This is a genomic window from Chitinophaga sp. LS1, assembly GCF_034274695.1.
Lineage (GTDB): Bacteria > Bacteroidota > Bacteroidia > Chitinophagales > Chitinophagaceae > Chitinophaga.
In genome coordinates, this window is sequence record NZ_CP128362.1 from 4,349,272 (window position 1) to 4,406,942 (window position 57,671).

At 44.3% G+C, this 57,671-nt stretch carries 52 protein-coding genes, 1 tRNA gene and 1 pseudogene (2 of these 54 only partly in view); 16 read left to right on the top strand and 38 right to left on the bottom strand.

Annotated features, from left to right (window positions below; all coding sequences use genetic code 11):
- Positions 1-264 carry the 3' portion of a rhodanese-like domain-containing protein gene (locus QQL36_RS18100; RefSeq protein WP_083722532.1) on the top strand. Its footprint begins 45 nt before the window's first position, so the window shows 264 of its 309 coding nt (coding positions 46-309); the start codon falls outside the window, past its left edge; the stop codon is at positions 262-264.
- 42 nt (positions 265-306) lie between these two features.
- Here QQL36_RS18100 and QQL36_RS18105 read toward each other — a convergent pair whose 3' ends face one another.
- The 6 genes from QQL36_RS18105 to QQL36_RS18130 form a co-directional block, all read right to left on the bottom strand.
- On the bottom strand, positions 307-1,488 hold the full coding sequence (locus QQL36_RS18105) for a hypothetical protein (protein ID WP_083722531.1): 1,182 nt from the start codon (positions 1,486-1,488) through the stop codon (positions 307-309).
- Positions 1,485-2,258 carry a glutamine amidotransferase-related protein gene (locus QQL36_RS18110; protein ID WP_321566287.1) on the bottom strand — a complete coding sequence of 258 codons (774 nt, stop codon included), beginning with the start codon at positions 2,256-2,258 and terminating at the stop codon, positions 1,485-1,487. The genes QQL36_RS18105 and QQL36_RS18110 overlap by 4 nt, the downstream gene beginning before the upstream one ends.
- A 3-nt stretch (positions 2,259-2,261) precedes the next feature.
- Positions 2,262-3,362: a carboxylate-amine ligase gene (locus QQL36_RS18115; RefSeq protein WP_083722529.1), complete on the bottom strand. Its 1,101-nt coding sequence runs from the start codon at positions 3,360-3,362 to the stop codon at positions 2,262-2,264.
- A 214-nt stretch (positions 3,363-3,576) separates the two neighbouring features.
- Positions 3,577-4,746, bottom strand: coding sequence for a hypothetical protein (locus QQL36_RS18120; RefSeq protein WP_321566288.1), 1,170 nt, complete (start codon positions 4,744-4,746; stop codon positions 3,577-3,579).
- Between the two features lie 44 nt (positions 4,747-4,790).
- Positions 4,791-5,498, bottom strand: coding sequence for an alpha/beta hydrolase-fold protein (locus QQL36_RS18125; protein WP_083722528.1), 708 nt, complete (start codon positions 5,496-5,498; stop codon positions 4,791-4,793).
- A gap of 71 nt (positions 5,499-5,569) precedes the next feature.
- Complete coding sequence (locus tag QQL36_RS18130; protein ID WP_321566289.1) at positions 5,570-8,749, bottom strand: carboxypeptidase regulatory-like domain-containing protein; 3,180 nt, start codon at positions 8,747-8,749, stop codon at positions 5,570-5,572.
- 472 nt (positions 8,750-9,221) lie between these two features.
- Here QQL36_RS18130 and QQL36_RS18135 point away from each other — a divergent pair, with 472 nt between their 5' ends.
- On the top strand, positions 9,222-10,424 hold the full coding sequence (locus QQL36_RS18135) for a bifunctional 3,4-dihydroxy-2-butanone-4-phosphate synthase/GTP cyclohydrolase II (protein WP_321566290.1): 1,203 nt from the start codon (positions 9,222-9,224) through the stop codon (positions 10,422-10,424).
- A 95-nt stretch (positions 10,425-10,519) separates the two neighbouring features.
- On the opposite strand, the gene QQL36_RS18140 is transcribed toward QQL36_RS18135, so the two are convergent.
- Positions 10,520-15,271 carry a translocation/assembly module TamB domain-containing protein gene (locus QQL36_RS18140; protein WP_321566291.1) on the bottom strand — a complete coding sequence of 1,584 codons (4,752 nt, stop codon included), beginning with the start codon at positions 15,269-15,271 and terminating at the stop codon, positions 10,520-10,522.
- A gap of 224 nt (positions 15,272-15,495) precedes the next feature.
- Here QQL36_RS18140 and QQL36_RS18145 point away from each other — a divergent pair, with 224 nt between their 5' ends.
- The 4 genes from QQL36_RS18145 (at position 15,496) to pstB (ending at position 19,090) form a co-directional block, all read left to right on the top strand.
- Entirely contained in the window at positions 15,496-16,323 is an 828-nt protein-coding gene (locus tag QQL36_RS18145) for a substrate-binding domain-containing protein (RefSeq protein WP_083722523.1), read from the top strand.
- Between the two features lie 291 nt (positions 16,324-16,614).
- The gene (gene pstC / locus QQL36_RS18150; protein WP_321566292.1) at positions 16,615-17,502 is read left to right on the top strand and encodes a phosphate ABC transporter permease subunit PstC; all 888 of its coding nucleotides are present in this window, start codon (positions 16,615-16,617) and stop codon (positions 17,500-17,502) included.
- Complete coding sequence (gene pstA / locus QQL36_RS18155; RefSeq protein ID WP_083722521.1) at positions 17,499-18,332, top strand: phosphate ABC transporter permease PstA; 834 nt, start codon at positions 17,499-17,501, stop codon at positions 18,330-18,332. The genes pstC and pstA overlap by 4 nt, the downstream gene beginning before the upstream one ends.
- Before the next feature lie 2 nt (positions 18,333-18,334).
- Complete coding sequence (gene pstB, locus QQL36_RS18160; protein WP_083722520.1) at positions 18,335-19,090, top strand: phosphate ABC transporter ATP-binding protein PstB; 756 nt, start codon at positions 18,335-18,337, stop codon at positions 19,088-19,090.
- A 3-nt stretch (positions 19,091-19,093) separates the two neighbouring features.
- Here the strand turns inward: pstB and QQL36_RS18165 are convergent, their stop codons facing one another.
- The 5 genes from QQL36_RS18165 to ggt all read right to left on the bottom strand — a co-directional run bounded on the left by QQL36_RS18165 (position 19,094) and on the right by ggt (position 23,690).
- Complete coding sequence (locus QQL36_RS18165; RefSeq protein WP_321566293.1) at positions 19,094-19,945, bottom strand: TraB/GumN family protein; 852 nt, start codon at positions 19,943-19,945, stop codon at positions 19,094-19,096.
- Positions 19,946-19,947: 2 nt separating this feature from the next.
- Entirely contained in the window at positions 19,948-20,997 is a 1,050-nt protein-coding gene (locus QQL36_RS18170) for a hypothetical protein (protein ID WP_321566294.1), read from the bottom strand.
- Positions 20,998-21,402: a hypothetical protein gene (locus QQL36_RS18175; RefSeq protein ID WP_321566295.1), complete on the bottom strand. Its 405-nt coding sequence runs from the start codon at positions 21,400-21,402 to the stop codon at positions 20,998-21,000.
- A gap of 69 nt (positions 21,403-21,471) precedes the next feature.
- The gene (locus QQL36_RS18180; protein ID WP_321566296.1) at positions 21,472-21,993 is read right to left on the bottom strand and encodes a DUF1572 family protein; all 522 of its coding nucleotides are present in this window, start codon (positions 21,991-21,993) and stop codon (positions 21,472-21,474) included.
- Between the two features lie 11 nt (positions 21,994-22,004).
- The gene (ggt, locus tag QQL36_RS18185) at positions 22,005-23,690 is read right to left on the bottom strand and encodes a gamma-glutamyltransferase (RefSeq protein WP_321566297.1); all 1,686 of its coding nucleotides are present in this window, start codon (positions 23,688-23,690) and stop codon (positions 22,005-22,007) included.
- A gap of 121 nt (positions 23,691-23,811) precedes the next feature.
- Between ggt and QQL36_RS18190 the strand changes: the two genes are divergently transcribed.
- The 3 genes from QQL36_RS18190 (at position 23,812) to QQL36_RS18200 (ending at position 29,618) form a co-directional block, all read left to right on the top strand.
- The gene (locus tag QQL36_RS18190) at positions 23,812-26,583 is read left to right on the top strand and encodes a TonB-dependent receptor (RefSeq protein ID WP_321566298.1); all 2,772 of its coding nucleotides are present in this window, start codon (positions 23,812-23,814) and stop codon (positions 26,581-26,583) included.
- Between the two features lie 127 nt (positions 26,584-26,710).
- Complete coding sequence (locus QQL36_RS18195) at positions 26,711-27,055, top strand: hypothetical protein (protein WP_321566299.1); 345 nt, start codon at positions 26,711-26,713, stop codon at positions 27,053-27,055.
- A 40-nt stretch (positions 27,056-27,095) separates the two neighbouring features.
- The gene (locus tag QQL36_RS18200; protein WP_321566300.1) at positions 27,096-29,618 is read left to right on the top strand and encodes a M14 metallopeptidase family protein; all 2,523 of its coding nucleotides are present in this window, start codon (positions 27,096-27,098) and stop codon (positions 29,616-29,618) included.
- 231 nt (positions 29,619-29,849) lie between these two features.
- Here the strand turns inward: QQL36_RS18200 and QQL36_RS18205 are convergent, their stop codons facing one another.
- The 10 genes from QQL36_RS18205 to QQL36_RS18250 all read right to left on the bottom strand — a co-directional run bounded on the left by QQL36_RS18205 (position 29,850) and on the right by QQL36_RS18250 (position 38,927).
- The gene (locus tag QQL36_RS18205) at positions 29,850-30,431 is read right to left on the bottom strand and encodes a redoxin domain-containing protein (protein ID WP_235643595.1); all 582 of its coding nucleotides are present in this window, start codon (positions 30,429-30,431) and stop codon (positions 29,850-29,852) included.
- 53 nt (positions 30,432-30,484) lie between these two features.
- Positions 30,485-31,429, bottom strand: a complete 945-nt coding sequence (locus QQL36_RS18210) for a YihY/virulence factor BrkB family protein (RefSeq protein WP_321566301.1) — start codon at positions 31,427-31,429, stop codon at positions 30,485-30,487.
- 18 nt (positions 31,430-31,447) lie between these two features.
- Positions 31,448-32,512, bottom strand: coding sequence for an endolytic transglycosylase MltG (gene mltG, locus QQL36_RS18215; RefSeq protein ID WP_083722509.1), 1,065 nt, complete (start codon positions 32,510-32,512; stop codon positions 31,448-31,450).
- 67 nt (positions 32,513-32,579) lie between these two features.
- Positions 32,580-32,921, bottom strand: a complete 342-nt coding sequence (secG, locus tag QQL36_RS18220) for a preprotein translocase subunit SecG (protein WP_321566302.1) — start codon at positions 32,919-32,921, stop codon at positions 32,580-32,582.
- A 12-nt stretch (positions 32,922-32,933) separates the two neighbouring features.
- On the bottom strand, positions 32,934-34,118 hold the full coding sequence (locus QQL36_RS18225) for a hypothetical protein (protein WP_321566303.1): 1,185 nt from the start codon (positions 34,116-34,118) through the stop codon (positions 32,934-32,936).
- A 45-nt stretch (positions 34,119-34,163) separates the two neighbouring features.
- Entirely contained in the window at positions 34,164-34,679 is a 516-nt protein-coding gene (gene lptE / locus QQL36_RS18230) for an LPS assembly lipoprotein LptE (RefSeq protein WP_083722506.1), read from the bottom strand.
- Between the two features lie 9 nt (positions 34,680-34,688).
- Positions 34,689-35,945 carry a sigma-54 interaction domain-containing protein gene (locus tag QQL36_RS18235; protein WP_083722505.1) on the bottom strand — a complete coding sequence of 419 codons (1,257 nt, stop codon included), beginning with the start codon at positions 35,943-35,945 and terminating at the stop codon, positions 34,689-34,691.
- 59 nt (positions 35,946-36,004) lie between these two features.
- Complete coding sequence (miaB, locus tag QQL36_RS18240; protein ID WP_083722504.1) at positions 36,005-37,426, bottom strand: tRNA (N6-isopentenyl adenosine(37)-C2)-methylthiotransferase MiaB; 1,422 nt, start codon at positions 37,424-37,426, stop codon at positions 36,005-36,007.
- A 15-nt stretch (positions 37,427-37,441) separates the two neighbouring features.
- A complete protein-coding gene (locus QQL36_RS18245) occupies positions 37,442-38,110 on the bottom strand; it encodes a response regulator transcription factor (RefSeq protein WP_321566304.1) in 669 nt (222 codons plus the stop codon).
- The gene (locus tag QQL36_RS18250) at positions 38,100-38,927 is read right to left on the bottom strand and encodes a sensor histidine kinase (RefSeq protein WP_321566305.1); all 828 of its coding nucleotides are present in this window, start codon (positions 38,925-38,927) and stop codon (positions 38,100-38,102) included. The genes QQL36_RS18245 and QQL36_RS18250 overlap by 11 nt, the downstream gene beginning before the upstream one ends.
- Positions 38,928-39,303: 376 nt before the next feature.
- On the opposite strand from QQL36_RS18250, the gene QQL36_RS18255 reads away from it, so the two are divergent.
- Positions 39,304-39,783, top strand: coding sequence for a GNAT family N-acetyltransferase (locus tag QQL36_RS18255; RefSeq protein ID WP_321566306.1), 480 nt, complete (start codon positions 39,304-39,306; stop codon positions 39,781-39,783).
- 182 nt (positions 39,784-39,965) lie between these two features.
- Here the strand turns inward: QQL36_RS18255 and QQL36_RS18260 are convergent, their stop codons facing one another.
- The gene (locus tag QQL36_RS18260) at positions 39,966-40,241 is read right to left on the bottom strand and encodes a hypothetical protein (RefSeq protein WP_321566307.1); all 276 of its coding nucleotides are present in this window, start codon (positions 40,239-40,241) and stop codon (positions 39,966-39,968) included.
- 129 nt (positions 40,242-40,370) lie between these two features.
- Between QQL36_RS18260 and QQL36_RS18265 the strand changes: the two genes are divergently transcribed.
- Complete coding sequence (locus QQL36_RS18265; protein WP_083722500.1) at positions 40,371-40,865, top strand: lysozyme; 495 nt, start codon at positions 40,371-40,373, stop codon at positions 40,863-40,865.
- A gap of 111 nt (positions 40,866-40,976) precedes the next feature.
- Here QQL36_RS18265 and QQL36_RS18270 read toward each other — a convergent pair whose 3' ends face one another.
- Together QQL36_RS18270 and QQL36_RS18275 are read right to left on the bottom strand one after the other, a co-directional pair.
- Positions 40,977-41,843 carry a Calx-beta domain-containing protein gene (locus QQL36_RS18270; RefSeq protein WP_321566308.1) on the bottom strand — a complete coding sequence of 289 codons (867 nt, stop codon included), beginning with the start codon at positions 41,841-41,843 and terminating at the stop codon, positions 40,977-40,979.
- A 114-nt stretch (positions 41,844-41,957) separates the two neighbouring features.
- Entirely contained in the window at positions 41,958-42,503 is a 546-nt protein-coding gene (locus tag QQL36_RS18275; protein ID WP_321566309.1) for a hypothetical protein, read from the bottom strand.
- 154 nt (positions 42,504-42,657) lie between these two features.
- On the opposite strand from QQL36_RS18275, the gene QQL36_RS18280 reads away from it, so the two are divergent.
- The 3 genes from QQL36_RS18280 (at position 42,658) to QQL36_RS18290 (ending at position 46,018) form a co-directional block, all read left to right on the top strand.
- Positions 42,658-43,611 carry a hypothetical protein gene (locus tag QQL36_RS18280; protein WP_321566310.1) on the top strand — a complete coding sequence of 318 codons (954 nt, stop codon included), beginning with the start codon at positions 42,658-42,660 and terminating at the stop codon, positions 43,609-43,611.
- Positions 43,612-43,803: 192 nt separating this feature from the next.
- Positions 43,804-44,733, top strand: a complete 930-nt coding sequence (locus QQL36_RS18285; RefSeq protein ID WP_321566311.1) for an AraC family transcriptional regulator — start codon at positions 43,804-43,806, stop codon at positions 44,731-44,733.
- Between the two features lie 76 nt (positions 44,734-44,809).
- On the top strand, positions 44,810-46,018 hold the full coding sequence (locus QQL36_RS18290; RefSeq protein ID WP_321566312.1) for an MFS transporter: 1,209 nt from the start codon (positions 44,810-44,812) through the stop codon (positions 46,016-46,018).
- A 153-nt stretch (positions 46,019-46,171) separates the two neighbouring features.
- Here QQL36_RS18290 and QQL36_RS18295 read toward each other — a convergent pair whose 3' ends face one another.
- The 12 genes and pseudogenes from QQL36_RS18295 to QQL36_RS18340 form a co-directional block, all read right to left on the bottom strand.
- Complete coding sequence (locus tag QQL36_RS18295) at positions 46,172-46,675, bottom strand: hypothetical protein (RefSeq protein WP_321566313.1); 504 nt, start codon at positions 46,673-46,675, stop codon at positions 46,172-46,174.
- A complete protein-coding gene (locus tag QQL36_RS18300) occupies positions 46,675-47,985 on the bottom strand; it encodes an AAA family ATPase (protein WP_321566314.1) in 1,311 nt (436 codons plus the stop codon). Before QQL36_RS18300 ends, QQL36_RS18295 begins: the two co-directional genes overlap by 1 nt.
- A 399-nt stretch (positions 47,986-48,384) precedes the next feature.
- Complete coding sequence (locus tag QQL36_RS18305; RefSeq protein ID WP_321566315.1) at positions 48,385-48,867, bottom strand: hypothetical protein; 483 nt, start codon at positions 48,865-48,867, stop codon at positions 48,385-48,387.
- 95 nt (positions 48,868-48,962) lie between these two features.
- A complete protein-coding gene (locus QQL36_RS18310; RefSeq protein ID WP_321566316.1) occupies positions 48,963-50,045 on the bottom strand; it encodes an ATP-binding protein in 1,083 nt (360 codons plus the stop codon).
- Positions 50,046-50,207: 162 nt separating this feature from the next.
- A tRNA-Gly gene (locus QQL36_RS18315) sits at positions 50,208-50,280 on the bottom strand.
- A 298-nt stretch (positions 50,281-50,578) separates the two neighbouring features.
- Complete coding sequence (locus tag QQL36_RS18320) at positions 50,579-50,746, bottom strand: hypothetical protein (protein ID WP_321566317.1); 168 nt, start codon at positions 50,744-50,746, stop codon at positions 50,579-50,581.
- Between the two features lie 9 nt (positions 50,747-50,755).
- A pseudogene (locus QQL36_RS35695) lies at positions 50,756-50,947 on the bottom strand (DUF6934 family protein); the annotation flags it as partial.
- Between the two features lie 2 nt (positions 50,948-50,949).
- Positions 50,950-51,090: an IS66 family insertion sequence element accessory protein TnpB gene (gene tnpB / locus QQL36_RS35700; RefSeq protein ID WP_415751030.1), complete on the bottom strand. Its 141-nt coding sequence runs from the start codon at positions 51,088-51,090 to the stop codon at positions 50,950-50,952.
- A gap of 190 nt (positions 51,091-51,280) precedes the next feature.
- Positions 51,281-51,640, bottom strand: coding sequence for a hypothetical protein (locus QQL36_RS18325; protein WP_321566318.1), 360 nt, complete (start codon positions 51,638-51,640; stop codon positions 51,281-51,283).
- Positions 51,641-51,686: 46 nt separating this feature from the next.
- Entirely contained in the window at positions 51,687-52,190 is a 504-nt protein-coding gene (locus tag QQL36_RS18330) for a hypothetical protein (RefSeq protein WP_083722487.1), read from the bottom strand.
- A gap of 77 nt (positions 52,191-52,267) precedes the next feature.
- On the bottom strand, positions 52,268-53,050 hold the full coding sequence (locus QQL36_RS18335; protein WP_321566319.1) for a (Fe-S)-binding protein: 783 nt from the start codon (positions 53,048-53,050) through the stop codon (positions 52,268-52,270).
- Positions 53,051-53,062: 12 nt separating this feature from the next.
- Positions 53,063-54,346 (bottom strand): (Fe-S)-binding protein, encoded by a 1,284-nt coding sequence (locus QQL36_RS18340; protein WP_321566320.1) that lies wholly within the window; start codon positions 54,344-54,346, stop codon positions 53,063-53,065.
- A 631-nt stretch (positions 54,347-54,977) separates the two neighbouring features.
- Here QQL36_RS18340 and QQL36_RS18345 point away from each other — a divergent pair.
- Positions 54,978-55,475, top strand: a complete 498-nt coding sequence (locus tag QQL36_RS18345; RefSeq protein WP_321566321.1) for a phosphoribosyltransferase family protein — start codon at positions 54,978-54,980, stop codon at positions 55,473-55,475.
- Positions 55,476-55,648: 173 nt separating this feature from the next.
- Here QQL36_RS18345 and QQL36_RS18350 read toward each other — a convergent pair whose 3' ends face one another.
- On the bottom strand, positions 55,649-57,373 hold the full coding sequence (locus QQL36_RS18350) for a phospho-sugar mutase (protein WP_321566322.1): 1,725 nt from the start codon (positions 57,371-57,373) through the stop codon (positions 55,649-55,651).
- Positions 57,374-57,581: 208 nt separating this feature from the next.
- Here QQL36_RS18350 and QQL36_RS18355 point away from each other — a divergent pair, with 208 nt between their 5' ends.
- Positions 57,582-57,671, top strand: the beginning of a protein-coding gene (locus tag QQL36_RS18355; RefSeq protein ID WP_321566323.1) for a protein-L-isoaspartate(D-aspartate) O-methyltransferase. Its footprint extends 567 nt past the window's final position; 90 of the gene's 657 nt are visible here — the first part of the coding sequence; its start codon is at positions 57,582-57,584; its stop codon lies off the right edge, out of view.

The window sequence follows — 57,671 nt, forward strand, 5'->3', positions numbered from 1 at the left end:
GGCGAATCCCTGCACATCGTCGATGTAAGGGAACCACATGAACACGAAGAATTTAATATCGGTGGTATCCTATTACCCCTGGGCGAAATCAGAGCCATGCAGGTGGATGAGCTGGAAGATCTGAAGGATGAAGAAGTGATTGTGTATTGCAGAAGCGGAGGCAGAAGCGGCCAGGCAGCAATGATCCTGGAAACAATGGGATTTCAGAATGTAAAGAACCTGACCGGTGGTATGTTGAACTGGCAGGAGAAGTTCGGGAAATAAAAGAATTTGAAATTAAAAAGGCTGACCGTAAGGTGAGCCTTTTTAATACTTTTCAAAGAAAGCGCAGGTACCACCCACCCAGGTATGCGACTTATCCTTCGTTACACCTATCATTTTACTCTTACTAAGCCTCGCCAGGTTATGCACCAACAACGGCCTTTCCGCTCCATCCTTCCATACATACATCATCCTGATCTCACAATAAGCGGGTCCATCAGGTGTTTCGATAGCCGGGGCATATTGTACCTTTCGCTGTAAAATCCAGTGCTCAGGATCTTTAATCGAGGCAATATCTGATAATGTTACATCAATCACTACCCCCTGACCTGCGAATGAAAAAAGCGGTTTCAATACATAGTTCTCCAGATCGGCTGGCAACTCCTTTGCATGCAGAAACCAGCTCTCCGGTGCAAATTCACTATGAATAAAAGGTAGGGTATATTTACTGATCCTGTAAAACCAGTTCGGATGCGTGATCCACTCTACATCAAAATCCTGGAATAAAGACACATGTGCCGGCAATGAAGCCGCCTGTCTTTGCAGGTCATCAAAGATCACGCGGTTGTATATGCGTTTGATTAAAGTATCCTTATAGTATAATTGGTCACCTCTCTGCTCAAGGTCTGTAATACAAACAACAGGTATTCCCAGTACCTTTTGCGTATAATAAAAATCAATACGGGTTTTCTGTTCATGTGGCTTTACTTCCAGCAATACCACTTCTTCCGGTTGATAAGGACCCACAATGATCTCTTGCAATAACGCTAAATAGCTATTATCATCATACCCATTGAAATAGTTATTTACTGTATCAGGGATCTGGAAATGATGTTTAAATTCCTTAGCCATCAGCTCCTGAAACGCATACAGAGAAGGAAAGCCCTGTAGTTCTATGAGCTGTGGTTGCAACACACCTTCTGCATTTTGACACACAGCAAAATCAATGATCACAAAATGCGCATGCTCATTTTCGCCCGGTACTTTCATACATGCAGGAAAAGACGCTTCACTACTGGCTTTGAAGTCAGGTTGTGTAATCACATCAATGATCGCTTCGCTGGTATCAATCAGTTGCTTCGTGAGTGCAGCTGGTACAAACACGGGTGTTTCCGCTACTTTAAAAGCAGGGGCTTCGCCGGCAGCAGCAGCCATTGATTCAATAAATGCCGCGTATTTCTCCGCAGTAAAATTTTCGTTATAATATTTGCGTAAAGAAGGGATCATGATTGAATAGATAAGGCATTGTCCAGAAATGCAGGAATAAGCGTATCATACGTGAGCATGATCTTATCCGGGTCTGAAAGTTGTTCCAGCATGCTGTAATATTTTTCCGCACCATAGTTGGTGAGCACCTGGTCTTTCTTTTCTTTTTGCAGCAGGTACATCCGCATCCCGGTTGCATCAGCCTCCGGGTGGAATTGTGTGCCGATCATATGAGGGCCGAAACGTATCGCCATGGCCGCTCTTTCCAGTGGTACATGGGGGCGTTCTTTTTCAAGCGCTAAAACGGAAGCGCCGATTGCATCCATACGTGCATGATCTAAACCAATCACCTGCCAGTTGCGGCTATCCACGATGTAAAAAGGATCGGGGAGCTGTTCAAATTCACCTGCAGTTGTCTTATGCACAGGAAACACTCCGAATGCAGGTGATCGGCGCCTGCATACATTTCCGAGCTTCAAATAGCGACACATAAGCTGAAAGGAATGACATATCAATAACACCGGCTTTGAAGCTTTCATCAACGCTTCCATCACACCAAAATAACGGTGTTCCCACTCACTGCCTTCACTATCCAGCGGTGAACCGGGACCACCTGTAGAAATATAAATATCGTAAGAAAGATCAGGTACCTGGGCAGCGATGCGCACCTCATACTCATCACACTGCAATACCAGTGAATGACGCACAGCATACGCCGCGAGTATTTCCCTGATACAACGCATCCCTTCGTTCGGAACGCCTTCATACATGTCAAGTATAGCTACTTTCATGTGCTAGCAGTCTTTGAGAAATTGTTTAATAATGAAGTCCGCCACACTGTGCATGTTTTTGTTTTCATTGAAAACAGCCAGTTGTTTGTCAGCACCAGTGCCATTCTGCAGTATTTCTCTTGTATGCTCGATATAATGACGGCTACCCAGTTCATCGACCACATCATCTACAAACTCCAGCAGTTCAAAAATGAGTGAACGGGTATTGACTTCCGCTTCTTTACCAAAGTCAATGAGGTTGCCATCTATACCATAGCGGCTGGCTCTCCATTTATTTTCATTGACCAGTGCGCGGTTGTAGATAATAAAGTTCAGGTTCTGCATGCGCAGTTTATAGATCTTTGCACAGAGTGCCTGGAAGATGGCAGCAATGGTACAGGTTTCCTGCAGGGTGAGCGGCACATCGCAGATCCGGAATTCTACCGTATCGTAAAAAGGATGTACACGGAGGTCCCACCATACCTTGCGGGCGTTGTCAATACACTTGGTCTTGACAAGTAACTGTATATAGCGGTCGTATTCTCCGATACTGGCAAAATAATCAGGGATACCAGTACGGGGAAACTTATCGAATACCTTTACCCTGTATGATTTAAAGCCTGTATTCCGACCTTCCCAGAAAGGAGAGTTGGTACTTAGGGCAAATACGTGTGGCAAAAAATAACGCACAGAATTCGCGATATGCAGGGCCATTTCCCTGTTCTCCATTCCCACATGCACATGCAGCCCAAAGATCAGGTTCGATCTGGCAGCGTCCTGCATTTCATTCACAATTTCGAAATACCGGGGATGGTCTGTGATGAGCTGGGCTTCCCATTTGGAAAAGGGATGAGTACCGGAGGCGCCGATACTATATCCCAGGTCGCCGGCAATCTGTGCCACCGTTTTGCGAAGGTGTGCTACATCTGCACGGGCCTCGTCGATGTTTGCACAAATGTGGGTGCCGACTTCTACGACTGCCTGATGAAATTCGGCTTTTACTTTTTCCGGGATGACTTTGTGGGCCTGTTCTACAATTTTCTGTTCATGGGAGCATAACTCGAGCGTCCGAGGGTCCATGACCATGTATTCTTCTTCAATGCCTAGTGTGAAATTCCGGAGCATAGCTGGTAATTAGGGAGGCAAGATAAGAAGAATATGGAAAATGGACTGCGGCAGCAAGGAAGGGGTACTCTTTTTTCGCAGCCGCCAATAGAACATTCATGAAAGAGGGAATTCACAAACGGGGATGAAAACCATTTTCAGAAACAAAAAGGCCTGCATACCGGCTGAGGGGAGATAGCTGGTAATGCAGGCCGGTTGTATACAAACAAACAACCTATTCTTTGGCCTTTGCTTTTTTAGTAGTTGTCTTTTTTGCCGCAGGTTCTTTTTTAGCAGCAGCCTTCTTCTCAGTAGTCTTTTTCTCAGCAGTCTTCTTCTCAGCAGGCGCAGCACCCACCGGTGTCGTCGATTTCTTTGCCGCCGTCTTCTTCGCACCCGGTACTATCGCCGTCTGATTTCCTGGCACCGCATGGGTCATAAACGCACCCCATGTCAGGTTATCTGTTCCCGGCAACTGTTTCAGCGCTCTTTCAATAGCATAATTCGCCGCTGTCTCTACCACCCATTCAAAATTCTCTGCACCGATCGTCGCCTCATCTGCCTCCGGCGCAGGGTTCCAGAAGTCGATCACATAAGGGATCCCTGCACGCACGGCTATTTCTACTGTATTGAAATCGTATCCCAGGTAACGGTTCAGGTTAGCCACCTGTTCGATGATCACACCTTCCAGGTCATCGTCTCCCTGTGCCTTATCAAGATAACGTTGATAAGGAGCCTGGTGCGGGTCGTAAGGAATAACACGTACATACTTGCCGCCAATGCAATAACAACGATAATAAGAATCGTATTCAATCTCTTCCTGCAACATCATCACCAGCTGGCCGGTATGCGCATGTTGTGCAAAGAATTCCTCAGCACTATTGACTTTGTAGACATGTTTCCAACCTCCGCCATTGTAAGGTTTCATATAAGCAGGAAAGCCAATGTGCGCGAAAATGCTTTCCCAGTCAAAAGGATATATCAGGTTTCTGAACGATTGATCCGTAGTATTTACCGGTAGATCGCGGGAGGGGAGTAATGCAGTTTTAGGAACATTGACACCCGCACGTGCAGCCAGCTCATTGTTCACAAATTTATCATCCGCACTCCACCAGAATGGATTATTGATCACCGCGCTTCCTTCCAGTGCAGCCTGTTTGAGCCAGGTACGATAGAAAGGAACATCCTGCGAAATACGATCCAGTATCACAGCATATTCATTTGGAATACCCTGTATTACTTTGTCGATAGATACGAATTCAGCAGAGATGTCGTTGACATTTTTTGCGTTTACGCGGTCAATGAATGCCTGGGGGAAACTGTTTTCCTGACCATAGAGAAGGCCTATTTTTTTCATCCTGAAAAATGTTTTTACGTTGAGTGTATCAATGATTCCGTTTGCCATAAAAGCGGTTGAGGATCAATATTCGCGCCAATGGATTCGCCAGCTTATTTTATAAGGGAAAGGTAATATGGTAACATTTCGTTCCATACGGGCCAGTCATGTTTTTGATTGGGCCTTACATCCAGCCAGTGGCTGATGCCTTTGTGAGCGAGTATCCCTGACATCCGTTCATTCTGGTTACGGGCTATATCTTCGTCGGCTACGCCTAGTATAATTCCCATGCGCCAGAGGGCCTCGCGCGGATTGTCGCGCATGTAATCCATGGGATTATTGAAATAGACATTATCATCATAATGACCATCCAGGCGGGAGGTAATATCAAAAATGCCGCTGAGGCTAAAGAGGTAAGATACCTGCTCCGGGTAGCGGAAGGCAAAGTTGGAGGCATGGTACCCACCAAAACTGCAGCCGGCTAAGGCTACGCGGTGAACGCCGGTTTCGTATATGACCCTTTCCAGCACCTCATGCCGCAGCATGTTGTCGTAAGCAATGTGATTGAGCGTGCGTTGGGCAGGGGAGACCTGTTTGTTATACCAGCTTCGGGCATCTATACTATCAGGGCAATAGACCCGAATGAGCTGATGGTCGATGAACCATTGTAATGCATGAATTAGGCCTCTTTCCTTATGTTCATAATGGCGCCCCATAGAGGTAGGGAAGAGGATGAGGGGATAGCCTTCCTCTCCGAATACCAGCATCTCGAATTCACGGCCGAGATGAGGGGATTTCCATTTGTAATATTGTTCATGCATTCATATAAATATAATAAAAAAACGCTTCGGCTGTTAGGCCGAAGCGTTTTTTGTATCTGTATAAATGCAGATTAGAAGTTATAACGAACACTCAACTGACCTCTCCAGCGTGACAGGTAGTCGCTCACTGTGTATGGTCTCAGGATACCGTTGATGTTGTTCATCTTTGTTTTATCAAAGGTGAATGTTGGGTTCTGTGTCTGAGATACTATGCTGAACAGAGACACTGACTGGTTACCGAGGTAGTAACCCCAACCCCAGTTACGGTTCAGGAGGTTAGCAACGTTCAGAACGTCGAAACCAACTTCCAGTCTGTGTGTGTTTTTCAGGATGAAGTCTTGGGCGATCTTCAGGTCGAAGTGACTTTCCCATGGCATTCTTGCACCGTTACGAACAGTGTTCTTGCCCAGGTTATCCTGCAGGTATTTGTTATGAGAAGCAAAATCCTTGAAGTCAGCCAGCTGCTGATCAGGAGTAACAGTTGCACCATTTACTGTCAGGTTTGCAAACTGGCTTGCATCTGTAGGCAGATAAGCTAAGCTCGAAGAACCGGTTTTACCGGAAGCATCATCACCTGTCAGGTTATAGTTATACAGGAATGAGTAGCGCTGACCAGTGTAACCCTGGTAAACCAGACCAACAGTAGTGCTCATGTGGTTCTTAGCATAACGGAAAGTCTTGCTTGCAAAAGCAACTACACGGTGACCTGGATCGTAGTTAGCACGAGCTTCGCCTACGTTATTCAGACCGTTCTGGTTGTAAGCAAAACGCCAGTTAGAATAAGCGGTAGAAGAAGTACCATCGTTTACTGAGGTAGATTTACCATAAGTATACGCGATGCTACCAGCCCATCCATGGTCCAGAGGTTTCTGGATCTGGAAAGTAAAGTTATAAGCGTAACCCTTGCTGGTGTTTTTCAGGTAGATTACGTCAGTATAGCTGCTGTTTGCGCGGGTGAAGTTGTACCATGGACGGGTAGTGTTACCTACAGTCACAGTACCTTGCTGGTCACCTACGTTCAGGTTCTGATAAGCGATGTTGTTGATAGTCTTGGTATATAGACCTTCGATGGTACCAATCAGACCCCACCATGGCAGTTTCTGGTCGATAGCCAGGTTACCACGCAGTACCTGAGGATATTTGAAGTTCTTGTCAGTAACGTCAACTTCAGTTGGCGCAGCCGTAGTAGTTGGGATATAAGCACCCAGGTGTACGTCAGATGGATCGTAGTTGAAACGAACAGAAGCATCAGGTGTACCACTGAATTTAGTGAAGGCAACACCTGTGTTAGAGTAAGCGTTAGAGATCCATACCAGTGGCACACGACCAGTGAACAGACCAACACCACCTCTCAGCTGGGTAGTACCATCGCCATTAACATCGTAGTTGAAGGCAACTCTTGGTGCAAACAGCAGTTTAGACTTAGGAACTACGTTGTTCTGTACGTTGTATTTAGCTGCCAGATCAGAAGAGTTGAAGCCGGTGTTTGCATCAGGTTTGTTGAAGAATACAGGCAGATCAATACGAACACCATAAGTCAGGCGGAACCTGTCATTGATATCCCATACATCCTGGCCATATACGCTGAACTGACCTGCGTGGATCTTACCCGGAGCTACGTCATCACCACCCTTGGCAGAGTAGCTGATACCATATGAAGATGGTGCAGCTGAGTTAGCCAGCAAAGCACTCAAGCTTCTGTAAGTGTAATAACCATAGTAGTACTGCAGGAACACGTTGTTCGTGTTGAAGAACTGGTTGTCAGTACCAAAGGTCAGGGTGTGCTTCTTCTTCTGGATAGTCAGGTTGTCCACGATAGTGAAGTTGTCCTGACCGAGTGAGTTACGTGCAGAAGAATAGTCAGCACCAGCATTGTAGTTCAGACTGCTTTCTGTAAGGTAAATAGAAGGGAATGCAGATGTATTACGTCTGTCGCGGATACGGTTGTAAGTCACACGCAGCACGTTGGATGTTGTTGCATTGAAGTTACTGTTCAGTTCAGCTACAGAAGAGTTAGTAGTGCTGAGCATGTAGTAACCGCTGTTACCAAAGGTCATAGTAGTGGCAGTACGTGAAATTACGTAGTTGCTACCATCTACATAGCTATGACGCAGGGTCAGCTTATGCTTGTCGCTGATGTTCCAGTCGATACGTGCGAATACCGAAGTCGCATAACCTTTAGAACTGATATCAGTGTAGCTTCCTGGATCGTAACCATAGTTGGTCATCAGGTAGTTACGGATAGAATCCAGTCTCGCAGTGCTGAATTTAGAACCTGAACCTGCATCTGCCGGATTGTAAGGCAGCGGCGTTTTGTAGTCGTTTCTTTCAGCGTTTACGAAGAAGAATGCTTTATTCTTAACGATAGGACCACCTAAGCTGGCACCCCATGTTGTATTATTATAAGTAGCGTATTTCACATCGCTCTGTACGTTGTGACCTACCAGACCCTGGTTCTGGTTCAGGAAATAAGCCGAACCGTGGAACTGGTTAGTACCTGATTTGGTAACAGCGTTGATACCACCACCCGTGAAGTTACTCTGGGTAACATCATATGGAGACAGTACAATCTGTACTTCCTGTACCGATTCCAGTGGAACAGCGTTTACATTCGCCTGACCACCATTGGTACCTGTAGCAGTCAGACCAAATGCGTCATTTGCATTCGCACCATCCACAGTGAATGAGTTGAATTTGTTGCTCTGACCTGCAAAGGAAATACCCAGTGGGCTACCGTTCGAGCTGCTGTAAGTAGCAACTGCCTGCGGTGTCAAACGGGCGAAATCCTGGATGCTACGGCCTACAGTTGGCAACTCAGTCAGCTGGCGCTGGCTGATGTTGGTCTGTGTACCAGTACGGTTTGAACTGATAATGCTGCTTTTTTGACCGGTAATAGTTACCTCGTTCAGCGATTTGCTACCATCTTCAAGTTTTACGTTTTGGGTCAATGCAGTACCCAGGCTCAGATACAGATCTTTAATGTTTTGTTCCTGATAGCCTATATAGGTAATTGTAACGGTGTAAGGACCCCCTACACGCATGTTGGGAATGGTGTAACGACCTCCCGCTTGTGTTGTGGTACCATAAACGGTTCCGGTTGGAACGTGAATGGCTTTAACTGTGGCCCCAATCAGGCCCTCCCCCTTTGCATCTTTCACCAGACCGGTAACAGCACTTGTTGTTACCTGCGCGAAAGAATAGCAAACGCTAAGCAAGACAATGAATGTTAACAGTAGTTTTTTACATCCCATATTTGAGCAGTTTGATTTTATAAGACCGCAAAGGTTAATAATTTTTTCTTACGAATTTTAACTTGAAATTAACAAATTGTTAAGCCATATTAAAAGATTGAGTAGATGGCTGTGTATATTCGAAACTATATGGCAAAACAGTCTTTAAATGGAGTTTGTTCAACTAATAGGGTAAGAAATTCTAATATTTCGAATAATAATTTGTTGGAATACTTAATTCTCTGTCGGGCAAGGGCTGTTTTTATATTAGTTTTTCTGACAAATGTTGATATGCTTATATTTAATATATGATAAAGAAAGAAGGGTATTAAACTGATGGGAGCGTGTTTGAGAGGAATTAGGGAAATATTGGACGCCCGACACCACTGGAAGGTGACTTTTTGTGCTGTCAAAAGGGCGTAAAATCCGGGATTAATCCAATGTTTCATGCCTCTTTTTAACCTAACTTTGCAATCAATATAACAACAGTGATATGTTAGATACAATAGAATCAGCCATAGAAGATATAAAGAAGGGTAAACTGGTCATAGTAGTAGACGACGAGGATAGGGAGAATGAGGGCGATTTCATCACAGCTGCAAGGAATGTGACTCCGGAGATTATCAACTTTATGAGCCGTTACGGCCGTGGATTAATATGTGCACCATTAATTGAAGAAAGATGCGACGAACTCGGTCTGGAAATGATGGTGCGTGATAATACAGCTTTACACCAAACACCTTTTACAGTTTCTGTTGACTTACTGGGACATGGTTGTACCACCGGTATCTCCGCCCATGACAGAGCTAAAACAATCCAGGCCCTGATCGATCCCAATATTCGTTCTGAAGAATTAGGTAAGCCCGGGCACATTTTCCCCCTGAAAGCAAAGAAAGGAGGAGTGCTGCGCCGCACCGGACATACCGAAGCTACAATCGATCTGGCCCGGTTAGCAGGATTTGAGCCTGCCGGCGTACTGGTGGAGATCATGAACGAAGATGGCTCCATGGCCCGACTACCTGAACTGAAGGAAATAGCAGTGAAGTTTGACCTGAAACTGATTTCCATCAAAGATCTGATCGAATACCGACTCAAGAAGGAATCCCTGATCGAAGAAGAGGTACGCGTACAGATGCCGACTGAATATGGTGATTTTGAATTGATTGCGTTTAAACAACTGAATTCCGGCGAAACCCATATGGCACTGAAGAAAGGAGAATGGGAGAAAGATGAACCCGTACTGGTGCGTATCCACTCTTCCTGCGTAACCGGCGATATTCTCCATAGCCTGAGATGTGATTGCGGCCCGCAACTCCACAAAGCCATGCAGATGGTAGAACAGGAAGGAAAAGGTCTTATATTATATATGAACCAGGAAGGTAGAGGTATTGGATTGCTGAATAAACTGAAAGCCTATAAATTACAGGAAGAAGGAAGAGATACTGTGGAAGCAAACCTGGAATTAGGCTTCCAGATGGATGAAAGAGATTATGGTGTGGGTGCCCAGATCCTGAGGCATATGAATATTACCAAAATGCGGTTGATTTCAAATAATCCCAAAAAGAGAGCCGGGATGAAAGGATATGGATTAGAAGTGGTAGAAAATGTGCCGATCGAAATTCATCCCAACCCGCATAATGAGGTGTATTTGAAAACAAAAAGAGATAAAATGGGTCACGAGATCCTGAAAGGATAAATAAAGAAAGGGTCCTGCCAGAGGCAGGACCCTTTCTTTATGAAAATGGTTTTCATCTTCGTTGGTGAATTCCCTCTGGCAGGACCCTTTTTTATTTAATGCGTTGTATCCCTCGCCGGCTTCACCGTTGTATCCTTCTCGTCCAACCGCTGCATCTCAGACCTCCTCATACTATCTATCATCCGCTTTCTCGCCCGCTCATTAAACAACTCGGTGAATTTATTATACTCACGTACATAAGATAACCCCAAACCCGCCTTAGTCCTGTTCACCAAATTATATACGTCATAATCCGACTTACTAAATGCATTGATACGGAACCTGCCCTCCGGCGTCAGCAGGTACTCTGCCCTGAAGTCTCCCGCCAGCCGGTTCGTATTCGCTGAAGTAGCCGCCTTCCCCCAGTCATAATCACCACCCACATACAACCGTACCCTGTTATTATATAAGGTACTGGTAATACCGGCACTCACCTGGTTCCTGTCCATCGCCGTATTATCCACATTACCAATATTATAAGCACGATAGTTCACATTCACACCAATACCACTGTTCTTGAGCAGTGCCCCGGTTATATTATTCAATATCGCCTGTGCCTGCGCACTCAATGCCTGTCCCACACTATTCTTACCTGTGATCGCCACACTCGCACCTCCCGAACTCGGATCTTCAGGCAGGAACTGGTTAAAGAGCAACAACCCCGCCATCTGTTGCAAGGCCTTATTCTGATCCTGGTTTATTTCCTTCAGTTTCGCTGCCACACCACTTTCATATGCCAGTGACCCTACCTCTGGCAGATTGATCTCATAAGAAATATCAGGTTTCATCAACTCCCCCCGCAGGTTAATCAGGATATCCACCCGCTCTGTACGGGTCGCCAGTTTATCTGTTGTGGTAGAAGCCGTTCCCACCAGGTTGTACAAACTCACTTTTGGCAAAGAATACTTTGCATGTATATCTACCTTCGCTGCCTGCGGATCGCCATTCCAGGTAATTGAACTGCTCTTGTCGATATCAAACTTCCAGCTGGTCAGCCTTTGCAAAGTAAAATTATAGCTACCCAGGTTGATCTCATAGTTCCCAAACATGGTAAAATCTCCATCCAGGTTTACATTGATCTGAAGGTTTCCGGTACCATTGGCAGAAATCATATCACCACTCGCAGCATCCATAATCACATCAATCTGTGCATCAGGGGTAGCAGATATATCCAGTTTCACATTCAGCTTCACGTTATCCTTCTTCTTCCGCTTCTCTTCCTTCATCTCTGTACCATAGGTTTTGAAGGTAATGTAATCCGACTTCCCGATATCCTTACTATCCGACAATGGCAGGTAGAAATGGGTACCCTTATCCGGCTTTGCCTGCACTTTCAATACCATATCATTTAACGGACCCTGGAAATAAACCTTTCCATCCGCAATCACATCTCCATAAAAGAGATCACTATCCGCCGCACCTGTACCCAGGAAGACAAAGTTTCTCGCCGTTACATCAAAGTCGAACGTCAGTGCATTGAAATGATCATGAGAAATATATCCACTACCACTTGCTTTACTGTTGTTCTTATCAATAATGGTGAAGTTGCCAAACTCAATCAGGTTATCATCTATATTAATGTTCAACTTAGGAATGGTATAATTTGTACCCAGGTACAATACCCTTACTTTCGCACTATCCACTTTCAGGTTCCCTTTCACCGAAGGCAGTTCTGTAGTGCCACTCACATTGATCTGCCCATTTACCTGCCCTTTCAGATCTGTCACATAATCTTTTACAAAGCGATCCAGCAATACCAGGTCTACACCCTTCAGGTTCACTGTACCTTCCAGTCTGTTATTTTCTTTCGTTAATCCCACACTTCCCTTTGCATCCAGGTTCTTACCGGCATTATCACTATGTAATTCAAATGTGGCTTCGCCGGTGCCCTGACTATATCCCCCTGCAAAAGATACCAGCCCGATGGAGTCATTGTCCAGTCGTAGTTCTTTGGTCACAATATCCGCATCTATATCCAGGTTCCGCATCGGGTCTGTGATCAGGATCTTCCCGTCTGCCAGTCCCTCTATACGCATAGGCGTCAATTGCGCCGGAATTACATCGGCCAGGTTCAGGTTCTTCAGGTTGATCATGAAGGCAGACTCATCCGGGTTGTATTCGTTGGTTTCTACGGACACGCTCTGTTCATTGCGCGTCACCTTCAGGTTATGTACGGTGAGGAAGTTCTTACTCCAATAGATTTCATTGCCCGGTGTCACATTCCACTGTCTTTCATTTACGGTAAAGGCACTATTCAGGAAGCTGATCTTCACCCCATCCGATACAGTGATCACCCTGGCATAGAAACCATCCAGGGAGGAAGTGTCCTGTGCCTGCAGGTCTACTTTCAGGTAAGAAGTATCTTTGCCGGAACTGGCCAGGATCAATGGGTGCTGTAGTAATACCTTGTCTCCACTGGTAACCCTGCCTATACTTGTACTGATGTCAATCTTATCAAAATTACCGGAGCTTTTCAGTTGCAGGTCATTCACCATATACCCGCCATAGCCCGCCTGTGGCACAAATACATTCAGCGACAGGTTGCCATTCACCGTATTCAGCGACCCATCTATTTTAGACTGGTCAAAACCCGTCACCTTGTCTGTAAAACCCTTGATCAGCTTATCCACTTCTCCCATCTGGAAGGAAAAGGAGAAATCCTGCTTAATCTCTTTGGTCGGTGCTGTAGGGAAATAGCTGGGGTAGTATTTATTGAGCAACAGTTTGAATGCATCCGGCAGGTCCATAAAACTATAGTTCCCTTTCACAAACCCGCTGATCTCACTACCCTGAATAGCCAGTACCTTGATATTGTTCTCCAGATGTGTAGATACATTCAGTGAGTCAAATTCCAGTCTGTGTAGCTTGCGGTACAGCGATACATCGTACACACGTGCAGAACCATCGAAGTTATCGATATTACTACCCGCAAAGTTCAGGTCCAGTTTTGCCTGGAAAGTGAGGGAGTCATCCGTGAGGCGCATGGCCTTCAGGTTACTGTGTCGGATGTCAGCATCAAAACGGAACACGGGCACCGGCGCATTGAAGTCAATGGTACCGGCAAAGTCCATATCAAGGTTAGGGTCACCCACTGCGAGCGAACCGTTGAAGAACTTCCTGTTCATCTCACCCTTCGTCTTGATATTGGTATAGGTGTAGTCGTAGAGCGTAATTTTCTGTACATCCGCATCTACTGTTGCATTCAGTGTTTTAAAGTTGAAACCTGCGCCGTTTACCTTCGCACTTAGCGACACGGTGGAGAGTTGGGGTACATCCAGCAAGCTACCCATATTGAAATCATTCGTGGTCAGACTACCGGAGTATACCGGCACATCCTTGCTGGTCTTGAAGTTCAAGTCAGAATTCAGGTTACCCAGGTTAGTCTGGAACTTACCATAGGCCACAAAGTCATTGATAAACCCTGTAAAGCTACCCTGGAAGAGAATGTTGCTCAGTTTGTCAATACGCAGTGGTTCCACGTTGCGCAGGGAAGGGGCAATGCTCAGGATTTCCCCGCCATTAGTGGTTAGTTCATCGGCATGGAAGTCGATGAAGGTTTCCGCGATATCAGGCAGCCCACGCATTTCCAAACCTCCTTTCAGGTGTGTACCTGCATTGTCAGAGAGTTCTATATTATTCGCTTTCAGGTTTGACACCGGTCCACGGGCATCGCCAGAGAGGGTGACTACCTTTTTCCAGTCCCTCAGTTCCGGTGCAAAGAAAGCAATATCGTCAGAAGATAGTTTACTGTTTACAATATGTGCACGCATGAATACCAGGTTGATATAATCGTTCATATCACTGATATCGGCATATTGCATGGTGTAATAATCACGGAGGTGACTGTTGGCTGTCAGGAGGTCCATGTGAGAGAACTCCATTTCCACTGGCGACATCTTAAAGCGTGCAGAGAGTTTCTTTACTTCAAATCCGCTACGTTCTTTTGTACTGAAGGTCAGGTCGCCCAGGATACTGTCTTTTACTAATGTCGTATTGGTGAGCTGTAGATTTATTTTCTGGAAGCGTATGTGATTCGGTGCAAAATAACCGGCTGTTACAGCAGTGGTATCATCCGGGTCGTCTACGCCAAAGAGGCCGTCTTTGATCGAGACTTCTTTGACCAGCAGTTTCCAGTTGGCACTGTTCCAGCGAAGCTCAGGAATAGCAGTAGTATCTGTCAGCTCTTCTTTGTCTGCTTTTGGTTTTTTGTGACGCAGGGGTGAGGACTTATAACTGGAAATGATAAACGATGGCTTGTCCAGTTTCAGCTCCTGTATGTCAATATTGTGTTGCTGCAGATCAAGGTTCTTGGCATCCAGGTAAATTTGTTTGGCAGTTACGTAGTAGTCTTCACCAATCCACTGGTCTACCTGGTTGATCCTGACATTCGTGAGGTCGATCTTACGAAGGTCGATCGATACGCCGCCGGAAGGCTTCTTTGTTTTCGATGTATCTGGTGCACTGGCAAAGGCGTCGATGATGAAATCGTAGTTCCAGAGAGAATCTTTGCGGGTACGTATTAAGTTGATGCTGGCATTATCCAGGCCGATGTATTTGAGTACTGGCTTATCCTGCACAAAGAACCAGTCAGTGATCTTTACCTGGGCAGTACCGGCATATAGCAAAGTATCTTTGTTCCGGTCTTCGATATAGAGACCTTCCAGGCGAAGGCTATTGAAGAGACGGATATCTACATGCTTGAGGTCTACCCTTGTTTTCAGCTGGTGCGAGAGTCGGGTGATTGCTTGCTGAACAAGGAAATTCTGTACTGCAGGGATGTTGACCAGGATACCCAGAAGGATAGCCAAACCCAGTATACTAAGGAGAACAATCGTGATTATTTTACGTACCTTTTTCAGCGCAGCAATGTTTAAGCGGCAAATTTAATTGAATAAGTTGATAATACCGGGCTCTTGGAGCGATCAGGTTAGCAATTTTTCTTAAGTGATATGCCCCTGTTTTACAAGTTTAATTAATAGTAAGTTAATACAGTTGTTAAAGTTTTTGGATTGGGAATTGATATCTTATCCATATGAAGTATTCATTCCTCATTCTGGGCATTGTGCTGTTATCCTGTTCAGGCAATAAAACAGTGAAAGTGAAGGGATCAGATACCGAAGTTAACCTTGCCGTACAGTTTGCAGAGTCATTTCATCATTACAAACCTTCTTTATTCGTTTCCGTATCCGGTGGTGGTTCCGGATTGGGTATCGCCTCCCTGCTGAATGGCACAGCAGATATTGCCAATTCCAGCAGGAGGATCAATGATAAAGAGGTGGCCTTGTTCCGGGAAAAAGGCATCGCGCTCGATTCATTCATTTTTGCACAGGATGCCATTGCCTTTATCGTAGCCGATGATCTTCCAATGGAATCTATCAGTACCCAACAGCTGGCTGATGTGCTGAGTGGAAAGGTCCGGGATTGGGAGCAGATTACGGGAAAGCACCTGCCGGTGAACATTTATGGGCGTCAAAGTAATTCCGGGACCCATGATTTTGTAAAAGATCGTTTGCATATCGCTTTCTCCCCACGCGCAAAACAAATGAATGGCAATGCACAGATCGTGGAAGCCATTCGTGCAGATCACTCCGGCATCGGCTATGTAGGCGCCGGATATGTGAGCGCCGGGGCCAACAAAGGGATAAAAGTATTACCGGTGTATACTACAGACAAAGTGGATGCAGTGTCACCCCTGGATGCTGCAAAAATTGAAGAAGGAAAGTACTTCTTCCAGCGTCCCCTGTTCCAATACTTCAGGGCGAAAGATTCAATACAGGTAAGGCCTTTCATCGATTTTGAACAAAGTGCCGAAGGCCAGAAAATAATTAAGACAGGAGGGTATTATCCAGTTGGAAAATAGATAATGTATCACATTTCTATAAGCTTTCTTAGACTGCTCTTAAACTGCTCTTATACTACGCTTCGATTGCTCTTCGATGCTTCTTCGATGCTTCTTCGATGCTTCTTCGATGCTTCTTCGATTGCTCTTCGATTGCTCTTCGATTGCTCTTCGATGCTTCTTCGATGCTTCTTCGATTGCTCTTCGATTGCGCTTCGATTGTTCTTCGACGCTTCTTCGATTGCTCTTCGATGCTTCTATAACCCAATGCTGATTTTCAAACTGTTATATTCTACCCAAAAAATAATCTTTATGCGTATCAAAAGGCGGGAAAGGATGGATTGGCTCATGAAACAGGTATTTAAAACGACTGGCTTACTCACCATTGCCTTGCTGGCAGGAATTTTCATTATGTTGTTATACAACAGTGTAAGCTTCTTTTTCGATGTACCTCCCATCGACTTTTTTACTGGCGCACAGTGGGATCCGGATAATTCCAAGAATGCCTATAGCATCATTCCATTGCTCGTGAGCACGGGTTTGGTGGCTTTTGGGTCTATGATCATCGCGGTGCCATTGGGTATATTATGTGCCGCCTTCCTTTCAGAACTGGCGCCACGAAAATTGCAGGTCGTATTAAAACCTGTTATCGAAATGCTGGCTGCCATCCCCTCTGTGGCCATTGGTTTCCTGGGTATTACACTGGTAGGACCGGGTATTGCAAAGATATTTGGTATTGCGAATGGATTGAATGCCCTCAATGGTTCTATCTTATTGGCAGTGATGGCATTACCTACCATCATTACCATCAGTGAAGATGCGATCAATGCCATCCCCCGAAGTCATCGCGAAGCTTCGCTGGCACTAGGGGCCAATCAATGGCAAACCTTGTATAGAGTGGTCATACCCGCTGCCTACCCGGGATTAATAGCTGCCGTGTTGTTAGGATTAGGCAGAGCCCTCGGCGAAACAATGACAGTACTCATGGCCACCGGCAATACTGCCGAGATGCCCACAGGTTTCCTGGATTCTATCAGAACCATCACTGCTACCATTGCCATCGAAATGGGAGAGGTGCCTTACCGCACCACCCACTACTTTGCGCTCTTTGCTATCGCAGCAGTGTTGTTCTTAATTACATTAATCATCAACCTCGTTGGGGAATATGCCGCTAACAGGTTGAGAAAATTTCAGGCATGAGAAAATGGTTTAACTGGTTGATATTAACAGGTAGTACGTTCATCGTCTGCCTGTTTTTGGGCGTCATCCTATGGGATATCTTTTCAAAAGGATTATCTGTATTATCATGGCAGTTTGTAAGCCAGCCCCCGGTAGCGGCTATGACTAAAGGAGGGATACTGCCAGCTATTACCGGTACTTTGTTACTCACCTTTATCACGACATTATTCTCCGTGCCCTTCGGTGTTGCCTGTGCCGTATACCTGAATGAATATGCCAGACCTTCGTTGTTGACGAATGTGATCCGGGGTTCTATCCGAAACCTGTCTGGTATTCCTTCTATTATTTATGGCTTGTTTGGACTGGCGCTTTTTGTACAGACCTTCAGGCTCGGCACTTCTGTATTTGCTGCAGGTCTTACATTAGGGTTACTATCATTACCTTATATCATTACTACTACCGAAGAGGCGCTGAAGCGGGTACCTGTCAGTATGCGCGAAGCCACACTGGCACTGGGTATTACACAGTTTGAAACGATCAGGGATGTAGTATTACCCAAGGCATTGCCAGGCATTCTCACAGGCGTTATTCTGACCCTGTCAAGAGCCGCAGGCGAAACAGCGCCTATCTTATTTACCGGTGCCGCATTTTATATCAATGGCATGACAACGGCCCTGGATCAGGAGTTCATGGCATTGCCCTATCACCTGTATATGTTGTGCACACAGCACCAGTCTATCGAAGCCGTACGGCCCCTGGCGTATGGAACGGCTGTGGTACTGATTATAATCGTGTTTCTGCTGAACATGGTCGCATTTTATTTCAGGTTTAAACAAAGAACGCAGGATTGATTATGGATAAGATCAAATTGTCAGCACACCATTTGGATCTGTATTTTGGGAATAAACAGATCCTGAAACAGGTGAATATCGACTTCCCTGAAAACAAGGTGACGGCGCTGATCGGGCCTTCAGGATGTGGAAAGTCTACTTTGCTACGTTCGTTTAACCGCATGCATGATCTATCGCCTGATGCGAAGATTAAGGGAGAGATCCAACTGGATAACCAGGATATTTATGATCACCAGCTCTCTGTCAATGAAGTGAGAAGAAGGATCGGGATGGTGTTTCAGAAAGCCAATCCTTTGCCCAAAAGCATCTTTGATAACCTCGCTTATCCACTGCGCATCCATCAGTTTCCCAAACATGAAATTCCCGGTTTGGTACAGCGGGCACTGGAAGAAAGTTACCTGTGGGATGAAGTAAAAGATGAATTGAAGAAACCTGCCGTAAAATTATCCGGTGGGCAGCAACAACGATTGTGTATAGCAAGAGCTGTGGTCCTGCGCCCCGAGGTGATCCTGATGGATGAACCCTGTTCTGCACTGGATCCCATCAGCACAAATAAAATAGAATCACTCATCCTCAGTCTGAAGCGGGATTATACCATCGTCATCGTCACCCACAATATGCAGCAGGCCCAGCGTATTTCAGACAAAGTCGCTTTTATGTACCTGGGCGAACTGATTGAATATGGCGATACCGAACAGATATTCCATTCCCCTCAACAGGAGCTGACAAAGAATTATGTAAACGGACATTTTGGATAATGCTTACAACGCCACCGGTTCTACCTTGTAACCTGCTTTTCTGAGCAGTGCGATGACCCCACCTTTGCCGGCTAAATGACCTGCGCCAAATGCAAAGAATGCAGGTGTCTGCTGTATTTGCTTTGTGATAACGGGTATCCAGTTGTTATTACGATCGTCCAGCATGAGTTTTTTGTAGCGGACCACATCTTCTTCCTGCAGGATTAAACCAAGCAGCTGGTTGAGATCTGCCTTATAATAAGCATCCAGCAATTGTTGGTACTCCGTTCTGGAAGCTGCCATATCTTTCACCTGCTTTACAAGACTTTCTGCTTCCTCTTTATCAGGAATACTATCAAATATCGCGATCTGATCTTCTGCCTTTTCCAGTCCATGTATGGTGAGACCCTGGTCTTTGGCGAGTAGCAGGAGCATATTTTCGCAGGAGACAGGATTCGGACAGGTAGCGGTTTTTTCCATCAGTATACTCATGATGAGCATGGGTTTCATCTTGTCTAATAACTGCAATGAGGTGCCGATAGAATCGCGGAAGTAATCGCTGAGTATTGTATAATCTTCCGGCGATAACAGGGCTTTGAATGAATAACCTTCAGGCATCATCATCTCACCGGCTATGCGGGTCATGGCTTCTGTATCGTCCATGTTGAATTCCATATAGAAGGCTTTGGTCTCCTTCATCGCTTTGCCAATGGCGACAGAAAAAGGAAGATCGTCAGTGCAGAGCATGTGGATGGTGCCAAACAGGTATGAAGGCTTAGACAGGCCATGGCCGCTGATTTTCCAGAGCAGGGAAGACGAATCTTTCTGTGCTGCCGGCAAAAAGGTCGTTAACAGGCAAAGTAATGTAGTGAACATGATCAGGCAGTTTTGAAGGCTTGTTTTAATTGCTGTTGCAATGTTTCCAGCTGGGTTTTTTGATGCAGTGCAGTTACGACAATACGGTTAATGGGTGGGCTATCCGGATCAGGGTAGCCAAAAGAGGAGATGATGGTTCCCTGGTGTTCCAGCTTTTTTTCAATACCCGCTTTCACCAGGAAGATAGGTAGTCGAAAAGGATTATGTAGCTGAGGCATATCAGCCGTTAACGTTGCAAACTCAGCGATGCGTTGCTGCATCAGTTTTCGTTGATGATGATGCAGTTTTTTGCTTTGCAGAAATGCCCAGGCGCTGGCCGGCATCAATGAAGTACCTGCTGTAAAAGCGGGTGTTTTTTTAATAGCGATGATGTCTTCCAGTCTACCCGAGACCACGCCTCCCTGTATGCTAAATGCCTTGGCCAGTGAAGCGGAGAGCAGGTAGCGGAGTGGCGGGTGCTGTGGCAGTACATGAACAATACCATTACCGTTGGGTCCTAATACACCAAAGCCATGAGAGTCGTCTATCACTACCATCACTTCTTTATTAATTTCATTCAGCCAGTTGAAATCGTTGATATTGCTGGTGAGTGGATTCACACTATCGGTCACGATCGCAAAGGTGCGATCCGGCCAGGCGTTTACTTTCTCAATCGTTTGTGCTGTCCATTCTTCCCAGGTCAGATTGGGGATACTGGCTTTACCTAAACGGAGCGAGGGATGTGTGGTCGGAGAGTAACATAGCTCACCCTGTGTGGCAGCGTATAGCACCGCTGCCTGCGAGGCAAGGTAGCCGGAAGAAAAGGAAGCTGCTGCGGGCTGTTTAAGCATGTCAGCAAGCGTATCGTCCAGTTCTTCATATAGATCAAGGCGTAAGTTAGCAATGCGGGAAGACACAAATACGGTTCCATACAGGTCGATGCCGTTACGGAGTGCTTCTTTGTGATGGGGATGCGCGTGCAGGCCCAGGTAAGAGAAGCCGGAGAAGAAAAGATATTCTTTTCCGCTGATGTGGGTTACCTTGTCAGGAGTCGAATTTGTGTGCAGATACATTTATTCAGCCTTTGTTTTCAAAATGAAATAGTAATCACCTGATTTCACTTTCATATCGAAGTGCGTATCGTCGAGGGTAACAACGGTGACAAGGTTCTCGTAAGTACGGTCTCCGTTATTAGCGGTGATGGAAATGACTTTTCCTGCGCTGAGCATCTTGTATTTGCCGGAATCAGGTTTGTTATCGATCGTGGCGATGAACAGGTTGTTGTCGAGGAACTGGTAGAACACGTTCGTATAGTAGCCTCTTTTCAGTTCAGTCGCCTGGTTGATTTGCGTGATGTCATAACCGGAGCCGGGTGGAACAACTACATCGTACACTCTCCATTTTTTATGGAGGAGTTGTTTGTCGCCAGCGCCACAGGAGCAGAGAAAAAGGATGGCTGATAGAGCGATATATTTCACGGGAGAATAATTTTATGGGAACAAGTTAAAGTAATTTGCGTTACTGGCGGCTGCCAGTAACGCAAAAAGTCATTTCATCATACGATCATTAAATGCCTGTGAGCCTCCCTTCGGAATGCTCAGACTCAGCCACTTGTCGCCTTTCAGGATCTTACCTAAATACACAATCTGTCCTACATGATATGGTACATGCATCAGTTGTCTGTTGATGGCATCTATTACTATAAGTGGTTCACTCCTGATCAATACCGTCTTCTCCAGGTCATCCGGTGTAAGACTGCCGATGGCATCCAGTATCACTTTCCAGCCATCATTCCACAATTGGATGATGGCTTCCTTCGAAGCGACGCCATTTTCAAACTCACTGTCCCTGTTTCTCCATGCCTTCTCTCCATCCGATGTCAGGAAGTCCGTCCAACGTGAACGCATATTCCCGCTCAGGTGTTTTACGATCAGGTAAATGCTGTTTGGCTCACCTTCCGGTTGCCACAGCAGTTGCTCACCTGTCAGTTGGGCGATGGTGTTGTCGCCCAGTGATTTGTAGGAGGACAGTCTTTCGAGTGCGCTGTCCAGGTAAATCTTTCCAAGCATAATCGTATGTATTAGAAACCAGCAGCACTGTCATCACCGCGTTTGTCGCCAACGGCATTCATCTGGCCATCCGCGTTTACTTTGATGACTTCAGTACGGCCAATATGTCCTCTTATAGTGATCTTGTACCCCATTTTTTCCAGGCCTGGCAACGGAGCTTTCTCGAAATCTTCCTCTACCACTACTTCATCCGGCAGCCACTGATGATGGAATTTAGGCGCATCTACAGCTTCTTTCGGAGACAGGTTGAACTCCAGCAGGTTCATTAAGGTCTGGAATACAGAAGTGATGATTGTGGAACCACCTGGTGTACCTGCTACAATGTAGGGCATTTGGTTTTTTAAAACAATGGTGGGCGTCATGGAGCTCAACATCCTTTTGCCGGGGGCAATGGCATTGGCTTCGTTACCTACCAGGCCATACATATTTGGTACGCCTGGTTTTACACTGAAATCATCCATTTCATTATTCAGCAGAAAACCTGCACTACCTACTACTACTTTAGAACCATAACCACCATTCAATGTAGTGGTCACAGATACTGCATTTCCTTCGGCATCCATCACCGATAGGTGAGTGGTTTCATCACTTTCATGAATACTACCCGCCTTTACAACTTCGCTGGAACCAGCTTTGGTAGAGTCGAAGTTATTCATGCGCGACCGGATATAAGTAGCATCAGTCAATTGTTTCACAGGGACCTTTACAAAATCAGGATCACCCAGGAACTGTGCTCTGTCAGCATAAGCGCGTCTTTCTGCTTCTACCATCAGCTGTATAGACTTCACAGCGTGAAAGCCCCATGTAGCTAAAGGATAAGGAGCCACCATGCCCATGAGCTGTTGCAAAGCGATACCACCACTACTTGGCAGCGGCATAGTGACAATGTCGTATTGCTTATATTTAAACACGACAGGTGTTCTGTCTACTGCACGATAAGATTTCAGGTCTTCCAGCGTGATCAGGCCATTGGCTCTTTCCATTTCATCTACGATCTTCCGGGCAGTTTCACCTTCATAAAAACCTTCACGACCTTTGTCACGTATTAGTTTCAGGGTGTTGGCCAGATCTTCCTGGATCAGGATATCTCCTTCCTTCCAGGGAGTGTCGCGCATAAATGCGTTGTCTTCGGTATTGAGTTTTTTAAATTGTGCCTGTGCTGCATTGAGGCTACGTGCTTCAGCAGCCGTAATAGCAAAGCCTTTTTCCGCCAGCCGGATCGCTGGGGCAATGAGTTTTTTCATAGGTAATCTGGCATAAGGCAGGGAAGCAAACAGGCCGGCCACAGTACCCGGTACACCACAGGCCAGGTGACCGTCAATGCTGAGCGACTTGACAGGATTACCATCCGCATCCAGGTACATATCCCTGGTTGCCTTTGCTGGTGCCGCTTCACGATAGTCAAGCGTCACGTTTTTACCTGTCTTCAGGTGGGCCACCATAAATCCGCCACCACCCAGATTACCCGCGGCGGGATATACAACTGCCAGCGCCAGCTGGGTTGCAATTGCAGCATCTACAGCATTACCACCTTGTTTCATTACTTCAATCCCTGCCAGACTTGCAAGGGGATGGGCCGAGACTACGGCACCATGAGAAGCATTTGTTTCTTTTTCAATTTTGTAGTGGATTGCGTCGTCCTGCGCATAAATACTGGTGCAGGAGAACAATGTAAGCGTGAGTAATACTGTGCGCATCTGAAACGTATTTTATTCTTATCGATCAATTTAGTATTTTGGTTAACAGCCTATAGTCTATAACCCATATTCGCCAACTTCAAAGAACAAATCTAAATATAAAACCCAAAATCTACTTCGTATGATTTACCCAGTTAACCATTTCCGGGGGCTATTGCTCCTTTTTTCTCTATTAATCGCCTCGACACAATTTACATTTTCCCAAACAGCAGGTATCATTACCGGCATTGTCAAAGACGGCAATGGCGCTGTATTACCCGGTGCTACCGTACAGATCGAACGTACCAACAAAGGTGGTTATACCAATGCCCAGGGACGGTTTTCGCTGGAGACCATCCCCGGCAATTACACCGTGCTGGTGAGTTACGTGGGATTTGTAACACAACATCAACCTGTCACTGTAAAAGCCGGAAGTACCTTCGAACTCAACATCTCCCTGGTGGCAAGTACAACCATGAATGAACTGGTAGTACTGGGTTCCCGCGGGTTGCCACGTAGTCAGACAGAAACGCCCGTGCCTGTAGATGTGATAGACATCAAACGCATAGTGGAAGATGCACCACAGGTGAGTGTAAACCAGATCCTGAATTATGTAGCACCTTCTTTCAGCTCTGGCGTGCAAACAGTGGCAGATGGTACCGATCACATAGATCCCGCATCCCTGCGCGGTTTAGGTCCTGATCAGGTACTGGTTTTGGTGAATGGTAAAAGAAGATATACCACAGCACTCGTGAATGTAAACGGCACCTTTGGCCGTGGTGCAGTAGGTACTGATATGAACTCCATTCCTACTGCCGCCATCGATCGTATCGAGATCTTAAGAGATGGTGCTGCGGCGCAATATGGCTCTGATGCCATTGCAGGTGTGATCAACATTATCCTGAAGAGTAGCGTCAATCAATTAGGTATCAACGTTACTACAGGCGGGAATGTCACTTCGCAGGCAGCAAACAATTTAGATGGGCAAACCGTGCAAACTGCCGTCAATTATGGCATTCCCATTGGTAATAAAGGAGGCTATATCAACTTCGGCGGTTCCTATGATTTCAGGAATTATACCAATCGCTCAGGTGCATGGGTAGGTACTATCTACAAAGCATACCCCGGTGGTGTGGATAAGACAGATAGTTTTCTCGTAGCCAATCACATTACCCGCAATGATATCCGCATGCGGGTAGGACAGTCAAAACTACGCAGTGCACAGCTGTTTGTGAATGCTAATATTCCATTGGAGAACAATGGTGAAGTGTACTTCTTTGGTGGCATTGGTTACAGGGCAGGTAATGCAGCAGGTGTATACCGCCTGCCCAATGATAGCCGCAATGTGATAGAGATCTATCCACTGGGTTTCCTGCCAGAGATCAATAGCGATATCTATGATCGCTCATTCGGCGCGGGTATCAGGGGAACACTTGGTGAATGGAAAGTTGATTTTAGCAATACTTATGGCAGAAATGAATTTGATTTCTCCGTACAGCATTCGCTGAATGCATCGCTGGAAAATGCATCTCCTACTAAGTTTACCTGCGGTGGGCCGATCTTTGCACAGAATACTACGAACCTTGATTTCTCAAGAAGGGCAGACATTTTTGATATCGCTTTTGGTGCAGAACATCGCTTTGAAAAATACCAGCTGGTAGCAGGTGCAGAGAACTCTTATACGGACTATGGCCGTGCCTCAAAAATAGGTGTAGATGCAAATGGCCATGATATTTTGATACCAGATCCACAGGGCCCGATCAATACATTATTTGGTCCTGATGGTACCGCAAGAGCCGGTGGTGCACAGGTATTTCCCGGTTTCAGACCAGAGAATGCGATCACTGCCACCCGATCGGCCATTGCCGCCTACCTGGATGTAGAAGCGAATTTAAGCAGGGCATTTTTATTAGGGGGTGCCGTCCGTTTTGAAAACTACAATGATTTCGGTAGCACCACAAATGGTAAGATCACCGCCCGCTACAAACTCAGCGAAGGCACTGCTATCCGTGGGTCGGCCAGCACCGGCTTCAGAGCACCTTCATTGCATCAGCAGTATTATTCTTCTACAAGTACCTTGTTTGTAGATGGCGTAGCTTATGAAGTAGGCACTTTTACAAACGATAGTCGTCCGGCACAACTGCTGGGTATTCCCAAACTCAAGCCAGAGAAGTCAAAGAGCGTGAGTGCAGGGTTTACCACCATCGCAGGCAAATTCAGTTTCACCCTGGATGGTTACTATACCCGCATCAATGACAGGATCGTATACACCGATCAGTTTTCCGGTAGCAATGCAGATACCGCTTCTGCAGTAGATAAGGAAATTTACCAGTTACTCTCCCTCGCAAATGCTAACAGGGCAGCTTTCTTTGCGAATGCCATCAACTCAGAAACAAAGGGTGTTGACCTCGTGGCGACTTACAGTACCAGGCTGGGCAAAGGTACTTTCCGTGCAGACCTGTCAGGCACCTATAGTTACACCCAGCAGGTGGGCGATATTCATTCCTCTCCCAAACTGAAAGGCAAGGAGAATATCTATTTCAGCCGTACCAGCCGTATTTATTTAGAAAGAAGCGTACCACGGGAAAAGGTTAATCTCACGCTGGCATATACCATCCATAAATTAAACCTGTTTGTAAGAAATGTGCATTTCGGTAGCGTGGAAGAAGCGACCAATGATCCTGCTTTTTACCAGACCTACGGAGGCAAAGTGATCACAGACGTGGCCATAGGGTACCGACTCGCCAAAGAGGTCAAAGTCAGCATCGGCTCCAACAATGTACTGGACGTTTATCCTGACCTGGTAAAAAATCCCGCCAATACAACCAATAACCAGTTCCGATATAGCCGCCGTGCCACCCAGTTTGGGTATAATGGCCGGTTTTTATTCGCCAGGATAGAACTGAATTTATAACAGGGAGGGAGCAGGAAGCTCCCCCCTTTCGTGCTATTTTGAGTTATTAATATTTTATATATGTTTGTAAGGGACATAATTACCTATGAGAACAGCTTTAAAATGCACGGGCACTTTATTGCTGTTTATGATTACAGTACACTGTAATAACCAGCAACCCGACAATGCGACCTTGAAACAGATTATGCGGGATGAAGATGGCTCCGTATACAAACGCGTATTTACATTATCAACAGCACCCGACAGGGAACGGGTAGAGATCTATTTCAAATCCGGTGGCCTGAAGGAGCTTTACTTCCGCAGGGATGGCAGGCTGGAAGGCCCGCGTCAACTCTTTTATAGCAATGGCATGCTGTCAGAATCCGGCAACTGGCGGAGTGATCGTCGTATAGGTGAGTTCCGTTATTACCGCGAAGATGGGCAGCTGGATTGCGTGCAGTACTTCGGTTTGTTGGGAGACGGTAGCAGATAATACTTATATTTCCTATCTTCATGTAGTAATTCTACAACAGATGAAATACCGTTTACTGACACTGGTTTTTGCAGTTCTTGCCACAACTTTTTCCCTTTCTGCTCAAACACTGCCTTCGCCGGATCAGTTTCTTGGATATCCACTAGGCACACACTTTACCCCACACTACCGGGTGTTGGAATACTTCAGGGCAGTAGCCGCCGTTACGCCCAATATGCAGCTCGAACAATATGGAACTACGTACGAAGGCCGGCCGCTGATGATGGCGACCATCACTTCGCCTGCAAACTTTGCCAGACTCGACCAGATCAGGCAGCATAATATGCAGCTAGTGAGTGGAGAAGCGAAGGTGGCGGACAATGATCCTGTCATTGTATGGCTCAGTTACAATGTACACGGAAACGAAGCCGTATCTACAGAAGCGGCTATGAAAACCCTGTACACACTGGCGAATAAGAGCAATACACAGCAACAGCAATGGCTTGAAAATACGGTGGTGATCATCGATCCCTGTCTGAACCCGGATGGTCGTGAGCGTTATGTAAATTACTACAACCAGGTACATACCATTATTCCTGATCCGGTATTGTCCGGCAGGGAGCATAAAGAACCCTGGCCGGGTGGCAGGGCAAACCACTATTACTTTGACCTGAACCGTGACTGGGCGTGGCAAACACAAACTGAATCACAGGCCAGGATGGCACAATACAACCGCTGGATGCCTCAGGTACATGTGGATTTTCATGAACAAAGCATCGATGCACCTTATTACTTTGCACCTGCAGCTGAACCTTTGCACGATATCATCAAACCATGGCAGAGAGATATGTTGAAGATGATCGGAAAGAACAATGCGAAGTACTTTGATAAAGAAGGCTGGTTGTACTTTACGAAAGAAACATTCGATATGTTTTATCCCAGTTATGGCGATACATATCCTACCTATAATGGTGCCATTGGTATGACGTATGAGCAGGGTGGTGGCGGCCGCGCAGGTATCATGGTCCTGAAACAGGATGGTGATACACTGACGCTGACACAGCGTATTGCGCACCATTTTACCACTGGTATGTCTACCATAGAAGTAGCTGCAGGTCAGGGGCAACAGTTGCTGAAAGATTTCTCCGGCTACTTCTACGAAGCAAGTCATAACCCCGATGGTCCTTACAAAACATATGTGATCAAATCCGGTGGTAATGCAGAAAAATTAGCCGCTTTGGCCATATTGCTGAAACGCAATAATATCAAATTCGGGTATGGTGCAAATGGTGCGCGCGCCACTGGTTTCAACTACTTCAGTGGTAAGACCGAAGGCTTTTCTGTCGATAAAGAAGATATGGTGATCAATGCCATGCAATCGCGTTCTAACCTGCTGAAAGTATTGTTTGAACCAGATAGCCGCCTCACTGATTCTGTTACTTATGATATTACAGCGTGGGCATTGCCTTATGCATATGGCTTGCAATCCTATGCAGTGAAAGAGCCTTTGAATGCAGAGCGCGATACCTTACTGATACCGGTAGCAGCGCCCATGAATTCAGAACGTAGTTATGCCTATCTGGCAAAATGGAATAGTATCAGAGATGTACGTTTCCTCTCCGCCTTATTGAAAAGAAAAATAAGAGTACGATTTGCAGAAGGCCCTTTTACTGCAAGTGGTAAATCTTATCCTGCAGGCACATTGATCATTACAAGATCAGGGAATGAGGGGGTAGGAGAGGGCTTTGATGTGATGGTAACCGGACTGGCTAAAACAGTCGGTGTGACGCTGGATGTAGCGAGTACTGGGTTTGTAGATAAAGGCGTTGACTTTGGATCTGAAAAAGTCCATTATATCAAACCAATGAGAGTCGCATTGGTAATGGGTAGCGGTGTGTCTTCACTGGCAGCTGGTGAGATCTGGTATTATTTCGAACAGCAGATCGGCTACCCGCTGACAATCGTCGATCAAAATAATCTGGAGCAGGTGAACTGGAAAGATGTGGATGTATTGATCCTGCCGGATGGTAATTATAAATTCCTGGCCGATAAGGAGAATGCAAATAAACTGAAAGACTGGGTGAGCAATGGCGGAAAACTGATTGCATTACAGGATGCATTATTCCAGGTAGCGCAACAGGAGTGGGGTATCAAAGTGAAGAAAGATGCCATGCCGGGTTTGGATGAAAAGAAGGATGAATATGCACTCCTGAAGAGTTATGGAAACAGGGAAAGAGATGGTATCAAACAGGCGATTCCGGGCGCTATTTACAGGGTACAATTGGATAATACACATCCGCTGGCATTTGGATTTTCAGATACTTATTATACCCTGAAACAGGATGACAGGTTGTATGAATTTATGGATAGTGATGGCTGGAATGTAGGTATATTGAAAAAGGATAATTACCTGAGTGGATTTGTAGGAACAGAAACCCGCAAGCGCCTGAAAGATGGGGTGCTATTTGGTGTAAAGGAGATCGGGAATGGTAAGATTGTGATGCTGGCAGATGATCCGCTGTTCCGCAGTTTCTGGGAGAATGGGAAATTGCTGTTTGGCAATGCGGTATTCATGGTATTCTAAAAGCGGCAGCAACCTGGTATTCTAAAAGTGGTAAAACTTATTTCTAATCTTAAAGCCGGCCGCAGGCCATACCTCCCCGGGGCTGACCTCAAAAGCAAAATGAAGGTCCTGGCAATTGCATAAACGATGACATGCCTCCATCAGGTATCCGAATAAATAAGGGCTGACCATTACTTTTTGGTCAGCCCTGGCTATTTTTTTATACAAAACCAATTGAGTCAATTCAATTCCCTAAAACCGTTTAATATTACACCCCAGCGAAGGCGTAGTATTCACCTTTGGTGATTTCTTCGCCAATAAATCATTGATCGCATTATTAAGATGCCTTGTCTTCACAGCATCCGCATTACCCGGACTATCATCAATACTGCCCTTATAAACCAGCATACCACTTTGGTTAAAAAGATAACACTCCGGCATATGATCAGCCTGAAACGCATCTGCTATACCTGCTCCAGGATCAGCTACATAATACCAGTTGTATTGCTGAGAAAGCGCATAAGCTTTCATAGCTTCCAGCGTAGCATTGGCATTTGAGTTCACGAGCACTACCCCAACCTGGTTGGTGAGGGCATAGCGGCAAATTTCAATAGTTCTGGCTTTGTTCCTTTCAATATACGGGCAGTCATTGCCAGAAAACATGACTAACAGGCCATTGGTTTGTTTGGCTTTGTTGAGTGTAATTTCTTTTCCGGAAATGTCTTTAAGTGCCTGATCACCTTTAGGGATAGGTGCTCCTATTTCCAAAGATACTTCCCTCACCTGCATGGCGGTGAGAGCAAAGCATAGCGCTAGGTAGTGAGACTTCATCATAAATATAGGTTTACGGGGTAACAGTTGGGCCAAGATAATACTTATGTATTAAATTAATTCAATCTATTGGATGAGTGGTGGGCTTCCTTTAGATACTTAATACTCGCATTGAGCTCAAAACCAATCAACAAGGTCAAGGAATTCAAATATACCGCAATCATCAATATTAACAACGTCCCAACGGACCCGTAAATCTTATTGTAATTACTAAAGTTATTCACAAACACTGAAAAGCCAATAGTCACCAAAATCATTAAAATCGTAGCCAGGGTACTTCCGGCTGTAATAAACTTCCAACGCTTATTCGTCGCTGGCACGAACCTGTACAACACAGACAAGATAGAATAAAAAAGGAAGATAATCAATACCCATCTTGTTGTCTCCGCCAGTGAAATAACCGACTTGTTTTTAATGCCCAGTGTATCAAATATATAATGCAGTACAGTACCCTGCGCAATGATCAATGCCACCGTCAGCAACAGCAAAAACACCAATATTGCGGTCAGTTGCAGCGCCAGTAATCTTTTCTGCCACCACTTCCGCTTCCTGAAGCCCGATTGCTTTCTGTTGAACGAACGGGCTACTCCCATTACGGCATTTGAAGACGCAAAAAAGCTCATCCCAAATGAGATCGACAACAACCCGTTATGATGTGTATACAGGAAGTCGTGGATCATATCACGCACTATGATGTAAGTGTTGTAATTCGGGGTCACATCCTCGGCCAGTTCATACAGGGTAGCCTCCACATTATTCATGGGGATATAAGGCACCAATGTAAACAGGAAGATAAAGAACGGCGGTATCGCCAGCAGGAAGTTAAACGAAATGGCGGCAGCTCTTTCTCCGAGGCTTTTATTCTTGATTTCCCTGAAGAAGTAATGGATCACATCATAAAGGGGCAGGCCCTCAAAACCGGGCAATACGATCCCCTTGCTCCTGTGGATAAGGAAGCCGATAGGTTTGATTGCCAGTATGATAGATTCTATTTTTCTCATAGCTAAGCAGGTAGGCCACTATATACCTCTTGCATTCAGGGCTGCCTGATATAAATGGGCATTTTTCATATGCTCTGCGTAGGTGGCCGCAAAAGCATGATAACCAGAAAAATCAGATTTAGCGCAAAAATACAGGTAATCCGTCTCGGGCGTATTGAGCACTGCTTCCAGTGTTTTTACGGATGGTGTACAAATCGGACCCGGAGGCAAACCTGCATACTTGTACGTATTATAAGGAGAATCAAATTGCAGATGTCCTTCCCTGATCCTTCTCAAAGCAAAATCCTGCAGTGCAAATTTCACAGTCGGATCGGCCTGCAGTCGCATTCCCTTTCTGAACCTGTTTAAATATACACTGGAAATCAATGGTTTTTCGTCATTCTTATTAGATTCCTCTTCTACAATAGAAGCCAGTATGGTCACCTGGTCAATAGAAAGGTTCAAATGTTGTGCTTTCTCTTTTCTTTCTGTCGTCCAGAAGTCTTCTCTTCCTTTTTCAATCTTCTTAAATGCATTCTCTGCAGAAGTGTTCCAGTAAAACTGGTAGGTGTTCGGCATAATGGCACACATCACTGTATTGGTATCCAGTCCATACTGCCTGAGGTACACATTGTCATTGATCAGTGCCTGGAAAGTAGCAGAATCTGCTTCGAGGTTTGCACAGATCTTATGTATCAGGTCCCGCTTTGTTCTGAGTTTGGTGATGGTGAGCACCACGGGTGTCTGACGGCCGGAGCGGAGCAGTTTTACAATTTCGAAATTGCTCATGCCCCTGTTGATCTTATACTTACCTGCCTTTACACGGTCAGGGTATCCCAGTTCCCGTGCCACCCAGTCAAAGCTGCCACGGCTACGGATGATTTCCTGGTCCATGAGTCCATTGAGAACGTCGGTATAGGTACTGCCAGTGCGGACATAAAAGAATTTGTTATCGCCAAATGACCGGGTATTAGGACCAAAAAGGCGATATCCAAAATAAACAAGCGTTCCGGCGGCCAGGGCAATCACGACCACCACGGCGCGTCTGATCCATAGGCTTTTATGTTGCTGTTGCTTTGATTTGCTGCTCTTTGTCTTTGCCATAAAAAGGATAGGTAACAAAAAACCTCGCTGGTTTGGCGAGGTTCTATTAATAGCTTAGTTAGCCAGATTATTTAGATTGCGGAGTAGCACCACCCTGTGGAGCAGGCAGCTGTTGCTGCTGAAGGCCACCGGAAGCTGGTACATTACGCTCGATCACTGACTTTTCCTGCTGTTTTACAGTCCCCTTTGAAATGAAGATAGAAGAGCTCATGCAAAGTACAGCAATGATAGCAGCCAGGATCCAGGTACCTTTCTCAAGTACATCGGTAGTCTGGCGCACACCCATTACCTGGTTACCAAAACCACCAAAAGAGCCGCTCAAACCGCCACCTTTTGGGTTTTGTACCAGCACAAAAAAGCCTAACAGCACGCAGGCCAGGATGATTAAAATACCGAAAATCAATAACATATTATAAATGTGTTAATTTTTGTCTGTTAGAATTTGTATTTCTTTGATCTTTTGCGCAAAATAAGCGCTTTTGGCGGGATTAAGCAAACTTAATTTTTGATATATCAGGATCGCTGTATTATACTGGCGTTGCTTCGCCCATACCTCAGCCAGCGTTTCGGTGACCATATCATTATTAAGTGTGATTGAATTCATCGCCATTTTCTCTACAGCTTCAGATACTTCAGGATCTGCATCCTGGTAACTAATATTGATCTGCTGACGGTACCAGTCTTTACTGGCCTTATCAGCAAAGCTGCTTTTCATATCTTTCAGCCAGGAGGTAAAACTTTTCATCTCCGCTCTGCCCTTTTCATTCAGTTCATCAGCTCTTTCAGGATCTTTCAGGCGCTTGTAGGCGAAATAATCATCTGAAAAAAGTGGTTGGAATGTAAGGGGAGAATTATCATCCAACGCCGGCATGTTCAGCGGGAATATTTTAATTGGCTCTTCTTCAGCTGTGATGGCTACCGGAAGGTCGGGCGCTACTATAATCGGTTCTGGTTCCATCTCTGGCTCTTCTACTTTTGTCTGTTCTGTTATTATTTCTGGTTCCGGCTCTGGTACTTCTTCTGTAACTGTCACATTATCAGGTGTCACGGTGAGCTCGTCATCAGCAATAAATGTCGTTATTTCTTCTTCTATAGGAGCATCGTATGGTGCGGTTTTCTGCTCAGGCGCTTCGTAAGCCGCTTCCTGCTCAGGCGCTTCATACCCCCTTGTCTCGTAAGTCGCTTTCTGCTCAGGCGCCTCATAACCCCCTGTCTCATAAGCCGCTTCCTGCTCAGGCGCTTCATAACCCCTTGTCTCGTAAGTCGCTTTCTGCTCAGGCGCTTCATAACCCCCTGCCTCATACCCCGTTTCCTGCTCAGGCTCCTCATTTATCGAAGTTACCGGCTCTACTACCACAGGTGCTGCCACTGCCTCATCCGTAGTAATAAACCGATAGAAATAATGCATGTTATTGCTGAACTGCTGTGCCTTCTTTACAGCCGGCGCCAGCAGGTTTTTTTGTTCGCTATACTGTTTCCTGGCTAATAATAGCCTGGCCGCCGTAAAGTATGGATATTGTGAAATAACCCAATCTATATCCGGCTCGTTTACCTGCTTAATATCAGGCGTTTGGAAAATATGTTGAATGATCCTGTTTGCGGTCATATAGCTGCTAAAGTATGAAAAAAATTTAAATACGAAAGCTACATTTTACCAGTTTGCAAAGGCCTTATTAAAAATATCATCCACGACCTGGGGGAGAATTGTATTTTCTAACAGGCTGTTTTCCACTGAACTGGGCAACTGCGTGGCCGAGAAGTCAGCAGATCGGGTAAAGGCCTGGGTCCATCCTTTCTTATCGCCCACTCTCTTTACAAAAGTGATACTGATGGTCACTGTCAAACGGGATGTCGCCGCCTTATCCACATTGGTTACTGCCGCATTGCTGAAAGCATACCCCGTAATAGCTCCTTTGAACTCATAGTCGGTATTGTCTTCATTCACCTGTACCAGCCTTGTTTGTGAAGTGACTTTCGTTCTCAGTTTTTCAGTTACGTTCTGGCTCAGGGTTGGGTTATTAATTGGCGCCCTGTTATCAATGAACCGTACATTCACTGTTTTTGCCCCCTGATCTATACTGGCGCCGTTGGCGGAGTATTTAACGGAGCATCCACCTATCATCAGCAACAGGCTGATGGCCATTATCCCCTGAAATAATCTGGTCATTGCAATACTTTATTCGTTAATGTTGTATTCTTTCAGTTTTCTATACAATGTTCTCTCCGAAATGCCCAGATCAAGCGCGGCATCTTTTCTTTTGCCCTTGTGTTTTTTCAGCGCTTTTACAATTAGTTCCTTCTCCTTGTCGGCAATAGACAGTGTCTCTTCTACTTCTTCGTGGTGGTCTATCTTATTATTGTCCTGTAGGATGATCGGTTGTTGCGGTGCAGCAATCGCCGTAGATGTCATATTCGTATTCACCTCCTGCTGAGTATGAAAATTGTGTAGCACATGACTATCCTGGTAATTGGACGGGGCACTATGCGCCAGATTAGGATTCTGCAGTACTTCGAAGAACATCTTCTTTAGTTCTGTCACATCCTTCTTCATGTCGAAAAACAACTTGTAGAGAATATCCCTTTCGTTCGAAAAATCACCGTTAGCCTTGGCCTGTGGTGCTGCCAGCATAGGCAGACGAGGCGTTTCCGGTACTTCTGGCAGGAATCTTCTCAGTTCCTGAACGTTGATCAGTTTATCATGCGCCAGTACGGATATCTGTTCCGCCATATTTTTCAGTTCACGTACATTCCCTCTCCACGGATAATTGACAAGGATATTACGTGATTCATCATCCAGCTGGATAGAAGTGGTCTTATATTTTTCGGCAAAGTCAAGGCAAAATTTGCGGAACAACAGGGGAATGTCTTCCTTCCTGTCACGTAGCGAGGGTACCCGGATAGGCACGGTATTCAGACGGTAGTACAGGTCTTCCCTGAACTTTCCATCCTGGGTATGATCCAGCAGATCGCGGTTGGTAGCCGTGATCACACGTACATCTGTTTTTTGCACTTTGGAGGAACCTACCCTGATGAATTCACCTGTTTCCAGTACACGGAGCAGGCGGGCCTGTGTGCCTAATGGCATTTCGCCGATTTCATCGAGGAAGATGGTACCACCGCTTACGGTTTCAAAGTAACCTTTACGGCTATCGACAGCGCCTGTAAATGATCCTTTTTCATGTCCGAACAATTCGGAATCGATTGTTCCTTCGGGTATAGCTCCGCAGTTGACCGCAATGAAAGGGTTATGTTTACGTGCACTTAATGAGTGGATGATATTGGAAAACACTTCTTTACCAACGCCGCTTTCCCCGACTATCAATACCGTCAGGTCTGTATTGGCCACCTGGGCGGCCACCTGTAAGGCGTAGTTGAGTACCGGTGAATTTCCTATAATGCCAAACCTGTTTTTAATGGACTGTATGTTATCCATATCCTTAATTTACGGGGCTGAGGGTATCAGTCCCGGCTGTGATCCAATTTATTTTCTTCTTATGCTTTTCCTGTAGCGGTACCAATCAGGGTGCCGGAGGTACAACTGTCTACTTTCACCCAAACGTAGTCACATTTCTGGAAATTTTCTTTAGGAAAAACAATCACCTTGTTATGGCTGGTTCTTCCAAACAGATGGTCTGCTGACCTTTTGGAAGTACCCTCTACCAGCACTTTGAAGGTCTTGCCCACATCCTGCTGCATACTAGCCAGGGATTGTCCCCTGTGCAGTTCCACTACTTCAGCCAGTCTTCTCTTCTTTACATCTTCCGGCACATCGTCCTGGTAACGGCGGGCGGCCAGGGTACCCGGGCGCTCGGAGTAGAAGAACATATATGCGAGATCATAACGGGAATACGCCATTACATCCATGGTGTCCTGGTGATCTTCTTCCGTTTCTGTGCAGAAACCGGTGATGACATCGGTAGAAATGCCACAGTCGGGGAGTATTTCGCGGATGCGGTCTACTTTTTTCATGTACCACTCACGGGTATAAGTACGGTTCATGAGCTGCAATATCCTGTTGCTACCGCTTTGAACCGGCAGGTGAATGTAATTGCAGATGTTTTCATACTTCGCCATAATGTGCAGCACTTCGTCCGTAATATCTTTCGGATGTGAGGTGCTGAAGCGAACCCGGAGGAGTGGACTGATCTGCGCTACTTTTTCCATCAGGTTGGCAAAAGTTACGGTTTCAGCATCGTTCACAGGGTTTACCCAGTAGTAGGAGTCTACGTTCTGACCCAGCAGGGTCACTTCACGATAACCTCTTTCAAAGAGGTCAGTAGCTTCCTGGAGAATAGAGCGGTAGTCACGGCTGCGTTCACGACCACGTGTAAAAGGTACTACGCAGAAGGAGCACATATTATTACAACCACGCATGATGGATACAAAGGCAGTTACGCCATTCGAATCAAGTCTTACAGGGCTGATGTCGTCGTAAGTTTCCTCACGGCTCAGCAGTACATTCACTGCTTTCTGGCCGGTTTCGGCTTCTTCTATGAGGGCAGGGAGGGTACGGTAGGCATCCGGCCCAACGACCATGTCTACCAGTTTTTCTTCTTCTAACAGTTTGGCTTTCAGTCTTTCTGCCATGCAGCCAAGTACACCTACCAGGAGTTCAGGATTACGCTGCTTTACTTTCTGGAACTCGGTGAGCCTTTTACGCACAGTCGTTTCCGCTTTTTCCCTGATGGAACAGGTATTGAGCAGCACCAGGCTGGCCTCTTCCACATTGCGGGTAGGGCCGAAACCTTCTTCTTTCAGGATGGAAGCTACGATTTCACTATCGTTGAAGTTCATCTGGCAACCATAACTTTCTATGTAGAATTTCTTGGTATAAGTCTGAATATCTGCAGCCTCAGGAGCGAGAGCCTCGCCCTGCCGGTTTTCGTCATGCACTTTTGTTACCTGATCCAGCATTCTTTTCTTATCATTTTAGGATAGCAAAACTAAGCAATAAAATCCGAAAATGACAGAATGGCATGGATGAGTCAATATAAACTTCATGAGAGCCGCCGGGGTCTTGAGTTGAAGTTTTTTCATAATATTTTTCCGGTGGGTTTCAATGGTATATATACTAAGGTGTAGGTGGTCGGCCACCTGTTGATTGGTGTGTTGGCTGCTAATGAGCTGGAGAATTTCTTTTTCCCTGCGGGTGAGGTTAAATTGTTGCAAAAAGGCGTTGTCGGTTTCGAAGTTCTGAACGGGGAGGTGGGGGCGGAAAGGGAAGCTGGTCTGCCCTGAATTCACGAGGTGAATGGTGTGGTAAAGGTCGTTGGCATTACAATCTTTCAGCAGGTAACCCCGGGCGCCGGCCTGCATGGCTTCGGCAATGAGGTAGGCGTCGTTGTACCCGCTTAGAATGATCACTTTTACTTTAGGATACCGGTCCCTGATTAGCCGGGTGGCATCCAGACCGTTCATGACAGGCATATTCACGTCTATCAGTACAATGTCGGGAAGCTGCAGGCAGAGCAGGTCCAGCAATTCCTGGCCATTGGTGGCAATATGGGTGACCCTGATGTCAGGGTCGGCACTTAAGAGGGAGCGGATTCCGGTGGTAAAAAGCCGGTGATCATCCGCCAGCATGATGTTAACAGGCATGTTCGCAGCTTACAGGTATATGAATGATGATGGTAGTACCACATCTTCCGCTGTCTGTGTGAATATTTCCTCCCAGTGATCTGACCCGTGTATGCACACTGATCAAACCGATACCCTGATGAGTAGCCGTAGAAAACCCGATACCATTATCTTCAACCATAATTTCGAGGTAAGTAGGGCAGAAGAGTACCTGTATGGTGGCTTCCGATGCCTTTGCATGCCTGATAATGTTGTGTGTGAGTTCCATGACAATGCGGTAAAGTAGTAATTCCTGCCTGGTGGTAAAGTGACGCTGATAGGCGTTGCAATAATAATGGAAGGCGATCGTGTTCTGGGAATCGAGGGAAGAAAAATACGATTGCAATATAGACGTAAAGGGAGTGGTTTCGAAATGAGGGGGAATGAGGTTGTGTGTGGCCCTCCGTACATTCTGACTGGTCTGGTCTACCAGTTCCAGTAGCGTAGTGGCACGTTGTTCATCGTGTGCAGAGCTGTAGTGCAGGCTTTGGAGGTTGATTCTGATAGCTGCGAGACTACTGCCTATTTCATCGTGCAGGTCAGCGGCAATACGGCGGCGTTCAGCTTCCTGGATGTTCTGTTCAAGTTCCTGTTGTTCATGAATGCGGTTGAGTAGAAGAGATTCTTTCTTTTTGTAACTTTCAATTTTGTACAGCAGGAGGATCAATACAAAAATGAAACTCCATATGCCTAGTAAAGGCAGCAAACCGGTAACATCCCCTGACTTATACTCAAAAAAATGCATGGCCGCCTGTAGCGGTGTTGAGGGGATAAAGTGCGTGAACAGATGAGTGCTCATAGTTACAGAGAATAAAGGGGTCAGATCCTGTTAATTATGAGAGAAGTAGAAAAGTTTGTCCCAAATCCACTACAATTCTAATGAAAAAAAGGGTTGCAACATTGGATTGGATAAAAATAATTTTCAAGTGGTCAGCTATGTGGGATTGTTTATATTTATTGAAATAATCAAGTAAGGAATAAATGATAATGTAACAATGCCCGGTTCAGATGGCATAAGGTACTTACGTGGGCCGGACGGTTCAGGAACATCTTTAACCATATTATTACCACCGGGACGACTTATGCAACGGGGTATACTTCTGAATGGCATTACCATGCGAATCCGCATTTTTCACATATAATTTTCTCACCCCATCCTTCCATACCTTTGCAATATGGCAATCAGAAAAATACAACCGAACGACAACCAGACCTTAGGCTCAGTTATCCAAACCGTTTTAAAAGAATTCGGCATAGACCGTCCAGGCACCGCTTATTACGACCCACAATTATATTCATTATACGAATCATTCCAAACCCCCGGTTCCAACTACTGGGTCGTTGAAATCGACAACGAAATCGTAGGTTGCGGAGGCATCTTCCCCACAAAAGGATTAGACAAAGATTGTGTAGAACTGGTAAAATTCTATCTACTGCCCAAAGCCCGTGGAAAAGGACTGGGAAAAGAATTATTACTACAATGCATCAGCGGCGCCAAAGAATTGGGCTACGAATCTATGTACCTTGAAACAATGCCTGAACTCACCACCGCTATTCCCCTGTATGAAAGAAATGGGTTCCGTCATTTGACAGCGCCATTAGGAGATTCCGGTCATTTTGCCTGCACCATCTGGATGCAAAAAACATTAATGTAAAACAACCACCTTAGGCACCTGAAAAGAATTGCATTATCACTACTGATGATGTCACCCATGCTTTGCACCTACGGACAAATACAGCAATTGCTTGAAAAGTACTACCAGCAATCGCTCCCTTTGTTCCGTGAAAATGACCCATTCTATTCCTGACATAAAAGGCCGGGGGTAATAGCCCGGCTTTATTTCCAAACTAAAGGAATGATCACCGTACCACCACCGTGTTGATGAACAGTATTGATGGCGGACTGAATATCTTTGCTGTCTTTAATAGTGATCGTATATGTTGGAAAGGATGGTATTTTAAATACAGGCATGGGAAAGAGTGCCTTCACAGGAGCAATGGTAGCAGGCATCCGGGTAGCGCCAACTTCGTCAATCGTGGGAACATGCGTATTTACCTGGGCATTCAATGGCAGGGGAATACACAAGATGAAGGCTACCAGTAAAGGTTTCATATGTGGAATTAGAGGAAAGACAGGAATTATTATTGTTTGGTTGACACTATAACAGAAGAGTGGACAACCCTCATATTCTAGAATATTAAATATATTTGGTATATCTTTAATGTGAAAATACTTATACCAATGAATTTAGGAGCTAACGGAGAAACGCTGATAAAGCATTATGAAAAGTGCCGCTTGTCGGCATACCAGGATAGCAAGGGGGTGTGGACAATCGGCTGGGGCAATACCCGCTATATCGATGATTCCCCTGTACTGAAAGGCGATGTACTGACACAGGATGGCGCGGATGAGTTATTCTTAGTGATAGTAAAAGGGTTTGTAAATGATGTAAACAAACTTACCAAAGGTATTGTTTTAAAACAAAATCAATTCGATGCATTAGTATCTTTCGCGTACAATGTAGGCAGCGATATGAACAACAATGGCATTGCAGAAGGGCTGGGTGACAGCACCTTATTAAAGCTGGTAAAAGCGAACCCCAAAGATCCTAAAATCGCTGCTGAGTTCCTGAAATGGAATACAAGCGGTGGCAAAGTGCTGGATGGATTGACCAGAAGAAGGAAGTCTGAAGCAAACTTATATACGAATAATACGTTGGAGTATTATGAGAAATAATAATCAAGGGAGTGTATCTAAAGAATGATACACTCCCTTTTATTCGGATACTGGTAGTTATTTAATCAAATGTCAGTGCCTGATTTTACTTTTGAGTTCCCCCCACTTCACCTATTTAGTTTTAGCTATTTTCCCTTTATACAAATGCGGCTCTAACAATTTCACATCCCACAATACTGAATTCGTCGTTTTGCCAACTGAATAAGCCGTACCGCTTTTGGTAAGCGGACCATAGAAGTAACCATATCCAACTTCACTTGCGAGGAAGTCATAACTATCTTCCAGAATGGTATTACCGGATACTTTCATCGTCAGGTCATAATTTACTTCTCTGGAACCATCTGCATAAGCAACCACTACATAATACGTATCATCATCGAGGTCATTGCTCAGCAGGTAAGATTCAAAACCTGTGCTGTTAGTAGAACCTGACAATACACTGTAAGTATCTATTGAACCATCACTGGTCGTTGTTAAATTGTTCACCAGATAAAGGTCCAGATCTACCAACGTGCCTGCATCCCATGTCAGTTCAGAGAGCAAGCCATCAGAGGACTGATCCGTATCATTGTCCGTAATGGTGATAGTGGCAGTAGAGTTGCTCAGCGTAACATTGCTGCTACTGAAAGTAACATTGATTGTCTTGCTGCTTTCCACCACTTCATCATCAAAGATGTCGAAAGTCAAAGTGGCGGAAGTACTACCCGCAGCAATGGTTAAGGTAGTGTCTGTAGCTACTTCATAGTCTCCGTTCAGGATAGCAGTACCTCCCAATGTAGCATTGATCGTTACATCGCTGGTTTGTGTAGCAGGCAGGGTTACCGTGATACTTGCTGTGCCGGCAGCTTCAGTTACCGTTTGAGAAGTGGCACTGAGGGATGCCGTTTGTTGGGTCGCAGTTGAATCGTCTTTTTTACAGGAGAGGGTCATCAGCATGACACACGCCATCGTTGAGACGCTAATAAGGTTTCTTTGCATTACTTAGTTTTTAAAATTAGGGATCCTTTTGGAGGTTTAACGGAATGCAAAAAACTTTGTTGTCCCAACAATTGGAGTAATCGTTGAATGCTAATCTTTTATCGATGAGTATGACTACTTAGCATACGCAGCCAGATCTGAGAGTGCAGTGGCTACTTGTGTGTTCCATAAATTTTGTTTCTCCTGATTAAGCCCGTGGTGAGTTTCGCTGTCATATATGATTTGTCTTTCCTTATAGGCATCATAATACTTGAGGAAAGCATCTCTTGATACAGCTGCTATATTGCCGGTAGTGAGGGGAGATCTGCGTAATTCTTTTCTCAGTAACCTCGCATATACTTCACAAAGATCAAAGTGCAATTGTTCATGGGCGAGTAGGGCAGCCGTTTCCTTTCCGGGGCGTACATTGCTCCTTTCAGGGATAAATTCACTGATTACGTCGACTTGTACTCCATTTATTTTAATACCAAAACGGCAATTTGTTCGCGCGGCAATATTGGTATCCTGGTCCCGGTAAGGGGTGCCTTTGTAATCTGACCAGGTCAGTTTGCGAAGCGGATTCCATTGAATAGATGCCAGCTCTTGAGAACGATATGAATGTTTCCCGGAGGAACATGCTGTTAAAAAGATGATAGAAATGATGAATATAACCCTGATCATGATAGTTTTTTAAATGCAAATGCCCTGCCATAGTGAATTTCGCAAATATGCGTACATGGATTTGTTAAGAATTGGTTAAACAGATAATAATATTTATGTATATTACGGTACATTTTTAACCTAATTATCAACCTGCGACAATTTAAAGAGTTCTATGAGTGAAAACAATGGAAGCCAGCCAACTGTATCATTTTTCACAAATTGTTATGAAAACGACTGGGAAAAAGTATTGAAAGGAGATAGACTGGAACAAATGGTAGATAGATGCGAACTATCGTTTTATGAGAAAATTCTAATCATTAACAATGTAAAGGACCGGGCTACGGTAGAGCAATATGCGACCAGTGCGATGAACCGCAAGGTTATTGATGCCTATTACTTTGCAGAAGATCACATGGATGCGATCCTGGACAAGTACAATATGACCAGGGAAAGCTTCAAACTCGATTTTTTCGATGGATATTACTATAGTGTAGGCCCCCTTACAGCGGCTTACTTTTGTAAGGGCCAGTATTTACTCTACTTCACCTGTGATTGTATGATGCAGGAAGGAGCAGGAGGTAAATGGGTATGGGAGGCTATAGAAGAGATGAAACGTAACAGGTACATCTTCGTAGCAAACCCTATGTGGACGGATTTTACCTATGAGGCAGAACTGAAGATCATCAAAACAGCCAATCATTTTATTCACTCCACCGGGTTTTCTGACCAGTGTTTTCTGGTAGAAGCTGAAAGGTTGCAGGGAGATATTTATAATTGTTATAACTATGGTTCTGAAAAGTACCCTTACTATGCAGGGGAACTGTTTGAGAAGCGCATGTATAGTTATATGGCTTGTAATGGTCTGATCCGGATCACCCGCGATGATATTTTTTATGATCATATCAAGTTGCTGAATGAAGGGCTGATGGATGTGCAGAAGAGTAAGACGCTGAAAGTGGTTGTAAAACGAAAAGCGGCGACCTGGAAAAGATGGTGCAGGAAGGCCTTGCTGAGACGTGTACTCGGGTATACAAAGCAATTGGATTACTCCCATTTTGAAGGTGGATATAACAATGCAGTGATAGTACCGAGGGCCGCCGTGTCGCTGGCGCAATCGGGAAGTTAACGATATCGGAAGTGGTTGTAATGATTTGCCGTGTCACTATCAGGAAGTTAACGATACTGGAAGTAGCTATAATGATCTGCCTTACAGGATATTAACGATACTGGAAGAAACTGTAACGATCTGATGTGCCCCCAAAAATGTCTAACTTTTTGGGGGCATTTCAATACAGTCTCTTTTTTTTACCTTTGTATCATGAGCGAGCAATTGGAGACATTAGGAGATTTTTACCGGGAACGGCCATTTATACAATTCCCCTTCAGTACTACAGATGTAGGAAAAGGGAAATCACATTTTAATGTCAACGTACGTAAGCACTGTAATTTCAAGACCCCTTATAACAGAAGGGACTTCTACAAGATCACCCTCATCCTCGGTGTTGGCGAAATCAATTACGGGGGCAATTCTATCCTGGTAGACCGCCCGGCATTATTGATTCCCTGTCCTTCCGTACCTTATTCCTGGACCAGTATTTCGGAAGATCAGGATGGCTTTTACTGTCTTTTTAACCAGGAATTCTTCAACGAACATTACCAGTTTGACATCTTCAAGCGCTCTCCATTATTCAAAGCATGGGCGGAGCCAGTCATCTTCCTGGATGATAAGCAACTGGCATTAATGAAGATTTACTTTGAGCAGATGCTGGAAATGGCCCATGGGGAATATGCCTTTAAGTACGAAGCGATCCGCAACCTACTGTGCCTGATGATGCATGCCTTGCTGGTAGATAAGCCAGCAGGCAGCCTGTCATCCGGCGAACTCTCTGCTTCTTCCCGCCTGCTCAGGAACTTCGATGAATTACTGCACCAGCAGTTTCCACTGGATTCTCCTGAAAACCCATTGACAATGCGCTCTGCGGCAGACTTTGCCGGGGCTTTGAATGTGCATGTGAATCATTTGAATTATGTAATTAAGAGCATTACGGGCAATACGACCACATCCATTATAAAGAACCGGATCCTGGAAGAAGCCAGGACATTATTGCTGAATACGCAATGGGATATCTCAGAAGTGGGATACTGTCTTGGGTTTGAAGAACCGGCGCATTTTAATAACTTCTTCAAGAAATCAACAGGCACTACTCCATTACAATATCGACAGACCACCCGGATCTCCCATATTTGATTTTTGCAATTATTGCTTTGATTCTCTTAATAGCAGATTCTCTCAGCTGCTATAATTTTGTTGTCAAATTAAGGATATGTTACAAAGTGCCTCGGCAAGCAGAAAACGGTTTGCGACGATTTTAGCGTTCATTTGCATCCCATTATCGGGATTTATCACAGACATTTATTTGCCTTCATTTCCTGCTATGGCAAAGGATCTGGGGGTATCAGCAGATAAGATCCAGCTTACCCTGACTTGTTTTTTCATGAGTTATGGTTTTTCCCAGATGTTTGTGGGCAGCCTGCTGGATAGCCTCGGCAGGTACAGACCCGCGGTAATATCACTGGGTGTGCTGGTGTTGTCTTCATTATTAATAGGTATTACACACAGTGTGGCGTTAATTTGTTTCCTACGCGTAGTGCAGGGTACGGCTACGGCATTTGTGATAGTAGGCAAGCGCGCGTTTTTTGTAGACTTGTACGAAGGGGAGGAGCGCAAGCATTATTTGAGTTATCTCACCATAACTTGGTCATTAGGGCCTATTGTAGCGCCGTTTTTAGGTGGATTCTTACAGCAGTATCTGAACTGGCAGTCCAACTTCTATTTCCTGGCGATCTACGCGTTTATCATGTTTGTATTGGAATTGAGTTTCAGTGGAGAGACGCTGGTGCACAGGAAACCCTTTGAGTTGAAAAAGATCCGCGATAACTATGCGCATATGTTGAGCAATAGTACGTTCTTACTGGGTATCGTGATCTTAGGATTGAGTTATTCAGTGGTGATGGTGTTCAATATTGCAGGACCTTTTGTGATAGAAAATAGCTTTCATTTCAATTCAGTAGTGATTGGATATTGTACCTTGATATTAGGTTTTTCCTGGATGATAGGTGGGATTGTGAGCAAGCGGCTGATAAATGTTGATTTCAGCAGAAAGCTGATAATAGCAGGGTTTACGCAGTTGATATTGACGGTGATGCTGTTTGTAACAGGGTTTGTGATGCATGATTTGTGGTGGTTTGTGATGTTTGCATTTGTGATCCACATTTGCTCAGGTTTTTTGTTTACCAATCTCTTCACGCATAGTATGCTGGTGTTTCCGCAGAATGCAGGATTGGCGAGTGGTTTGATGGGAGGGATGGTATATGTGGTGACATCGTTTTCCAGCTATGTATTGTCAACCACGGGCAAAATGGCAACGTCTGGAGATATGTCGCTGCGATACGTAGTGATGTCAACGATCCTGACATGTGCAGTGATAGCTGTGGTGAGAATGCGGGCAGCGAAGACACCGGCGATCGCTTAAGATCGGCAATTTATCATAGGGGGAGAGGGCCTTTTGTGTCCTCTCTCCCTATGATAAAATAATACTTACAGATCTAATGATGATAGCTCCATTCTTTATATCCATCTGGCTCCGTCATTGAACCTCTCCATATATATAGATTCATGAATCATCTTATGCAATGTCAAAAAACATGTCTTTAACATCCGAGATATCTACAGCCTTGTATTGTTGCGGTATAGCAGGGTTCATTCTATTAAACCTGCTAATAGCTTGTTGTTTTAAATCAGGATTAAATACAAAATAGTATTCATCATGCATATTAGTAGGATTTCCAAGAGCTGATGTAGATCCTGCAACCTTTCCCAGAAGGGAATTCCTGTCTAAATTCTTTAAACTTTGATAATTAAATCTAAATTCTACCAAAACAATTTCTTGCTGTGTCCCGGTTTCATCTTCAGCAATAAAGGCTGAATCCATTGACTTATTCAAAAGTCTTCCTTCCTGATTAGCTTTTTTCTCTTCTACACAGTCCATATTCAGGACAACTTCATTGCCATTAAATCCTGTGCTTCCTTCATGTCCCTCCCTGCGTATTAATGTGTCGATTAATTCCAGGCAATCCTTTTTTCTAATAGATTTTGCGTAGTTTTCCGTGGCTTGTTTGGAGTATTTCATCAGATACCGTACTTGTTAATTCTTTCTAATGCGATATTGAATGATGCGAAAATCGGATCAATTTCTTTACCCAAATAGGTATAGTTATATTTAAAATTATCGTCAGTTTTTTCGGCTAGATAAAAATTGACTTTTTCAAGCGTTCCTTCTTTTTCCGAAATATAACGAATGGCACTAACCATATCGGGGTTATGAGTCGCTAGAAAGAATTTAACACCAAGTTGTTTATTCAGCATCACAATGATTCTTGCATATTCAATAATCCATTGTGGATGAAGATTGGATTCAGGTTCATCAATGATCATTAATGTTTTATCGGTAATAGAACCATTTTTTAATAATAATTGAAGGATGGAAAAAGACTTTATCCCGGTTGCAACATCAATGAGATTAAAAACTGCTCCATCACTTCGTTTAAATACAAAATCTTCCGGCGAGTAGGTGCTTTCTTCAGTTAAAATATCTCCTTTAATAATTTCTTTACTTATTATTTCTGCAATATTGTGATTGTTATCACCCCTTTCTTCTAATACTTTTGTTAAGTCATCCCAGTGAATATTATGACTAGTCTCAGCATGAAACATCATAGGAGAGTCAATGTATATTGCTTTCTGAATGTTATAAGGGATGGATAAATTTTCTTTGTTCAATGATACGATGGGATCACCATATTCCTGTACTTCAAACTTTTTAGGTAAATCTCCTTCTGAGAAAACATTTTCCAGCTCTGACGTAAAAACAGCTGTAGGTCTTAACTCAATAATTTCCTTAGCTTGTGCGAAACGTTCTTTGACAATTTCCTTCACCTTCAAAAAAGATTCCTTTACATCAAGTTCTTCCGTATTAAGAATATCCTGTAAAATGTATTTTATTCTTTGAACCCTCTTTGATGTCGGCTTATTAGGATCGCTGGCTATTGTATCGTAAAAGGCTTCTTCGACTCTAGTGATAAGATCTATAACCTGATCAGCTCCAATTTCAATTTCAGTTATTCCATTAACCCCTCTTTTTAATTCAATAACTTCTCGCCTTAGTAAATCTCCAGGCTCATGATTTTCGGAAAGGCTTCTTTCCTGAACCAAAATATCTAATAGCTGAATAATATCTTTTAGACTATAATAAAGAGTGTGCTTGACAATATTTTCGTAGTTAGCTACTGTCTTATATAAATAATATAAGAGTTTAGATATAGAACTTTTTCCGGAGCTATTTTCTCCAGCAACAACAGTTATACCATTAATTACAATATCAGCAGAACTGATAGCACGGAAGCTTTCGACTAAAACTCTTATATCTGGAACTTCGGGCATTGCTATAATTATTTATTTTGTAAATATATGAAATACATCCAATTTTAGCCCAATCAGGCGGTTTGTCTTAATAATAAAAGGCTTATTTATTAAAGTAGTTAGCCTTTGTATTAAAGAACAGGAATACGTGGGGAGTTCAATATTTTATTTACATAACCATTAATCAAATTAAATTATTCATTTCTCTATAGCGCTATCCTAGTCTGATCCTATCCGAATTATTTTCAATTTTCATTTCTTCTTTGAAGGATTATTTCTGACCAAATGGTAAAAGAACAGATTTTGGCTTCTTTTTATAGAAGTGAATAAAAATCCTCTGAAGTGCCTACGGATAAGGCATTTCAAGGGGGCATTAATATAAATATATAATTGTAAAGATAGCGCTGTTAGTTTGAGAAACTAATGCGGAGCCAACTGAGCAACTTTCCTTAAAAAATATTGCACACTGGGGCATGCAGGATGCGTAGCTGAAATGGTAAGATCAAGTCCATGTTGCTCTAATAATCGGTTTACCAATCTACGTTTGCCTGCTGCTTTATTGCCAATTCCTTTTCCTGTAAATTCCATCATCAGCCGATTGATCGTTTCAAAAGGAACTTGTTCCGCTTCAGGAAGTGGAAAGGAAAAATCTTCATTCTTGAGCAGTTGTCTCATAGCCGGTGTACAGGCAAGAAACCAGGATTCAATTTGCTGCACTGCTACTACTACCACATCCTGTGGACGGGCTTTAATCCTGTTTTTGGTACTGGTAATGCAAACGTCCTGATCGAGATCTGTCAGGATGACTATTTTTTCTGCCCCATCTTTTTCTAATAGTTGGATGTATCCTTCTATATTATGTGGTAAAAGATTGCCACATCCTTGTGCATTAATAACATTCACTAATCTGATATTATTTCTGGTAAGGAATGCGTTAAAGGATGTGGATTTTAGCAGGAAGTATTCGGTAAGTCCTTCAACAATAAAGCCGACATTGATCATAACACACCTCCTCCAAAAGCGTTAGAAAGCCAGGCTTCATCAGTTTTGATGTTAACAGCATCTTCTTCAGTAAGCTGTTTGGCAATAGTCGCTCCATTTACTTTATTCACAAGTATAATTTCACGTGGTTCCAGACATCTTACCAGCGTTTGGGAGTGTGTATTTAGTAAAATATGATGTCCCTTTTCTTCGCTTTTTTCTCTAAAAAAGTCTACCAATAATTCTATGGCTTGCGGATGAAGCCCATTCTCCGGCTCTTCAATACATAAAAACTGGGGATTGTCAGTTTGAAATACAGCTGCCATTAAAGCCAGTATATTGTAAGTACCGTCAGAGATTAAATGTCTGGAAAATGGTCTGTTTGATGTCTTTTCATACAAGAAGAATTCAGAACTGCCGTCAATATTAGATTTCCTGATTTCAATGTCTCTAAATTCAGGAATTAGTATTCGTAGCCATTCAACAAATTCATCCTTTTTCTCGCTATCCTCAAGGATTTGTGCCAGGATTTGGGACAGATTTGACGCATCCGTGTGTAGTCTGGATTGTAGCTGAGAGCTCCTGTTTAGGAAGTTTTTACCAACGAATATTCTTGAAAAGTTGTCAATGAATATTTCAAATTCGTTATTGTATGGTAATTGTATTTGTTTCAGCTCTTCCAGAAAATTATCTCGTTTTTGTTTGTCTCTTATATCAAGAAAAACGAACTCATCATCTTTGTTACTTAAATTATATATTGGGCCTTGAATAATCATATAGGTATCATCAAGGTTAAAAAGATGGTTTTGCGAAGTGGTTATCAGGCCAAAATTTATTATTAGCTCATTAACAAATTTGTAAGAAAAGCTCATGTTATCGTTAGGTTGAGCCTGATAGGAATAAATATTCTTTATGCCCCCAAAAAAAGAAGCTGCTTCAAATCGAAATCGGCAAACATAATTCGTAAACTCAAGCGCTTCAAAAATATTACTTTTACCGCTGGCATTGGGGCCAACGACTGCCGCAAATGCAGGTAGATTTTCTAGTTTAAAATCTACAAGGGATTTATAATTTTGAATATGAAGTTGCTTAATTTTCATGAGCTAAAAATACATCTAAAATAGCTAAAACATAAGAACTGTAGCAAAAAGCCCGCCTTTTCTTAAGTTAAGCATAACTACGTGGATATAATCTTTTGATGTTATTGGGTTAGATTGTAATCAGTACATGGTGCCTGCCGACATAAGGAAGGATTTCAATTGAGCGGGAAACGGGACTCGAACCCGCGGCCTTTAGTTTGGGAAACTAATGCTCTACCAACTGAGCTATTCCCGCAAATATCCTCCTATGGAGGCATACAGCGCAAATATAGCATATTTATTTATCCATCAAAATAAAATTCTGACTCAAGATCTGACCAAAAAAATGATTTTCCTTAAAAAATGATTTCAATCAGGGTGTTCCCATAAAAAGTGTCTTTTCCATCCTATTCATTATCTTCAGAATATTTATTTTTTTAATAAAAAATTGATTATCAATGGTGTTATAAATTGGAAAGGTGGATTTACTAATCCAAAACAAAAAAGCCACCTGAAATGAATCAGGTGGCTTTATAATATTTTACCAAAAACAACTATCTCTTAGGTAAGAAGTCCTTTACTTTAGCCAATTGCTCATTGGCAATCTGTAATTTTTTTTCAGATGCAGCCTTTTCATCAATCTTGTTGAGTCTTTCATCAATAGTTAATGTGATCTCTGTTTTAAATAGATCACTCCAATGTTTGATTACTTTTTTCTCCATGGTATAAAATTATACTTTTTTGCTGATTAAAAACCCAGTTACTTGCGTATTTTCCTCAAAATTGAGAATCCCATTTTCAGTTTGACAATATATGACAAACTTACTGGACAGATATTTTATATTTATGCTTATTGCCATTCTATAAAGTCTTGTTCTCCCATATGTGCTCCCAGTAAAAAATATTATTCTGTCCGGGTATTTTTCTAAATACTCCCCCGTTCATGCAAAAGAATTGTAACGTGGGGCAGCTGCTTATTTAAAAATATATACACTTCCTTATCTTTAGGCTGTCGCTGCATCATGTTGGTCACAATTCCACAAAGGCCGTCAAAGCTTTTATGCATACTCAAACTTCATCTTAGCCTGATCTTACCCCCATTATTCCCAATTTTTATTTCTTCTTTAGACGATTTTCTCTGACCCATTTCTGACCAGAATTGAATGTAAGAGGACAGATAGGGGCATGTTTTTATAGAAGTGAATAAAAAAATCCGTTGAAGTGTTTACTGATAAAGACTTCAGGAGAATAATATTTTACAAAAGGCTTTCTATCTTTTTCACAATCTCATCCCTATGCACATAAAACGTTGCAGGAAAATCAAAACACAACTCATCATCCCACTTCTTCCCCTCTTTAAAAAAGCCCAACAACTCCCTCAGGTTCTTCTTATTCCTCGCATAAAACATCCTGTCTCCAACCGGAAACTGATAATAAAAGTCCGCATTCACAACCGTCAGTTTAGGATGACTATATCCGCAATGTATACAGGAAGCTTTGCCAATAATCTTTTTGGGTCTGAACATATAACCTGTGATCTCACAGCTGGCACTTAACAAAGCTTTACGGGAACAAGCAGGACAGATGATATCTACATCTATTTCAAGAACATTCATAATAAATAAAATGGGCAGCTGGTGAAACTGCCCGTTTTGTATTCACTTACTGTGCAATAGCAAATTTCTTTGCCAGCCAGCTATTCTTTAATGGCTGAAGCCAGTTTTCTTCTAATTCTTTTAACGTCAGCACGGTATTATTCAGGTAAATAGTATTTTCATCTATATACCCTTTTTCCAGTGCATAAGGAACCTGCATCATCGGCAGCAATTGCAGCTTGTCTTTCAGCACAAAACCCAGTAACAGGCGGTCGAAGAGGTTCACTTCGTACTGACGTTCTATGCTCTTGATCACTCTTACAGAGCTATCAGTGCTGCAACCACTTACGTGTGTGTCTGTTTCATCCGCTATGACCAGGATGGCCTGTTCGAATAGCAGCTTCGCCCAACCTTTCACAGGAGCACCATGTGCCTGCCAGTGAGCGGTGAACTGATCCAGTTGTTCAGCAATCTCCGCTTGCTCTTTTTCAGAAAAAGGACGGTTGCTTTGATATATCCAAACCCGCGAGGCAGGGTTAAAGTCAGTTGGTAGTATTTGTCGAATATCCATATCGCAAATTTACGAAATTCCTGATTCCATAAACTGACGAAAATCAGTCTTTCCTAAGGGGTAGAAGATTAGCTCGCCTACTCCTCCAACTGCTGAGCTATCAGCTCAGCAATATCCAATACCTTTACAGATTCCTCCTTCCCCTGTTCCTTCACCCCATCCGTCAGCATCGTCATACAAAAAGGACAATTCGCAGCAATCACAGCCGCTCCCGTCTCCACCGCCTCTTTCCCTCTCTCAAAATTTATCCTCGTGTTCCCCTTTTCCTCTTCCTTAAACATCTGCGCCCCACCTGCCCCACAGCACAACCCATTACTTCTACACCTTTTCATCTCCACCAACTCCGCATCCAACGCCTCCAATACCTTCCTTGGCGCCTCATAGATCTCATTCGCCCTCCCTAAATAACAGGAATCATGATAAGTGATCTTCCTACCCTTAAAAGCCCCACCTCCCTTCAACCGGATCTTCCCCGCATCTATCAGCTGCTGCAAATACGAAGCATGATGCAACACCTCATAATTTCCTCCCAACTCCGGGTACTCATTCTTCAATGTATTAAAACAATGAGGACAGGTCGTTACTATCTTTTGTACCCCATAATTATTCAGCACCATAATATTATTCTGCGCCATCATCTGGAATATAAACTCATTCCCCGCTCTCCTCGCCGGATCTCCCGTACAACTTTCCTCTTTTCCCAATATCGCAAACCGCACCCCAATCTTCGTCAGGATCGTTGCAAATGCCTTCGTAATCTTTTGTGCACGCTGATCAAAACTCCCCGCACACCCTACCCAGAAAAGAATCTCCGGCGATTCGCCACTGGCGAAATATTCTGCCATCGTTTTTATTTGCATGGAATTATCAGTTTATGCATTCATTTCAACCGCCCATTTATCCCTGTCATCAGGACTAAACTTCCAGGGGGCCATGTTATTTTCTATATTACTAAACATCATATTCCACTCCTGTGGTGCACTGGATTCTTCCATCACCAGGTGGCGGCGTAGTTGTAGAATAATGTGCAAAGGATTGATGCTGACCGGACATTCCTGTACACAGGCATTACAACTGGTACAAGCCCTCAGCTCTTCTTCGCTGATATAATCACGCAACAGGGTTTTTCCTTCCGTATTCCCCAATTTACCTATTTCATCAGCACGGTCACGGGTATCCATCATGATCTTGCGGGGAGACAATTTCTTCCCCGTCAGGTTCGCCGGACAAGCAGCTGTACACCGTCCGCATTCCGTGCAACTATACGCATCCAGGATATTCTTCCAGGTCAGGTCAGGTACATCTTTCGCCCCGAACTTCGGCATCTCTGCCGACGCAGGTTCGGCCGCAGCCAGCTCAGGCTGGAGCATAAGGGTCACCTCTTTCTGTACCGCCGGCATATTCTCCATCTTCCCTTTTGGACGCAGGTCACTAAAGTAAGCATTGGGAAACGCCAGTATTATATGCAGGTGCTTGGAATAAGGCAGGTAATTCAAAAATGCCAGGATACCTAGAATATGCAGCCACCAGCAGGTGCGCTCAATCGCCTCCAGCGAAACGGGAGACAACCCCTCAAAAGACCCCCTGAAAGCCCCGGATACCAAAAACGGTCCCACCTCCGGATGCAATGCCTGATCCGCCGTATTCATGGTGAGAAACAACACCATCAGCACAATTTCCGTAATCAGGATATAATTCGCGTCTGACTTTGGCCAGCCATCCAGTTCATGCATCGCCAGCCGGCGCACATGCACAATGTTACGCCTGACCAGGAAGATCGCACAACCACTGAGTACCAATACCGCCAATACCTCAAAACACCCTATTAATAAAGGATATAATGACCCTAATAGCGGCATAAACAACCGGTGAGTGCCAAATATCCCATCCAGGATAATTTCAAGTATCTCCACATTAATGATCAGAAAACCGGCATACACAAAGAAGTGTAGCACAGCCACCAACGGGTTGCGGAACATTTTTTTCTGCCCAAAGGCAAGGAGTAGTACATTTTTCCAACGTAGATCGGGGCGATCATTCAACGACACATCTCTTCCAAGCAAAATATTAAGCCTGATCTGCCTGGCTTTGCGGTAAAAGAGGTACACTGCAACAGCAAAGGCAAATACAAACAGGATTTCCTGAATTATATACATACTTCAAATCAGATTTGACTATTGCAATATAAGGGAAAAAGGCATAGAATATTAACGCAACTATAATACTATAAGTGCAGAATGCCGTCACTAACTTGTTACTAACCCGTTACCCAATGGGCACTTCTTCGACGCTTCTTCGATGCTCCTTCGACGCTTCTTCGACGCTTCTTCGATGCTTCTTCGATGCTCCTTCGATGCTTCTTCGACGCTTCTTCGATGCTTCTTCGATGCTTCTTCGATGCTTCTTCGACGCTTCTTCGATGCTTCTTCGATGCTCCTTCGATGCTCCTTCGATGCTTCTTCGATGCTTCTTCGATGCTTCTTCGATGCTTCTTCGATGCTTCTTCGATGCTTCTCCGATGCTTCTTCGATGCTCCTTCGATGCTTCTTCGATGCTTCTTCGACACTCCTTCGCCTCCCCCAACAATTCCCCCACCCCCCTTCACCTCTCCGCCGCTAATACTTCACTAATCCATCACCACAAGTTCACCTCATTATCCCCCGGATATTGAAGTGCCCTTCTAATGCCCTTTTAGTGCCCCTTTGGTGAACTAATAGCACTATACCCCCACTATCACTCCACCATACCTAAAAAATCCCTACTTTTATCCCTTCAATTAATTTTGACATGGAATCAAAGAATGTAATCCTCACCCAGGATGTGATCGATAAAAAAATCAAGCGTATCGCTTATGAAATATATGAGCATAACAGTGAAGAACAGCACATCATACTGGCTGGTATCTGGGACCGGGGGACAATTCTAGCCGAAAAAATAGCGGCTATCCTGAAAGAAATCTCTCCCATTCAAATAAAGCTCATTGAACTAAAACTGGATAAACAACATCCTGATAAGGTGCAACTCTCTGAATCATTGGATTTCAATGGAAAAGTAGTAGTACTGGTAGATGATGTGGCCAATTCAGGCAGAACAATGCTGTACGCACTGAAACCTTTGCTGGAATTCCTACCAAAGAAGATCCAGACGGCTGTACTGGTAGACCGTAAACATAAATCTTTCCCGCTGTCAGTGGATTTTGTGGGTTATTCTTTATCTACAGCACTCCAGGAGATGGTAATGGTCGATGTAGCAGGAGAGGTGATTCAGTCTGCTTACTTACAATAACAATATTGACTATAAAAACATTCATGAAAGAGGGGATTCACCAACGGGGATAAACCTTATTTTCATAAAATAAAAGGAGCGTGTATCAAAAGAAGATACACGCTCTTTTATTCAGATGCCTCATGAAGCCAGGTTTCTATTTATTCGATTCTCAGAGGTTTTATTTATGACATTTATTTCAGTTTCATATCCTGAATGATCTCCTGGATCTTCGCATCCAGTGCCTGCGTAGCCGCCTCAAACCCTTCCGCACTTTCCAGTTTCTGGTTCACGCTAAAATAGAACTTGATCTTCGGCTCTGTACCAGAAGGACGGGCAGAAATCTTACTACCGTCTTCAAGCACAAACTGCAGTACATTCGACTTAGGCAGGGTGATAGCTTTCATCTCACCGGTCTTCAGGTTTTTCACCTGTTGCAGCTGGTAATCGTAAGTAGTTACTACCGGCACACCAGCAATCGTAGCAGGTGGATTTTCGCGGTACCCTTTCATCATATCAGCAATTTCGTCCGCACCTTTCATGCCTTTCTTGGTGATAGAGATCAGGTTTTCCTTGTAATAACCATATTTTATATAGATGTCAATCAGCTGTTGGTAAAGGGTACGACCCTGGCCTGCAGCTACGGCAGCCATTTCACAAATCAGGGCTACGGAAGCAATCGCGTCTTTGTCACGCACATTGTCACCGATCATGTAGCCATAAGACTCTTCACCACCACAAATGAACTGTTCTTTTCCTTCCTTGGTACGGATCAGTTCAGCGATCCATTTAAAACCAGTGAGTACATTGTAACAGTTTACATTGTTTTTGGCAGCAAATACGTCGATCAGGTCGGAGGTTACCACGGTTTTACATACGTAATCCGTTGCACCTGCCAGTCCTTTTGCACGACGGCCTTCTATAATATAATTGAAGAGCAGTACGGCGGTCTGGTTACCATTCAGGAGGATCCATTCCCCTTTCAGGTCCTTCACAGCGATACCTACGCGGTCAGAATCAGGATCGGTACCCAGCAGGATAGCGGCATCCAGTTCCTTTGCCTTCTTCAGACCAATGCTCATGGCTTCAGATTCTTCCGGGTTGGGATAGACCACGGTTGGGAAGTTGCCATTTGGGGTCGCCTGTTCTTCTACCACATGTACATTGGTAAAACCAAAGCGTTTCAGCGTCTCAGGGACCAGGGTGATACCGGTACCATGGATAGGCGTATATACGATTTTAAGATCTTTCTGTGCCGCAATTGCTTCAGGCTGAATACTCAGGCCTTTCAGCATCTGCATGTAAGCTTCGTCTATTTCAGTGCTGATCGGATGGATGTTTGCTTCACCACCAGACCATTTCACATCTTCCACATTGGCGATTTTCTCTACTTCGCGGATCACGTTCTTGTCGTGAGGCGGAATGAGCTGGGCGCCATCGTCCCAATATGCTTTATAGCCGTTATATTCTTTAGGATTATGCGATGCTGTCAGTACGATACCACCTTTGCATTTGAGATGACGGATGGTGAACGATAGCTCCGGAGTAGGGCGGAGACTTTCGAAAAGGTATACTTTGATACCATTTGCAGCCATAACGTTGGCAGCCACTTCGGCAAAGAAACGGCTGTTGTTGCGACTGTCGTGTGCAATCGCGATTTTGATTTCATCCGTGAAAGCCTGTTTCAGGTAGTTGGCAAAACCCTGAGTAGCCATACCCACTGTGTATTTGTTCATACGGTTGGTACCTACGCCCATGATACCGCGTAGACCGCCCGTGCCAAATTCAAGGTTACGGTAAAAGGAATCAGCCAGTTCATCGGGGTTTTCCTGCTGCAATTTTTTGATAGCGGATACCGTCTCCGCATCAAACTGGCCGTTCAGCCATTGTGATACCTTACTTTCGATTACATTATCCATAAAAAAATTGGGTTTGTCTGAAAATTGTGTCAGAAACAAGATTGTAAATTAAAGCTAAAATCCTGAAATATGGCGCTACAATTTGGCGCTACAATTTGGCACCAGGTGGAGGGATATGCAATTATTGCACCATATTCAACTGTAATGGGGATAAATAGAAATTCCCATAGGTTATTGAAAGTGGGGGGTATTGCCTATTTTTGTGTGTATGAGGCGGTACGAAGACTCCTATAAACAAAAAGGATTACGCAAGCAGCTGGTAGATACTATCCGGCAAAAGGGCATAACAGACCAAAGC

What these genes read in the sequence shown, in the direction of transcription:
- QQL36_RS18270 (WP_321566308.1), bottom strand. Translation starts at nt 41,843, where the DNA reads ATGCAAAGAAACCTTATTAGCGTCTCAACGATGGCGTGTGTCATGCTG.
- QQL36_RS18335 (WP_321566319.1), bottom strand. Translation starts at nt 53,050, where the DNA reads ATGCAAATAAAAACGATGGCAGAATATTTCGCCAGTGGCGAATCGCCG.
- pstC (WP_321566292.1), top strand. Translation starts at nt 16,615, where the DNA reads ATGCGTATCAAAAGGCGGGAAAGGATGGATTGGCTCATGAAACAGGTA.
- QQL36_RS18120 (WP_321566288.1), bottom strand. Translation starts at nt 4,746, where the DNA reads ATGGCAAACGGAATCATTGATACACTCAACGTAAAAACATTTTTCAGG.
- QQL36_RS18250 (WP_321566305.1), bottom strand. Translation starts at nt 38,927, where the DNA reads ATGAGCACTCATCTGTTCACGCACTTTATCCCCTCAACACCGCTACAG.
- QQL36_RS18275 (WP_321566309.1), bottom strand. Translation starts at nt 42,503, where the DNA reads ATGATCAGGGTTATATTCATCATTTCTATCATCTTTTTAACAGCATGT.
- QQL36_RS18105 (WP_083722531.1), bottom strand. Translation starts at nt 1,488, where the DNA reads ATGATCCCTTCTTTACGCAAATATTATAACGAAAATTTTACTGCGGAG.
- QQL36_RS18260 (WP_321566307.1), bottom strand. Translation starts at nt 40,241, where the DNA reads ATGAAACCTTTACTGGTAGCCTTCATCTTGTGTATTCCCCTGCCATTG.
- QQL36_RS18130 (WP_321566289.1), bottom strand. Translation starts at nt 8,749, where the DNA reads ATGGGATGTAAAAAACTACTGTTAACATTCATTGTCTTGCTTAGCGTT.
- QQL36_RS18310 (WP_321566316.1), bottom strand. Translation starts at nt 50,045, where the DNA reads ATGAAAATTAAGCAACTTCATATTCAAAATTATAAATCCCTTGTAGAT.
- pstA (WP_083722521.1), top strand. Translation starts at nt 17,499, where the DNA reads ATGAGAAAATGGTTTAACTGGTTGATATTAACAGGTAGTACGTTCATC.
- lptE (WP_083722506.1), bottom strand. Translation starts at nt 34,679, where the DNA reads ATGACCAGATTATTTCAGGGGATAATGGCCATCAGCCTGTTGCTGATG.
- secG (WP_321566302.1), bottom strand. Translation starts at nt 32,921, where the DNA reads ATGTTATTGATTTTCGGTATTTTAATCATCCTGGCCTGCGTGCTGTTA.
- QQL36_RS18290 (WP_321566312.1), top strand. Translation starts at nt 44,810, where the DNA reads ATGTTACAAAGTGCCTCGGCAAGCAGAAAACGGTTTGCGACGATTTTA.
- QQL36_RS18340 (WP_321566320.1), bottom strand. Translation starts at nt 54,346, where the DNA reads ATGTATATAATTCAGGAAATCCTGTTTGTATTTGCCTTTGCTGTTGCA.
- miaB (WP_083722504.1), bottom strand. Translation starts at nt 37,426, where the DNA reads ATGCTGGATCAGGTAACAAAAGTGCATGACGAAAACCGGCAGGGCGAG.
- QQL36_RS18330 (WP_083722487.1), bottom strand. Translation starts at nt 52,190, where the DNA reads ATGGATATTCGACAAATACTACCAACTGACTTTAACCCTGCCTCGCGG.
- QQL36_RS18125 (WP_083722528.1), bottom strand. Translation starts at nt 5,498, where the DNA reads ATGCATGAACAATATTACAAATGGAAATCCCCTCATCTCGGCCGTGAA.
- mltG (WP_083722509.1), bottom strand. Translation starts at nt 32,512, where the DNA reads ATGGCAAAGACAAAGAGCAGCAAATCAAAGCAACAGCAACATAAAAGC.
- QQL36_RS18225 (WP_321566303.1), bottom strand. Translation starts at nt 34,118, where the DNA reads ATGACCGCAAACAGGATCATTCAACATATTTTCCAAACGCCTGATATT.
- QQL36_RS18295 (WP_321566313.1), bottom strand. Translation starts at nt 46,675, where the DNA reads ATGAAATACTCCAAACAAGCCACGGAAAACTACGCAAAATCTATTAGA.
- QQL36_RS18265 (WP_083722500.1), top strand. Translation starts at nt 40,371, where the DNA reads ATGAATTTAGGAGCTAACGGAGAAACGCTGATAAAGCATTATGAAAAG.
- QQL36_RS18135 (WP_321566290.1), top strand. Translation starts at nt 9,222, where the DNA reads ATGTTAGATACAATAGAATCAGCCATAGAAGATATAAAGAAGGGTAAA.
- QQL36_RS18180 (WP_321566296.1), bottom strand. Translation starts at nt 21,993, where the DNA reads ATGCTTGGAAAGATTTACCTGGACAGCGCACTCGAAAGACTGTCCTCC.
- tnpB (WP_415751030.1), bottom strand. Translation starts at nt 51,090, where the DNA reads ATGCATAAAAGCTTTGACGGCCTTTGTGGAATTGTGACCAACATGATG.
- QQL36_RS18255 (WP_321566306.1), top strand. Translation starts at nt 39,304, where the DNA reads ATGGCAATCAGAAAAATACAACCGAACGACAACCAGACCTTAGGCTCA.
- QQL36_RS18200 (WP_321566300.1), top strand. Translation starts at nt 27,096, where the DNA reads ATGAAATACCGTTTACTGACACTGGTTTTTGCAGTTCTTGCCACAACT.
- QQL36_RS18115 (WP_083722529.1), bottom strand. Translation starts at nt 3,362, where the DNA reads ATGCTCCGGAATTTCACACTAGGCATTGAAGAAGAATACATGGTCATG.
- QQL36_RS18145 (WP_083722523.1), top strand. Translation starts at nt 15,496, where the DNA reads ATGAAGTATTCATTCCTCATTCTGGGCATTGTGCTGTTATCCTGTTCA.
- QQL36_RS18165 (WP_321566293.1), bottom strand. Translation starts at nt 19,945, where the DNA reads ATGTTCACTACATTACTTTGCCTGTTAACGACCTTTTTGCCGGCAGCA.
- QQL36_RS18280 (WP_321566310.1), top strand. Translation starts at nt 42,658, where the DNA reads ATGAGTGAAAACAATGGAAGCCAGCCAACTGTATCATTTTTCACAAAT.
- QQL36_RS18350 (WP_321566322.1), bottom strand. Translation starts at nt 57,373, where the DNA reads ATGGATAATGTAATCGAAAGTAAGGTATCACAATGGCTGAACGGCCAG.
- QQL36_RS18300 (WP_321566314.1), bottom strand. Translation starts at nt 47,985, where the DNA reads ATGCCCGAAGTTCCAGATATAAGAGTTTTAGTCGAAAGCTTCCGTGCT.
- QQL36_RS18190 (WP_321566298.1), top strand. Translation starts at nt 23,812, where the DNA reads ATGATTTACCCAGTTAACCATTTCCGGGGGCTATTGCTCCTTTTTTCT.
- QQL36_RS18170 (WP_321566294.1), bottom strand. Translation starts at nt 20,997, where the DNA reads ATGTATCTGCACACAAATTCGACTCCTGACAAGGTAACCCACATCAGC.
- QQL36_RS18325 (WP_321566318.1), bottom strand. Translation starts at nt 51,640, where the DNA reads ATGAATGTTCTTGAAATAGATGTAGATATCATCTGTCCTGCTTGTTCC.
- QQL36_RS18210 (WP_321566301.1), bottom strand. Translation starts at nt 31,429, where the DNA reads ATGAGAAAAATAGAATCTATCATACTGGCAATCAAACCTATCGGCTTC.
- QQL36_RS18205 (WP_235643595.1), bottom strand. Translation starts at nt 30,431, where the DNA reads ATGATGAAGTCTCACTACCTAGCGCTATGCTTTGCTCTCACCGCCATG.
- QQL36_RS18110 (WP_321566287.1), bottom strand. Translation starts at nt 2,258, where the DNA reads ATGAAAGTAGCTATACTTGACATGTATGAAGGCGTTCCGAACGAAGGG.
- ggt (WP_321566297.1), bottom strand. Translation starts at nt 23,690, where the DNA reads ATGCGCACAGTATTACTCACGCTTACATTGTTCTCCTGCACCAGTATT.
- QQL36_RS18320 (WP_321566317.1), bottom strand. Translation starts at nt 50,746, where the DNA reads ATGGAGAAAAAAGTAATCAAACATTGGAGTGATCTATTTAAAACAGAG.
- pstB (WP_083722520.1), top strand. Translation starts at nt 18,335, where the DNA reads ATGGATAAGATCAAATTGTCAGCACACCATTTGGATCTGTATTTTGGG.
- QQL36_RS18245 (WP_321566304.1), bottom strand. Translation starts at nt 38,110, where the DNA reads ATGCCTGTTAACATCATGCTGGCGGATGATCACCGGCTTTTTACCACC.
- QQL36_RS18195 (WP_321566299.1), top strand. Translation starts at nt 26,711, where the DNA reads ATGATTACAGTACACTGTAATAACCAGCAACCCGACAATGCGACCTTG.
- QQL36_RS18285 (WP_321566311.1), top strand. Translation starts at nt 43,804, where the DNA reads ATGAGCGAGCAATTGGAGACATTAGGAGATTTTTACCGGGAACGGCCA.
- QQL36_RS18235 (WP_083722505.1), bottom strand. Translation starts at nt 35,945, where the DNA reads ATGGATAACATACAGTCCATTAAAAACAGGTTTGGCATTATAGGAAAT.
- QQL36_RS18345 (WP_321566321.1), top strand. Translation starts at nt 54,978, where the DNA reads ATGGAATCAAAGAATGTAATCCTCACCCAGGATGTGATCGATAAAAAA.